Consider the following 54,070-nt stretch of genomic DNA (forward strand, 5'->3'; position numbering starts at 1 on the left):
CCCCAGGAACTGGCCCGATTCTGGGCCGTGTTGACCGGCGGCGAGCTGACCATCACCACCGACGAGTTCGTCGCGGTGCGGGCAGATCGCTTGTGGATCGCGGCGATGCGGGTCCCCGACCACCGACCCCCCACGTGGGCCGACCCCGCCGTGCCGAAGCAAGTACACGTGGACCTGTCGGTCGACGACCTCGACACGGCCGAAGCGGAAGCGGTCCGCCTCGGGGCCGAGCTCCTGCCGGACCAGCCCGCGCCCGACCGCTACCGAATCTTCCTGGACCCCGCCGGCCACCCGTTCTGCCTGTCGATCCAGATCCCCGACTGATCTTGATCCTGCGGGTCAGTGCTGTTCGTCGTTCGGTGCTGGTTCGGGTGGCGTTCGACGGTGGGCGGCGCGGGGGGCCGGCGTTGCTGTCGCCGCTTCGTCCGGGCCGGCGTTTTCCGGGCGGATGTGGTCTTCGGCGCGGGCGCGGATGCGGGTGCAGCTGGGCGCCGCGTGCGGCCGCTCACGGCGGGCGATGCCGCGCATGCCGGCATGCGCGGCCCGGATCGCCGGCAACGCCACATCGACGTCAGCCGCGAGGGCGGCGATCAGGTGGGACACCGTCGCGTCGCTGGCCACCGACCTGAACACCGCACGCTGAGCCCACACCACGGCCACGTCGACTTTCGGCACCTTCGCGCAACGACCACTCGGACCACCCGACCACCGGCCAGTCCACCGCTGCGGCGCCGCTGTGCGTCACGGCGGCGCGTCGGGGCCGGCGGGACGGCGGGGTTCTTGTTGTTTGCGACGGACCGTCGTATCGTTTGCGACAGGTAGTCGTAAACGAAGGGGTGCGCTATGGATGTTGTTGCTGATCGGGCTGAGTTGATTGAGCTGCTTGGGCATTACGCCGACATCGCGGATCGGAAGCGGTTCGACGAGCTGCCCGGGCGGGTGTTCACGGATCCGTTGACGCTCGACTTCGGGTCGGTCGCCGACATCCCGCCGATGACGACGCCGCTGGACGGGTACGTCGAGGTGCTGCGGGCCTCGTTCGCGCACTACGTCGCCACCCACCATGTCGTCACCGGGCACGTCGTCGAGCTCGACGGCGACCGGGCGACGATCCACGCGCACGTGCGGGCCGAGCACTGGGTCCCGGACGAGGTCGCGGCCGGTGGGCCCAATCGTTGGCTGGTCGTCGGGTTCTACGACAACGAGGCGGTCCGCACGGCCGACGGCTGGCGGCTCAGCCGGGTGCAGCTCACCTCGGCCTATCAGGAGAACCCGCACCTGTCGAGCGTCGCCCTGGCCGCCTGAGCGATGCCCCGCATCCGTGCCGCGAGCATCGAGGAGCATCACGAGCAGGTCTGGGCCGACCTCGCCGAGGCGCTGCGGCAACTGCTCCTCGAGCGCGACTACGACGCTATCACCATGGGCCACATCGCGGCCCGGGCCGGCCTCGCCCGCAACACGCTGTACAACTACGGCCGCGACAAGCACGCGCTCGTGCGGGCGCTGGTCGAGCGGGCCAGCGAGCCGATGCTGGAGCGGGTGGCCGCGATCGCCGGGCGGTCCGCGGACCCGGCCGGCGAGCGGATGGTGGCGATCGTGGCGGCGGTCCTGGAGGTCTCGACCGACCCGGCGATGCAGCCGATGTTCCGGCCCGGCTCCGGGCCGCTGGTCGACGCGGTGCCGAAGGGGCCGGGCAACCCGTTCAACGCGATCGTCGCCGAGGTCGAGGCGGTGGTGCGGGACGGCATCGCGCGGGGTGAGTTCCGCGCGGTCGCCGACGTGACCCTGACGGTGGAGCTGCTGTCCGGGGCGATGCGCGCGGGCGCCGAACGCATCGGCCGTGACCCGGCGGCGTTCCTGGCCACCGTGGCCGCGGCCCAGTACATCGTCCTGGCCACCCTGTCGCCGGGACGTTGACACTTGCGCCAATCGGTTTGGAATGCAAACCTGTTGGCATGACTTCCGATGCGGTTCCGGCCGCGGACGCCCACCGGCTGCTCGCCGACGTGCGCGGCCTGGCCCACCGGGTCCGGGTCGCGCAGCGGGTCACCTGGCTGCCCCTGCTCGCGGCGGCACTCGTGACATTCGGTGCGATTCCGGTGTACCTCCTCAGCCGCCCCGTCCTCAGCGACTGCCTCCCGGCCCAGGGCGGCCAGGTCTGCCGGACCTTCTACGAGATGCCCTCCATCTACTGGTGGACCGGCCTGACCCTGGCCTACATCGCGACCGCGGCCGGCCACCTGCGCGTCGCCCGCGACCGGGGACTCGGGAGCCGGATCCGGCCGTACGTGTACACGGGCGTCGCTCTGGTCGCCCTGTCCGCCGTCGTCACGGAACTCCTCGGTGTCCTCGAGCCGCTGCCGTACCCGGCCGACCCGTCGGCCACCGCCCAGTTCCTGCTCCGCCTGGTCGACCCGGTCGGCGTCATCGGCCTGGCCCTGCTGGTGCTGGCCGGGCTGGAGCGCCGCCCGGCCCTGCTCGTGTTCGCCCTCGCCTACCTGGCGGTCGCCCTGACCCCGATCAACTTCGGCTGGGGCGAGGGCTGGGGCGGCGACCTCGGCTTCGCCCCGCAGCTCACCATCAACGGCGGCGTCCTGCTGCTGGGCAGCGCCGGCTTCTTCGTGGAGCACCGGTGGCGGCACCGCGGATGAGCGCGGACCGGCACCCCGTCACCGGCCTGGACGATGTGGTGCACCAGCGGGCCCGCCTCGGCATCCTCACCATCGCCCACGAGGCCCGCCGCGTGGAGTTCACGTTCCTGCGCACCCAGCTCGGGCTCACCGCCGGCAACCTCTCCCAGCACGTGACCGTCCTGGAGACCGCGGGCCTGGTCGCGGTCGAGAAGGGCTACGAGGGCCGGCGCGGCCGCACCTGGATCACCCTGACCCCGGCCGGCGAAACGGCCCTGGCCGCCGAGATCGCCCACCTCAAACAGCTCATCGCCCGCGTGGAAGGGCCCTGATTCTCTCGAGTGGCTGCGACGGCGGTCGAACCGTTGCATGTGACCAACCAAGCGGGAATCCGGTCGGTGGTGGCGCGGACGTCCGTGCGCCTGCACCTGGCCGTCGCGTTCGGCATCCTGGTGCTCATCGCGCTGGCGGTGACGGCCTACGCGGAGCTGTCGGTGCGCTCCCTGCACGAGACGCAGCAGCGCACCTCCGACCGGGCCGTGCCCTACCTGACCAGGTTGAGCGACGCGGCCCTGGCGGCCAAGTCGGCCGCCAACGACGAGCGCGGGTTCCTGCTCAGCGGCGACCCGAAGTTCTCCACCGAGGCCAAGGGCCGCCGCACCGCCGAACAGGCCGGGCTGGACACGGCCCGCCGCAACGCCTCCACCGCCGCCGAGCACACCGCCATCGACGCGATCGCCGGTGGCCTCGACCGGTTCAACACCGCCCTCGACCAGGAGTTCGTGCTGTTCGGCAGCGACCGCGCGGCCGCCGTCGCGGCCTCCAACGGCGCCAACCGCGACCTGCGCAAGGTGTATGAGCAGTCGTTCGCCGACGCGGTGGCCCTGGCCAAGGCCGACGTGGCCGGCGCGGCCGCCGCCAGCGACCGGGCCGCGTCCCGGGCCCAGACGACGTTCCTGCTGCTCATCGCCGGGGTCCTGGTCTGCGGCATCGCCATCGCGGCCGGGCTCAGCCGCCTCATCACGCAGCCACTGAACCGGACCGTCGAGGTCATCGAGTCGGCCGCGAAGGGCGACCTCACCGGCCGGGTCCGGGCCGGCGGGGCGGTCGAGTTCCAGCGCATGGCGGCCGCCACCAACGACATGCTGGCCTCGACCGGCAAGGCCATCGCCACCATCGCCAGCACCGCCGGGACGCTGTCCGCCGCCGCGCAGGAGATCACCGGGGTCAGCGCCCGGCTCACCGCGTCGGCTCAGACCGCCGCGCAGCGGGCCGAGACGGTGGCCGCGGCAGCCGGGCAGGCCTCCGCCAGCGTGCAGGCGGTCGCGGCCGCCGGCGACGAGATGAGCTCGACGATCCGCGAGATCGCCGGCTCCGCGACCAGCGCCGCCGGCGTCGCCTCGACGGCGGTCACCAACGCCGGCGCCGCCCGCTCCACGGTGCTCAAGCTCAGCAACTCCTCGACCGAGATCGGCAGCGTCATCAAGACCATCACCGCGATCGCCGAGCAGACGAACCTCCTGGCGTTGAACGCGACGATCGAGGCGGCCCGGGCCGGCGACGCCGGCAAGGGCTTCGCGGTCGTCGCCGGCGAGGTCAAGGACCTGGCCCAGGAGACCGCCCGGGCCACCGACAGCATCGCCCGCCAGGTCGCCGCGATCCAGGCCGACACCGGCGCGGCGATGACCGCGATCGACGAGATCGGCGAGATCATCGCGTCCATCAACGACTACCAGACCACCATCGCCGGCGCCGTCGAGCAGCAGTCCGCCACCACCAACGAAATGGGCCGCTCCGCCGGCGCGGCCGCGGCCAGCACCGGCACGATCGCGGACACCATCACCTCGGTCGCCGAGGCCGCCGCACAGACCCAGGCCCACACCCGGGACGCCGGCCGCGTGGCGGAGACCCTGAACCGCTCCGGCACCCAGCTGACCGACCTCGTCGCCGCCTTCCGCTACTGACCCGGTTCGCGCCCGCCGAGGGCGCGGCGCAGCTCGTCGGTCATCAGGTCGTACCGCCCGCCGAGCACCTCCGCGACGAGGTCGACGACGTGCAGGGCGGCGGCCAGCGGCTCGCTCGGCAGCGGCTCGATCGGCCCAGCGGCCGCGGCGCGAACCCTCTCCCGGCCCCACCGGACCACCGCTCGCAGCTGCGCGTCGTCGCACCCGGCGAGCAGCCGGAACGCCTCGCTGGCGCTGGTGAACAGCATCGCACCGAGGTGGCCGGTCGCCCGCAGCCGCGGATCGCGGACACCACGCTCGTCCCACAACACGTCCAGCAGTTCGGAACGGTCCGGGTCGGCGGCGAACGCCCGCAACGCCCGCCGCGCCGCCGCGAGGGTCTTCCGCGACGGCGTTGAAAATGCCGGGTCCGGATATGGTACTGCCACACACCGGAACACCGCGGCGCGCAACAACCCGGCGGTGAGCCGGACCCCGCTCAGCTCCTCCATGCGCGCCAACGTGCGCTCCTGGAAGTCCCCGTCGAGCTCGGCCCGCTCCACCACCGAGCCGTCCCGGGCCCAGGTGAACGACGGCGTGGTGCTCTCGTTGTGGTACAACGAAACGAGCTCGCCGCGGGCCGACAGGGCCTGGACGACGCTGTCATAAGTGGCGAGATAGCCGTTGGGTTCGAACAGCACGGTCCAGTCACCGACGGCGGTCGCCGCGACCAGGGCCAGCTCGGCATCCCCGGCCTCCAGATCGGCGACGACATCCTGCGCCCGGCCCACCAGCTCCGCCGACTCGACAGCGACCGGCTTCCCACCCCCGACCCGCGCCAGAACCGCATCAGGACCGACGCCGCGCACATACGTCAGACAGAAGTTCAGCCCGAGCGCCAGGTCCTCGGTGAACCACGCATAGCCCCCGCCCGCCATGCCCCCAGCCTGCCCGCGAACGCCCCGACCCGACGGCCTTTCCGCGAACTGGCTACAGTTCCGGCGGGTACGGCCAGGAAGGACTCCGGATGCGCACCCGAACCGACGCCGACCTGGCGCAGCTCGAACCCGACCACCTCCGGGCCCAGCTGACCGCCCGCCTGCGAACCCTCCCACCCGACGCGTATCTGCGGTGCGTGGCCGCGTTCCTGACGGAGTATCGTCGGCTGTATCGGGACGGTGCTCTGGCTGAGCAGTACACCCGAATCGTGAACGCCATCGTCGCGCTGGCGGTCCGAGCGGCGTCCGGCGAGCCCGTGCACGCACTCGCGGACGCCCTCGACCGCGAGTTCACGGCCCTGACGTATCCGGGCCTCGAGCACGACAGCCAGATCCAGCCCTACGACGGCCCGCTGCCCCTGGATTTGTACATAGCGTGCGGCGCTGTGCTGTCGGAGCTCACCGACGAGGCCAACCGCTACAGCTCCGCGAACACCATCACGCAGGGCGCGGCCGACTACGAGCACCCGCACGACCGGCTGGCCGCGACCCGGCTCCTGCTGACGTTCCTGGACCGGGCCCAACCGAGCCAGCCCGTCGTCGCGGACCCGCTGAGTCCCCGCCTGGCCGCCCCCGACGACGTGCCCGCGGTCCTCGATCTGCTCGACCGGACCGCCACCTGGCTGCAGTGGCAGGGCCTCCCCGACTGGCTGACGTGGCCCGACCGGCACGACACGGTCCCGACGTCGATCGAACGCGGCGAACTGTGGCTGCTCACCACCACGACCGGAGAAGCCGCCGCCACCGCCACGCTGACCACCGACGACGAAGGCACCCACGTGTCCCGCCTCGCGGTCCGGCCCGACCTGCACGGCCAAGCCATCGGCGCCCGCCTCCTGACCTGGGCCGCCGCCAACGCGCACCGAAACGGGCGCCCGTTGCTGCGGATGGCCGCCTGGCCGCGGCAGCCCGCTCTGCACGCCTACCTGCGCCGCCAGGGCTTCCGCGAACTGTGGACAGTCGCCGGCCCACCCGCCGTCTCGCGGACACTCTTCGTCCGCCGAGCGACAGGCAGCCGGTGGACGGGTAACGGATTCGATCGGTCTCCGGACCAACCCCAGCAATAGATCTCCGCGGCGGTCACCGGGGCGATGGTCCCGCACTCCGGTTCGCCGTGCACCCACGATCGGTACCGTGCCGGCGCGGTGCGCGGGGGCGGGGACACGGGACCCGCCCGGCGGTGGTGGCCATCGGGCGGGTCGAGGGGTGCTGGGGGTGCTGGGGTCAGTCGGTTGTCTGGTCGTCGATCGTCGCGCCGCCCGCGCGCTGCTGGATCGACGCGATGGTGTCCAGCGCTGACTTCTTGCGCGTGTACGTCTCGCTCGTCGCGACCGTCTGGCCGTTGCTGGCGACCATGTTGAACCGGAACTGGCCGTTGCTCGCCTTCTTCACCACGAACTTCATCGCCGTCTCCCTTCCGTCTTCCATGGGCATACCCGCGATCGACGGGCGTAATCGTCGGTCAGCCCGGTTCCAGTTCCCGCACACCTTGCTCCCAGCGGTTGCGGCGCTGCTCCAGGGTCTGCTCCCACCAGGGGGTGCCGCGCTCGCCGAGGGCCACCTTCGCCGCCTGCACCCGGGCCCGGGCGGGGGCCGGGTCGTCGCCCGCCCGCAGTGCCGCCCCGACCGCGCGGCGGGCCGCCATGAGGGCCTTGCGCAGGATCGCCGCCGCCTCCTCGGGGATGGCCGGGTCGGTGGCCCGCCAGCGGCGGCCGTCGACGACGATGTAGCGGCCGTCCTCAGTCGTCTCCATCGGCGGCTACCTCGTGTGGGTGGTGGTCGTCTCGACGGGCGCCGGGCCCTGGCACGTGACGGTCATGTCGACGGTCTGGTTGCCGTGGGCGAAGGCGGCCGTGACGGCGGTGGCGGGGCCGCGGTTGACCCAGTCGACCCGCCACGGCGCGATCGCCGCGTAGGACCCGAGGTGGGCCTGGCCGGCGGCGGTGCAGGTGGCCTCGACGGTGCCGGCTTGAGAGGTGAAGGTCCGGGTCTGGGGCGGTGGAGCGGCCTCGGTCGGGGCCGGTGACAGCGGGGCGGCGATGGAGGCAGTCGTGGGGGCCGGGGAGCCGGGTGGCGGCGGCGTGCTGGAGCCGGTCGCGGTCCCCGTGGCCCGGATCGGGCCGGCGGTCGGCGGTGGCAGTGCCTGGGTGCTCGGTGCGGTCGACGCGCTGGCCGAGGTGGACGGGGCGGGGGCGGCGGCGGCCGGTTCCTGGCTGGGTGTGTCCGGGATCAGGGACCAGGCCACCGGGGTGGCCACGGCCGCCGCGGCCACGGCGGCGAGCGCGGCGACGGCGTAGCGGCGGTGGCGGCGGGCCGGGGTGGTGATGGCTGGAGTGGCGGTGAGCGCGGTGGCGGCGGGCGGGGTGGCGGGGCGGACGCCGGCGGCGGCGGCGAGGGTGGTGGCGACGTCGGCGGCGGAAGGGCGCTCGGCCGGTGACTTCGACAGGCAGCGGGCGACGAGGGCGGCGATGTCCGGCGGGACGTCCGCGAGCTCGGGCAGCGGGGCCGGTGGCGTGTTGAGGTGGGCCTCCAGCAGGTCGGTCGCGCCGGTCGCGGGCCAGGGTAAGTGGCCGGCCAGCAGGCGGTACAGCAGGACGCCCAGGGAGTACACATCGGAGGCCGGTGTGACGGAGTCGCCGGTCAGGCGCTCCGGGGCCAGGTAGTCGGGGGTGCCGAGCAGTTCGTCGTCGAAGTCGCCGGTGCCGGTGACGGCCGCGATGCCGAAGTCGACGACCTTGGCGCCGGTCGGGGCCAGGATCACGTTCGCGGGTTTCACGTCGCGGTGGACGAGGCCGTCGGCGTGGGCGGCGGCCAGGCCGGCGGCGATCTCGGCGCAGATCCGGAAGACCTCCGGCGGCGCCAGCGGGGTCGCGGCCCGCTCGGCCAGGGTGGGGCCGGGGACCAGCTCCATCACCACGTAGGGGGTGCGCTGCCCGTGCTCGACCGCCTCGCCGAAGTCGTAGACCTGGGCGACGTTGGGGTGCGCGAGGGCGGCCGCGGCCCGGGCCTCGATGCGGATCCGCTGCCGGGAGGCGGTGTCGGCGGCCAGGCGGCCGGACAGGAGCTTGACCGCCACGTCGCGGCCGAGGACCCGGTCGTGTGCGCGCCAGACGGTCGACATGCCGCCGACCCCGAGCACGTCGTCGAGGTGGTACCGATCATCGAGCGTCCGATCCTGCACGGTCATCCAGGATTCCCTATCGGCGGCCTCCTACGCATCAACGTTCCGTCACGGTTCCCACACATCGGGAAGCCGACGCCGCAACGGTTCCGTAATGATCCGTTCATAGGCTGTCTGGCTATGGAGGATTCGCACGAGCCGGCGTTCGCGCCACAGGCCCGGGCCCGCCTCGTTGAGCTGGGCGAACGGGTGCGGGCGGCGCTGGGCGAGGCCGGGCCGGCGTGGCTGTCGGCCGCCGTCGACCAGCACGCGGCCGAGGTCCGGGACGCGATCGCCGACCGGTATGGGCAGATGCGGGTGGTGCGGCTGGCGGCGTATGCGGACGGGGTGCTCGACACCGCCGAGCGGCGGGGGTGGCGGCTCGAGTCGGCCACGGGGCCGTCGTGGCCGCTGCTGCGCCTGTTTGCCGTGTCGTCGCTGAGCGCGTCGGCGATCTGACAGTACACATGCCGCCCCGGTCTGTTCCGGAGCGGCATGTCGCACTGCTGCGCGATTCGCGGATCAGATGAGGCGGTGGCGCTCTTCCTCGCTCGGCGCGGCCCGGTCGACCCGGGTCTGCTCCGTGCTGAAGTTCACGCCGTCCTCGTCCCGGCCCAGGTCAGGACGCTCGTAACCGCCCTGCGAGGCCGGACGCTCGTAGCCGCCCTCCGAAGCCGGGCGGTCGAAACCGCCCTCCGGAGCCGGGCGCTCGTAGGCGCCCTGCGACGTGCTGGTGTCGTACGAGTCGCGGGTCTGCTCCGCGCCCGCGCTGTAGCCGCGCTCGTAGTCCTCGGTGCTCGTCGCGTCCCACTGCAGCTGGTAGTGCTGGTACAGCTCCTGCACCTGGTCACCGGTCAGCGGCTCGTCGGCCGAGTAGTCGACGTTCGGCGCCGCCTTGACGGTCGCCTTGTCGAACGCGATCTGCAGGCCGTCGTCGCGGGTGGTGGCCCCGTTCAGCGGCACCAGCGTGTGGTGCATGCCGAGGAGGCCGGTGTTGACGCTGGCCCAGGCGGGCTGGCCGGCCTGATCCGCGAAGATCTGACCGACGGTGCCGACCTTGTCACCCTGCGGGTCATACACGTCCTGACCCTGCAGCGCCGCGAGGTTCGGGGAGTTGGAAGTCACGGGGTTTCCTTCCCTAGCTTGTCCTTCTCCTTGCCCCGAAGTGGTACCCCGCGACCGGCGACCTATTCACGACGTTGAAAAGCAGGAAAGGTCAGCTTCGCCGCGCAGCCGCCGATTGGTCGGAAGCATCTGGCTGGTGGCGAGCGGCGATGGAGTGAACCATGGCGTGGGGACGGGCTTCCAAGGACACGGGTGAGACTCGGAGCGCTTCGCGGGACACTGGGCAGCTGGCGGCGGTGACGGCTGAGCGGGATGCGCTCCGTGCTGAAGTTGAGGCGCTGCGGGAGCACGGGTCGGCGGCGCTGGAGCGGTTCGAACTGATGACCGACGCGGCTGGGATCGGGCTGTGGGACATGGACGTCGTGGCCGACGACCCGGTCAACCCCAACAACACGTTCAACTGGTCGCAGGACTTCCGGCGGATGCTCGGCTTCAACGACGAGCGGGACTTCCCCAACATCCTGTCCAGCTGGGCGTCGCGGCTGCACCCGGAGGACGTGGACCGGGTCGTGACCGCGTTCATGAACCACCTCAACGACCGCACCGGGCGCATCCCCTACAACATCGAGTACCGCCTGGCGCTCAAGGACGGCAGCTACCGCTGGTTCCGGGCCACCGGGGCGACCAAGCGCGACGCCAAAGGGACACCGCTGCGGGTCGCCGGGGCCCTGTTCGACATCGACAACGAGAAGACGCTGATGGCCACGGCCGAGCACCAGCTGGCCCAGCTGTCCGGGTCGGCGGCGAAGCTCGGGCAGGTCAGCCAGGAGCTCGGGCAGGCGGTGACGGCGGCGGCGGCGCGGGCCGACGAGGCCGCGGCGACGATCGGCAAGCTCGACGCCAGCAGCATCGAGATCGGCAACGTCGGCAACCTCATCACGAGCATCGCCGCGCAGACGAACCTCCTCGCCCTCAACGCGACGATCGAGGCGGCCCGGGCCGGGAGCGCCGGCAAGGGGTTCGCGGTGGTCGCCGGGGAGGTCAAGGAGCTGTCGACCGAGACCGGGCAGGCGACCGAGCAGATCGGGGTGCAGATCAAGCAGATCCGGACGCAGACCGGTGAGGCGGTGAAGAGCATCCAGCAGATCAACGCGACGATGGAGCGGCTGCGCTCGACCCAGGAGGCCGTCGACTCCCTCGTGCGGGAGCAGAGCATCTCGCACCGGCGTTAGCGCTGGAGCGGTTCCGGGCGGGTACGCGTCCAGCTCGACCAGCCGCGCTCGCGGACCAGGTCGAGCAGCCGCCGCACCCGCGGGTCGGACTCGACGGCGAGCGCGTCCAGCAGGCCATACGGCACGTCCTCGTCGGCCGGGCCGGACCCGGCGGCGGCGTAGGCCTCCGCGGTCACGGCGGCCAGGATGTCCGCGAGCTCCTCCAGCCGCGGGTCGCCCGGGCCGGCGTCGCTCTCCAGAAGCGTCGAGCCGAGTTGGTACAGCCGCACGACGCGCGGATCGTCGAGCTGTGCGTGCTTGGCCGGCATGATCTCGTGGATGCGGTCCGGTCAGCGCGCGGCGACCAGGATCCAGCCGTCGCGCTCGCCCTCGACGACCTTCTCGGCCACGCCGAGCCGCCGCAGCCGGTCCAGATAGCGGACCACCTCCGGCGGCAGCGTGAGGCGGTCGCCGGAGGTGAGCTGGGCGATCTGCTTGCGGCTGGCCTCGAGGCGCTCGATCTCGTCGCGCAGCTGCCCGTCGATCCGCTCGACCGCCTCGGCGAACGCGGACGGGTCGGCTTCGAGCATCGCGCCGATCCGCCCCAGCGGCACGCCCGCGTCGGCCAGGGTGCGGATCTGGATGAGGGCCACGACCGCCTTCGCGCCATAGCGCCGGTAGCCGGAGTCGTCCCGCGGCGGCTCGGGCAGCAGCCCGATCTGGTGGTAGTGCCGCACCGTGCGCACCGTGACGCCGGCATACGCCGCGAGTTGGCTGATCGTCAGCATCCTCAGGCGATCCTACGACGATAGGCGGTACCCGCGAAGAGGTAGGCGATGACGAGGATGCCGAGGCACCAGGCGACTGCGGTCCAGACACCGGTGCCGACCGGTTGGCCGGCGAGCAGGGCCCGGATCGTGTTGACGATCGATGTCACGGGCTGATGCTCGGCGAAGGCGCGCACCGGGCCGGGCATGGTGGCGGTGGGCACGAACGCCGAGCTGATGAACGGCAGGAAGATCAGCGGATAGGAGAACGCGCCCGCGCCGTCCGGGGACTTCGCGGTGAGGCCGGGGATGACCGCGATCCAGGTCAGCGCCAGGGTGAACAGGAGCAGGAGGCCGGCGACGGCCAGCCAGTCCAGCGGCCCGGCGCTCGAGCGGAAGCCCATGACGAGCGCGACACCGATGATGGCCACGAGGGAGATCGCGTTGGCCACCAGCGAGGTCAGCACGTGCGACCACAGCACACTGGCGCGGGCGATCGGCATCGAGTGGAACCGTTCGAAGATGCCGTCCCGCATGTCGGTGAACAGCCGCAGCGCCGTGTAGGCGATGCCCGAGGCGACCGTGATCAGCAGGATGCCGGGGAGCAGGTAGTTGACGTACGCGACCGAACCCGTGTCGATCGCGCCGCCGAAGACGTAGACGAACAGCAGCATCATGGCGATCGGCGTGATCAGGGTGGTGATGACGGTGTCGAGGCTGCGGGTGACGTGCCGGAGGGTACGGCCCGTCAGCACGGCGGTGTCGCGCAGGAAGTGGGCGCTCATGCGGCGTCACCGACGACCGTGAGGAAGAGTGCTTCGAGGGTCGGCTGTTGGAGTTCGGCGACGGTACCGTCGACCGCGATCCGGCCCGCGTGGAGGATCGCGGTCCGGTCGGCCAGCTGCTCCGCCTCCTGCAGATACTGGGTGGTGAGCAGCACCGTGGTGCCGGCCGCGGCGAGCTCCTTGACCGCCTGCCACACCTCGATGCGAGCCTGCGGGTCGAGGCCGGCCGTTGGCTCGTCGAGGAAGATGACCGGCGGGGTGCCGATGAGGCTCATCGCGATGTCGAGCCGCCGGCGCATGCCACCGGAGTAGGTCGCGGCCCGCCGGGCGCCGGCCTCGGTCAGCGCGAACCGGGCCAGGAGCTCGTCGGCGATCGCCCCGGGGCCCTTCAGGTGGCGCAGCCGGGCGACCAGGACCAGGTTCTCGCGGCCGGTGAGGATGTCGTCGACGGCGGTGAACTGGCCGGTGAGGCTGATGGACGCGCGCACGCCGGCGCCCTGGGTGGCGACGTCGAAGCCATTGACGTGGGCCGTGCCGGCGTCGGCCTTGACCAGCGTGGCCAGGATCTTCACCAGGGTGGTCTTGCCGGCCCCGTTGGAGCCGAGCAGGGCGAAGATGCGGCCCGGCGCCACCTCGAGGTCCACGCCGCGCAGGACGCGCAGCTGCTTGTACGACTTCTCCAGGCCGTGCACCTGGATGGGAATGGTCATGGCCGTCAGCATGCGGGGCTGACGCAGCGTCATAGTCAAGGACTTCATTCGCGCCGGCCGCGATCAGCATCCCCCTGGCCCTGTTCGCCGGCTCCCCCGCATCTCCGACAACCTGCAGCGCAGCGACCACACCGTCCACTACTGCGAGAACGGCGCCGCCGGCGTGCGACGCACCCTGGCCGCCGGCCGGGCCGTCACCGCCACCGTGGCCGCCGTCCACCGCTGACCCGCCGCAGCGCCCGCCCGCCAGCTCGGCGACGAGCGGCTCGACCCGCCGCCTGATCTCGTCGCGGATCGGAGGTCGCCGCCCTCGCCGGGGACCGGAGCCGGGAGCCGCCGGCCCGGCCCCGAAGAGCCAGGCCGGCGGGTGGTCAACGCGAGGATCAGCCGAACCAGCGGGCCAGGTGAACGTCCAGGTCCGGCTGGGAGTCGCCGATCCAGGCGACGTGGCCGTCGGGGCGGAGCAGGAGGGCGGGGGCGTCGATCGCGGCGGTGGGGTCGGCCAGGTGGTCGACGCGGTCGGACCAGGCGCCGGTGGTCAGGCGTTCGGTGCGGTCCAGGAGCAGGGCGCGGCCCCGGTGGAGCTGGTCGTAGAGGCGGCCCGGTTTCAGGTCCAGGTCGGGCAGGCGGCGGCCGAGGAGGTCAGGGCCCGGGCCGAAGTCGTAGCGGATGCCGATCGCGGTGGTCTTCTCCAGCAGGTAGCGGTTGACGTCGTCGAAGTGCAGCAGTTCGGTCAGGAGGCGGCGGAGGGCCTTGGCGCCCGGGTCGGTCGCGTGCAGGGCCACCTGGGCGCGGGTGTTGTCCAGGACGTCGGCGGCGACCGGGTGGCGTTCGGTGTGGTACGTGTCCAGCAAGCCCGCCGGGGCCCGGCCGCGGACCTCGGCGGCCAGTTTCCAGCCCAGGTTGAATGCGTCCTGCAGGCCTAGGTTGAGGCCCTGGCCGCCGGTCGGCGGGTGGACGTGGGCGGCGTCGCCGGCCAGCAGGACCCGGCCCGTCCGGTACTGCGCGGCCAGCCGGGTGGCGTCCCCGAAGCGGGACAGCCAGCGCGGCGAGTGCACGCCGAAGTCGGTGCCGGCGACGGCGATCAGTTCGCGGCGGAAGTCGTCGAGGGTCGGCGGTTCGGAGCTGACACCGGCGGCGGGGACCACGACCCGCGCGACGCCGCCGGAGGGGCGGATGTCGAGCCGCTTGTCGCCGGCCGCCGCGACCGCCGCGGCGACCGCTTCGGCCGGCATGTCGACGGCCAGCTCGCCCATCAGCGTGTCGTTGCGCGACGGTTCGCCGGGGAAGGCGACGCCGAGCAGCTTGCGGACCGTGCTGTGGGCGCCGTCGCAGCCGACGAGGTACCGGGCCCGCAGCTCCTCGCCGCCGGCCAGTGCGACGGTCACGCCGTCGTCGTCCTGGGCGAGGGCGGTCACCGCGCAGCCGCGCCGCACGGTGGCGCCCAGTGCGGTCGCGTGCTCCTCGAGGACCCGCACGACGACCGGCTGCGGGATGCCCAGCAGGTAGGCGTGGGCGGAGTCGATGCCGGCGGGGGCGGGTTGGTCGATGGCGGCGAAGTAGGCGCCGGCCGGGCGGGGGCGGCCGTGTTCGCGCATCCGGTCGAGGAGTCCGCGCATGGCCAGCAGTTCGAGGCTGCGGATGTGCAGGCCGACGATGCGGACCTGGGAGGTGGGCTCGGTTTCCCGCTCCAGGACGAGGACCCGCACGTCGTGGCGGCGCAGCTCGGCGGCGAGCAGCGCGCCGACGGGACCGCAGCCGGCGATGATCACGTCATACATGAATGGTGGTGCCTTTCGGGAGTGCCTGGTGATGAGGCGCTCCCGGCGACCTACGTCAGCCGCCCGACCGTGACGGCAGGGGGAGCGCCCACAGCGAAACATCGTTCATGGGTCTCACCTCCTCAGGCCGGGCCTCGGTCACCTGCAAGGTACAAGCTCGCACGGGCTCCCGTCCAGCCGCCGCGACTATGCTGCCTGTGTGAGTACCACGACGCTCGACGCTTTTGCCGCCCTTGCTTCGAAGGAACGGGGCCTGGTGGTGGTGTCGACGCTGCGCGCGGACGGCACGATCCAGACCTCCCTCGTCAACGCGGGCGTGCTGGCGCACCCGCTGACCGGCGCGCCGGCCGTCGGGTTCGTCACCTACGGCAAGGTGAAGCTGGCCAACCTCCGCGCCCGCCCGCGGCTTACGGTGACGGCCCGGTCGGGCTGGGAGTGGGCGGCGGTCGAGGGCGCGACGACGCTGATCGGCCCGGACGACCCGGCCGCCGGCGTCGACGCCGAGCGGCTGCGGCTCCTGCTACGCGAGGTGTTCACGGGCGCCGGCGGGACGCACGACGACTGGGACGAGTACGACCGCGTGATGCTCGAACAGCGCCGCACCGCCGTCCTCATCGACCCGGCGCGCGTCTACAGCAACTGAGCTCGGCAGCGCACGCCGGACCGCCGGCCGCAACGCCGCGTTCACGACACTCCCCCGAGCCGCTGCCTATTGAGCCCTAATCATTGTCAAACGATGAGGGCGGGGGCGGACATGATCAGGTGGACTCGGTTCGCGGCGGCGGCCCTCACGATCACGGCGGCGGTCGCGGGCCCGGCGCCGGCCGCGGCATCCTCGCGCCTGTCCGACGTGTATCTCCAGGTGAGCGGCGCCGACGGCAACTCCTGCACCGAGGCGGCACCGTGCGCCTCGCTCGACCGCGCGCTCGCCGCCGTCGCGACCGGCGGCACGATCCACCTGGGCGCCGGCGACTTCCCGACCACCGCCGCCGTGCCCTACCCCCTGAAGGTGACCATTGTCGGCGCCGGTGCTTCGAGCACCACCCTGGACGGCCGCTACCAGGGCCGGGTCCTGCTCGTGGAGCCCGGCGCGGCGGCGCGGCTGGCCGATCTGACCGTGTCCGGCGGCGTCGCCGAACTGTCCGGCGGGGGCATCGTCAACGAGGGCGACCTGACCATCCAGCGGGTCCGCGTCATCGGCAACGCCGCCGAGGACGGCGGCGGCATCTACAGTTCCGTGGGCACGAACCTGATGATCGCCGACAGCCAGTTCGCGTTCAACCAGGCGGGTAGGCCCGGTGCGCCCGGAACCGGCGGCGCCATCGCGTTTCGCGGATCCTGGCTGTCCATGACCGCAACGACGGTCAACCGCAACACGGCCAACCTGGGTGCCGCCGGCTTGTTCGTCGCCACCGACTATGGCACGGCAGAGATCACCAACTCCACCATCGCCGGCAACATCGGTGGGGGCGGGGTCGCGGCCTACGCCGAATCGTTGATCCTGCACCACGTGACGATCACCGGCAACCCGTCCGGTGTCGCCGGCGGTGCCGAGAACCAGCTCCAGAACGCCACCCATTTCGTCCCGATCGACGTGGCCGCCTCGGTGATCACCGGTGGCTGCGTTCCCTGGACAACCGTGACGGGCAGCGCCGACCACGACGTGGTCGACCGCGACTGCCTGCCCCCGTCGGACTCGGTGCGGGTGGTCCCCACGCTGTCCATGCCGAGCCTGGCCGACGACGGCACCACCGTGCCGACGATCCAGCTGCCGTACGACAGCCCCGCGCGTGGGGTCGTGCCGGCCGGCAGCGGCCTTTGCGAGGGCACCGACCAGCGCGGTGCTCCCTCGCTCCGCCCGGGCGCGACGAGCTGCGACGCGGGCGCGGTGCAGACCCCGGACTCCATCCTCGTGTCGCCGGGCGACGCGCTCGACTTCGGCGCCCACAAGCCCGGCGACCCGGTCACCCTGCCCCTGCTCCTCACCAACTCGGGCCCTTCGCCGGTGCAGGTGACCTCGCTGACGCTGAGCGGCGGATATACCTTCGCCCACAGCTGCGGTGCGACGATCGTGCGGCCGGGCCAGGACTGTGACCTGCGGCTGACGCTGCGCCCGGCCTCCGGACCCAACCCGGGGACACTGCGCCTGGACTACACCGACGGACCGATCGGCCACTCGGTGACCATCGCGCTCACCGGATGGGGTGTGACCGACCGCCCCCCGGTCAACCTGACCGAACCGTTCCTGGACGCGGCGCCGCACGTCGGCGTCGAGGTGACCGCCGAGCCCGGCACCTGGTCCGGCCAACAGCCGATGCGGTTCGCATACCAGTGGTCCCGCTGCGACGGCGACGGTGCCGGCAACTGTGTGCCGCTGCCCGGCGACGGGACCACCTACACGCCGACGGACGACGACCTCGGCAACACCCTCCAGGTCACCGTCACCGCGATCAACTCGGCGGGCAAGCAGGCGGCCGTCAGCTCGATGTGGCTCGTATACCCGTAGCGGTTACCTCGCGCGACTAAGACGCTTTGTTGGCGATGACGGTACCGTTGTCAAAGCGGTTGTTGGTCCAGACCGCTCCGGGCGCACCCGGGTCCCAGTCTCCGACGGGGCCGTAGATGGCGCAGCTCACGCCGTTGCCGCTGCCCTTCTGAAACACGTTGTTCTCGAAGACGATCCGGGCCGTCTGGCCGGAGTACGGCTTGCCCTTGGTCGAGCCGCCATACGCGCAGTAGGCCGCGGTGGGGGTGGCCATGAACAGGTTGCCGCGGATCGTGTTGTCGCGGATCGGGCCGAAGTCGCCGTAGCCGGTCAGCGAGCCCGAGCAGGAGCCCTCCGGGTCGGGCTGGATCGGCGCGTCGCACACGATCGAGCTGTGCGTGACGGTGGTGCGCTCCCCCATCCGCACCGCCGACGCGTGCCAGTCGTCCTTGATCTTCTGGCCGTGGATCCAGGAGTCGGCGATGGTGCAGCTGGTGGCGCAGTACACGCCGCGGTTGCCGCCGAGGACCTCGACGCGGCGGAGGGTGAAGCCGGACTCGCCGACGCCGGTGGTCTGCCGGATGCCGTTCGGCGAGGCGTTGACGACCGAGTCGGTGATCGTGAAGGCGACGTTGGCGCCGTTGACGGTACCGTCGATCTGGCTCTTCTCGATCGTGACGTTCGCGGCCTTGATCTCCAGGTCGCACTGCACGAGCTTGGCGCTGATGACGGTGCCGGCCTTCGTGATCGAGCACGGCCCCGGGTACTTGGCCAGCTTCACCCCGGCGGGCACGCCGGTGTTGTCCGGCCCCGGGAAGCACCCGCCGGCCGGGTCCCGCCCGCCCGGCACGTTCGCCTTCGACCCGCACCCGGCCGACGGGGACGCGGAAGGCGACGCCACCCCCATGCCCGCCGAACCGCCCGGATCGCCGGCGGAGGCCGCGGCCGGCGCCGAAACCACCGGCGAGTCGGCCGCCGCCGGGGCGGGCTGCGGCCCGGGACGCAGGACGAAGTATCCCGCGGCCGCGAGCACCACCACCGCGAGCGCGCCGAGCGCCGGCTTCCAACGCATCGCCCGAGCCTAACCGCTCAGACGTCAGCCGTCAGACCCGTCGATGCGCCGGGCCGCCCGCAGTTCGTCGGCGGCCGCCCGCTCCAGGTGGCTGAGGTCGGCGGCCACGGAGGCGAACGTGAACCCCTCGGCAATGCGGCGGGCGGCATCGGTACCCGTAAAGGTATGGATGCCCACGGCGACCCCGGCGGCGGCCGCCGCCGTGCGGACCCGGGTCAGCGCGGCCTCGAAGGCGTCCGCGACCGCCGGGTCGCCCGGGTAGGCGCCGCCGATGGCCAGGCACAGGTCGGCCGGCCCCACATAGACACCGGCCAGCCCCGGCACCGCGCAGATCGCCTCGACGTTCGCCAGCCCATCGGCCGTCTCGATCATCGCGAAGCACGCCACGGCCGCGTCCGCCTCCGCCGGTTTCGGGCCGATCCGCAGCTGCGCCCGCGTCGGTCCATAGGAGCGAAACCCTTGTGGGGGGTACTGCGCGGAGGCGACCGCCCGCACCGCGTCGTCCACGGTGTCCACGAGCGGCACGATCACGCCCACCGCACCGGCATCGAGCGCCCGCCCGATCTCCAGGGCCGTGTTCGCGCCGACCCGGACGTACCCCTTCGACCCGCCGCCCGCGTCGATCGCGGTCAGCCCCCGCACCATCCCGTCGTACCCGATGAGCCCGTGCTGCATATCGAGGCAGACGTAGTCATAGCCGAGCCGCGCGATCCGCTCGGTCGACGCCGCCGAGTCGAGGGCAATCCAGTATCCAATTCCAGCGCTCATGACTTTCCCCAATCGGTCGTACCCGGCCACCGAGCCGTCGAGAACCCGCCCGCCATCGTCGCAGGCGGCCGGCGCCTCTTCGGGCGGCGGGTCACCGAGGATGATCGTCGTGGTGCCGCCGCCGAAACACGGGAACACGAGCACGACCGGCGTCATGCTGATGCGCGTCCTGGCGACCCTTCGACCTCCAAGCCGACCGCGGTGGCCACAACCACCCTCCGGGCCGCCGGCACCGCATGGCCGACCAGCTCCAGGCCACCCGCGAGGCCTCGAGGCGAAGGCCGCCGCTCAGCCGGCTGATCCTGATTCGCGGATGCGATCAAGGCTGCGGCGGGTGGCCAGGGTGCTGGGGTGGTCCTCGCCGAGGACCCGCCGCCGGAGGTCCAGCACGGCCTGGTATTCGGCGGCGGCGCGGCGGTGGTCCCCCTGGTCGTGCCACACCCGGGCCAGGCTGTTGCGAGTGGTCAAGGTGTGGGGGTGATCCTCGCCAAGGATCCGCCGCTGGATGCCCAGCACTGCCTGCAATTCGGCGGCGGCGCGCCGGTGGTCGCCCTGGACGCACCACAACCAGGCCAGATTGTGGCGGGTGATCAAGGTGTCGGGGTCGTCCTCGCCGAGGACCCGCCGCTGGATGCCCAGCACTGCCTGGTATTCGGCGGCGGCGCGCCGGTGGTCGCCCTGGGCGTGCCACGCCCGGGCCAGGTTGTGCCGGCTCGCCAGGGTGTCGGGGTGGTCCTCGGCGAGGATCACCCGCGAGGCATCCAGCACAGCCTGATATTCAGCCGCGGCCCGCTGGTGGTCGCCCTGGTCGTGCCACACCCGGGCCAGGTTGTGGCGGCTCCCCAGGGTGTCAGGGTGCTCCTCGCCGTGGATTCGCCGCGAGGCATCCAGCACAGCCTGGTATTCAGCCGCGGCCCGCTGGTGGTCGCCCTGGTCGTGCCACACCCGGGCCAGGTTGTGGCGGCTCGCCAGGGTGTCGGGGTGGTCCTCGTCGAGGATCCGCCGGCAGATGTCGAGAACGGCCTGGAGCGTGGTGGCGGCTCGTGGGTAGTTGCCTTGAGCGAGCAGGGCGCGGCCGGTCAGGTGGGCGGCTCGGCAGGCGCTGGTGGTGATCTGTACGTCGGGGTGGGTGGCGTGCTGCTCCAGCAGGTAGGTGGCGTGCGGGGTGAGGGCCTGCCACCACGGCCAGGCGGCCGGGTCTTCCGGCGGGCCGGTCTGTTCGGCGCCGGCAAGCGCGTACACCAGACGTACCGCGAGGGTCGGGAATCCCTCTGGATTTGCGGCAACGTCGGGGTGGGCGCGGTTGGTGTCGCGGACGAGCGGGTGCAGGGTGACGGACCAGTCGACCGGGTGGGCGTGCTGGGGGTCGTCCGGCTCGTGCAGGTCGATCAGACCGAAGCCGGCCAGGCCGTGGATTGCTTCCGCGAGGTGGTGCTGGTTGCAGCCGGGAAACAACGGCGAGGCGCCGAGGATCGCGGGGTCCAGGAGGGCGAAGTAGGGCAGGGGCGCGTCGGCGTAGCAGGCGAGTAGTCGCAGGAGTGGGCGGGCCAGGGGCATGCCCTGCTCGGTCAGGAGGCTGAGGGAGAGCTCCCAGGTCGCGGTCATGATCTGGCGGGGCTCGCGGGCCGCGGGGAGGCTGCCGAGAGGTTTGCGGTCGAGGGCCGCGCCGGGGTGGGTGTCCAGGGCGGTCAGGTAGTCCTCGTACCGGCGGATGATGCCCGGCCACGGGGCGGCGTTGGCGGTGCTGCGCAGGTACGTGCCGGCCAGGTACAGCGCGAGCGGCAGGCCGCCCAGACGGTGGGCCAGGCGCCGCGCGTCGGACTCGGTGCCGGCGGCCGGTGGGGCGAGGTCGGCCAGGACACGGGCGCCGTCGTCGTCGGGCAGCGGGCGGAGCGGGTGCACGGTCCAGGCGCCCCAGGTGGTCGGCCTGGTGTCGCGGGTGGTGATCAGGACGGTGCCGCGGCTGCCGGAGCGTAGCCAGCCGGTGCCGGTGCCGGGCTGGCTGCCGTGGCGGCCGAGGAGGGCCGGGTCGTCGGCGTTGTCGACGATGAGCAGGAACGGACCGGGCGCGGCGAGCAGTGTGGTGGCGAACAGGTCGACCGCGGTGTCGGCCGCTTCCCATGCGATCGACACACGGGTGGGCACCGCGCCGAGTGCCAGCGCGACCTGGCGTAGGCCGTTGCTGAGCGTGTCCGGGGTGGCGGCCGAGACCCACCAGACCGGCATCGCCGGGCCGGCGCGGCGGGCGATCTCCAGCGCGACCGTGGTCTTGCCACCGCCGCCCATGCCGGCGACGACGTGCACCTGGCCGTTCGCGGCCGTTGCCGCGGCGTGGAGCTGGTCAATGCTTTCGTCGCGGCCGCGAATGGCGTGGTCGAGCAGGTCGAGCGGGGCCGTGATGTCGTATCCCGGACCGTCGACAATCGATTCACCGGAAAGGATGAATTGTTTGTCGATGTAGTCGCGGCCGGCCTGCCGGATGCGGCCGCCGCGGTCGGCGGTGCCGGTCTGCCGGTACGGGGTGACACCGTCGGGCGGGGTGGACATGGCGGCTATTGTGCCGCAGGAGTACAACTGGTGACGTCAATGATCGGTCCAGTCGTCACCGGCGATTCGGCAAACCCGGAATGCCTCGGCCAAGTTGTGGGAAATGCCAACCGATTCGGAGGATGTCGCGATGTCGTTCGATATTGTCGCGCTGGCGCAGAACGGTGCCGCGACCATCGTGGCGGCGATGGCCGCCGATGTGTGGCCCGCGGTCCGGGGGCGGTTGGGGCGGTTGTTCGGCACCGGCGACACCGGGCGGGAGGGCCAGGCCCTGGCCGAGCTCGACGAGGCCCGCACGGCGATCGATCGGGCCGCCGACGACTACGCGGCCGGGGAGGCCGTCGCTGAACTGCGCGGTGCCCTGAAGGCGCGGCTGCGCACCGATCCGGAGCTGGCCGCCGCGTTCCAGGCGCTCGTGGCTGAGGTGGCCGCCCAGCTGCCCGCGCCCGCCGCCGGCTCGACGGTTACCCAGCGGGCCCGGGCCGATCGCGGCGGCACGGTGATCCAGGCCGGCCGCGACGTGCGCCGGTAGCGTTATCGGGCGGTCAGGGCGGCGCGGAGGATGCGTTCGAAGTCGGCGGGGGCGGAGAGCATCGGGAAGTGGTCGGCGGCGGGGACTTCGATGAGGTTGGCCTTCGGTGCCTGCTCGGCCAGGCGGGCGGCCCACAGGCGGGTGCTGGCGAAGTCGTGGCCGCCGACGACCACGTCGACCGGGGTGGTGAGCTCGGCGAAGGCGGTCTGCACGGGCGGGTCCAGGTCGGTGCCCAGCGACTCCGGCAGCTCGATCCAGTGGGCGTTCGCGATCTGCAGCGCCTCCATCTTGCGCCGGTCGGGCGGGGGCAGGGCGGCGCCCCAGGTGGCGATGTCGGCGGCGGCGTAGGCGGCGATGCCCTCGGCGGCCAGCAGCGGCACGATGCGGTTGAAGTGGGCGTGCAGGTCGGCCCGGGCCGCGGTCTCCTCCGGTGTCGGGTCGGGGAACTCGCCGAACACGGCGGCGGCCGCGATCACGTGCGCCACCCGGTCCGGGAACGCCCGGGCGAACGCGACCGCGCGGCGGGCCCCGTCGGAGACGCCCACCAGCACGGGGCGCTCGGCGCCGGCGGCGTCGAGGACGGCGGCGATGTCGTCGACCTCGCGGTAGGGCGCGGTGGCGCGGGACGACAGGCCCATGTCGCGGAAGTCGAACGTCGTGACCCGGGCGATCGCCGCCAGCCAGGCCACCGTGGAGTCCCACATGCGCGAGTCGGCCGCGCCGGCGTGCAGCAGCACCACGTCCGGTCCCGTGCCCGTCGTGCGGGTGTAGAGGTACCCATCCGGGACATCGACGAAGCGCTCGATCACCCCGGAATCCTATCCAGCCGGGCCGCTTCGCAGGGGGCGGCGGTAGCGCAGCTCCTCGACCGGGACACCGCCGTACTCCTCGATGCTCGTCGTGCCGTCGGGGTGCCAGCCGGCGGCCTCGTAGAAGCGGCGGGCGCGGTCGTTCGTGGCCAGGACCCAGAGGGTGGCCTCGGTGTCGCCGGCCGCGCGGAGGCGGTCCAGCGCGGCGGCCATCAGCCGGCGGCCGCCGCCGGTGCCCTGGTGGGCCGGGAGGATGTAGATGGCCTGGACCTCGCCCGCGGCCGCGGTGACGAAGCCGACCACGCCGGCGGCCTCGTCCTCGAGGACCTGCACGGTGTCCGGCGGGCCGGAGCGGAGCCGTTCCTGCCACTCGTCGCGCCTGGTGGCGATGTCGAGCTGCTGGAGGTACCCCCGCGGAATCTGCTTCTGGTATGTGGCTTGCCAGGTGCGGACGTGGACGGTGGCGATGGCGGCGGCGTCCTCGGGGGTGGCCGGGCGGACCCTCATGTCAGGGCCTCGGCGGTGCGGCCGACGTGGCGGCGGAGGAGCTCGGTGGCGCCGTCGGCGTCGCGGGCCAGGGCGGCGGCCTCGATGTCGCGGTGTTCGGCGAGGTAGTCGCGGCCCGGGGTGCGCAGGGCGGACCAGCGCCGGGCGAGCTCGCTGTCCAGCCACAGCCGGTCGAACGTGGCCAGCAGGACGTCGTTGCCGCAGCCTTCGAGGAGGGCCCGGTGGAAGCGGCGGTGGGCGTCGGCCCATTCGTCGCCGTAGTGGGCGTCGCCTTCGCGTTCGTAGGGCGGGGTGCCGGCCAGGCGGTGGTGGGCGGCCCGGACGCGGCTCTCCCACTCCAGGTCGCCGCGCTCGATGGCCATCCGCAGCATGGCGGGCTCGATGGTGGCCCGGGCCTCGGCGATCTGCTGCCAGCGGCCGGCGCCCGTGGCCGGCACCGCGAACCCCCGGTTGGGCAGCCGCTCGGCCAGCCCCTCCCCGACCAGGCGCAGCAGCGCCTCCCGGGCCACCGCGAGGCTGACGCCGTGCCGATTGGCCAGCTCCTGCGGCTTCAGCGCGGCCTGCGGCGGGAACTCGCCGTGCAGAACGGCCGTGCGCAGCGACGTGTACATGCGCTCGGAGGGCTGTGTCACGGTCATCACACTACCGCAAATAATCGATTATCGGTACTGTGATCGACTATGACGACCGCAAATAATCCCTTCGCCCGCCTGCCCCAGGTCCCTGCGTTCACGCTGACGAGCGACACCGTCGCCCCGGGCGGCACGCTCTCCGGCGACAACGTGTCCCCGCACCTGAGCTGGAGCGGGGCCCCCTCGGCGACCAAGGGCTACGCCGTGACCGTGTACGACCCGGACGCCCCGACCGGCTCCGGCTTCTGGCACTGGGCCGTCGCGAACCTCCCGGCCACCACCACCGACCTGCCCGCGGGCGCCGACATCCCGGCCCCGGCGCTGCAGCTGCCCAACGATGCCCGGCTCCCCCAGTACGTCGGCGCCGCCCCGCCGGAGGGCCACGGCGAGCACCGCTACTACATCACCGTGCACGCCCTGGACACCGACGACATCGGGGTGCCCGCGGACGCGACCCCGGCGATGCTCGGCTTCCTGATGAGCGGCCACATCCTGGCCCGCGCGACCCTGATCGCGACCGCCTCGCGCTGATCTGCGCACACACGAAACCCGGCGCCTGGGAAGGCGCCGGGTCCACGTGGACGGTGTGTGGTCGCCTCGCGGCGAGTGGCGCGACGCGGCTCCAGCCGAACGGTAGTCCGCGCCGGCATTTCTAGTTGCGGCCCGGGGACACAAGCACACCGACAGCCGGCACAACCACCGCGGCCGCCCGCCTATTCCGGGTCGTCAGCGATTGACGTAGGCGGCCAGGCCGCCGAGGTCCTCGCTGGCGATGAACACCGACCGCACGTGGAGGATGGCCTCCTCGACGTGGGCGGGGCAGCCCCAGGCCGAGTCGCCCCACGAGTCGGCGATCTTGACGTCGGCCGGCTCGGCGCAGCCCTCGGCCCCGCCGAGCTGGCAGCGTTCGGGGTGCGGCCGCCCGGCCTGCGCCGCGGCCGCGTCGCGCACCCTGGCCGCGAGCTCGGCGGCCGCGGCCGCGCGCCGATCGGCCTCGGCGCGTTCGATGGCGAGGGCGGCCGTACCGGCGAAGACCCGGGCCAGTGCGAAGTCGGCCGGCTGCGGCACCCGCGGCTCGCGGTGGTACATCGCGAAGGTGCCCAGCAGGCCGCCGTCGCGGCCGAGGATCGGCGTGGACCAGCAGGCGGCCAGCCCGGCCCGCCCGGCGAGGTCGCGGAAGTCGGCCCAGAGGGGGTCGGCGGCGATGTCGGTGACGATCACGGGCTCGCGCCGGTGGGCGGCGGTGCCGCAGGAGCCGACCCCGTCACCGGTGGCGATCCCGTCGATCGCCTCGTTGTAGAAGCCGGGCAGGCTCGGTGCGGCGCCGTGGCGCAGGTGCCGCCCGTCGGCGTCGGCCAGCAGCACGGAGACGAGCACCTCCCGCGGGGCGAGGCGCTCGATGGAGCGGGCCATGCCGTCCAGGACGTCGGCCAGCGGCGCCTGCCGGGCGATCTGCTCCAGCAGCGCCCGGTGCTCGGCCATCAGCCGCTGGGCGTGCTCGGCCCCGGTCGTGTCGACCCCGATGACCCGGACGCCGGTGACGGTGCCCCCGGCGTCGTGCCGCGGCTCGCAGGCGAAATCGATCCCCGCGTGCCGCACCGCGGCGGGCTCGCCGGTCCGGTACACCCGGTCGAGATGCGCCGCCAACACCGGACGGGCGTCGCCCGCGACGGTGAGGAACGCCGGGTTCGCCTCCTCCAGCTCGTGCTCCGGCCCGCGCAGCGCGGCGAACACCGCACTGGACGGCCCGAACAGCGCCCGCAGATCCTCGTCCATAGCGAACGATCATCGCACCCGGTCCGGCCCGGCCGCACGGTTCAGCGCGCGGGCGCGTGTTTCGGGAGCCACTTGCCGGGCGGCCGGGTCGGCGTGAGGTCGACCGGGTGGTTGCGGTCCTCGGCCGACACGGTGTGCAGGGCGACGAAGGCCAGCACGACCACGGTGACCGAGGCGAGCAGGGTGATCGGCAGTTCGAGGCTGATCGCGGTCACGCTCCGCAGCGAGTCGTGCCACACACCGTCGAGGTGCACCTGGACGGCGGCCATCCCGGTGTAGTGCATGGCGCACACCGCGACCGCCATCACGCCACCGGCGATGACGACCTGCCCGCGGCCGCGGACCACCACCGACAGCCACAGGGCCACGATCGCGGCGACGATCGCGACCAGGACCGAGGCCAGCACCAGGTTCGCCTGATACGTGAGTGTCCCGGCGACCCGTACCGCGGCCATGCCCGTGTAGTGCATGGCCGAGACGCCGAGCCCGGTGAACACCCCGCCCGAGATGATCCGCACCGGGGTCGGCGATCCGGAGCCGGCCACGAACAGGCCCACGAACACGACGACGCCGGCGATCAGCACGCTCAGCGCGGTCAGGCCGATGTCGTACCGCAGCGGCGAAGCGGGAACGTCGAAGCCCAGCATCGCCATGAAGTGCATGATCCAGATGCCGCCACCGAGCGACATGGACGCGAGGGTCAGCCAGCGCTTGCGGTGCGCCGAGCCAGCCGCCCGCCCACGTGCGGCACAGCTCAGCGCCAGCCCACTGCCGAGGAATGCCAGCCCGAACGCGAACGCGGGGTTGAGCGCGCCGTGCGCGAAGTGATCGACGGTGGTCACGAGCGCCATTGAGCAACCGCGGCCGGACCCGCCGACGCACACGGTGTGCGCCGACGGGCCCGATTCACCCGGGGGAGGTGCTCAGATGGTGATGGACCAGCTGTTCAGGTAGCCGGAGTCGGAGGACGCGGCGTCCTGCACGCGCAGCTTCCAGACGCCGTTGCGGGCCTCGGCGGACAGATTGACGGTGAAGGTCTGGTCGATGTTGTCGGCGCTGCCGCCCTGGCGGTTCGCCAGGATGTACGTCGAGCCGTCCGGCGCGACGAGCGTAACGACCAGGTCACCGCGGTAGGTGTGGACGATGTGGACCTCGACCTGGCTCGCGTTCGAGGCGTTGCCCGCGGGGCAGCCGGCGAGCGTGACGGCGCTCTCGACGCTGCCCGGGTCCGGGATCACCGCGTCGGTGCCGTTGGTGCCGACGCAGCCGGCCGGCGCGTAGGCGGCGTCGATCCGCCAGGTGTTGATGAACCCGCTGTCGGCGGCGGCGGCGTCCTGCACCCGCAGCTTCCACGTCCCGTTCGGGTTCTCGGCGGACAGGTTGACGGTGAAGGTCTGGTCGATGTTGTCGGCGCTGCCGCCCTGGCGGTTCGCCAGGACGTACGTCGAGCCGTCCGGCGCGACGAGCGTGACGACGAGGTCACCGCGGTAGGTGTGCACGATGTGGACCTCGACGGAGCTGATCGCCGAGGCCGTGGTCGCGCAGCCGGAGAGGGTGATCGGGCTGTCGACCGTGCCCGGGTCCGGGATCGCGGTGTCCGTGTCATTGGCCTTGGCGCACGGCGTTGCCGCGGCCGCGGCCGGCGACCCGCCCAGAGCCAGACCCGCCGCCGTCAACGCCGCCGCCAGTACCGCGCCGATCCACCTTGTCGTACCCATTGCCGTCCTCCATGGTTGTGCCGTGCTGGTCATGCAAGAGGACGGCCGCGGAGATCGATCCGGACGTCAGCAATCCGACGCACCCGATCGAGTGCACGGATCTTGACACGGCCGGGGCCGATCGAATCGAACCGCCGCGGTCGGGCGGGGACGGCGTGCGGACCGGCAGGGTCGACAGCGAGAGAGGAGGGCTTGTGATCACGGCACTCAACCGGCTCGTCGAGCTCGTCGAGGCACACCGCACCGACGAGGTCGATGTGGACGGACTGGCCAAAGCGGTCGGCACCACCCAGTACCACCTGCGCCGGATGTTCTCGACCCTGGCCGGCATGCCGCTGTCGGAGTATGTCCGGCGGCGCCGCATGACCGTGGCGGCCGCCGCCGTCGTGCGGGGCGACGAGGACCTGCTGAGCATCGCCGTCCGGCACGGCTACGGCTCGGCCGAGGCGTTCGGGCGGGCGTTCCGGGCGGTCCACGGCGCCGGGCCGGGCGAGGTCCGCCGGGACGGAGGCCCCCTGCGAACACAACCCCAGATCAGGTTTCGCCTGACCGTCGAAGGAAGCATCCCCATGGACACTCGCATCGCCGACCGGCCCGCGTTCCGGCTCATCGGGCACGCCGCCCGGGTCCCGCTGATCCACCACGGCGTCAACCCGCACATCCAGAGCCTCATCGCCGCCCTGCCCCCGGAGGAGCACGACCGCCTCAAGTCCCTCAGCGACACCGAACCGGCCGGCCTGCTCCAGATCAGCGACGACGTCGACCCCGACAGCACCGAGGGCAGCCCGCTCACCTACGTGCACGGGGTCGCCGTCTCCATCGCCACCCCGCCCCCGGACGACCTGCACACCATCGACGTCCCGGCCGGCCCGTGGGCGGTCTTCCGCACCGCCGGACCCTACCCGCGGACGCTGCAGGCGACCTGGGCCGCGACCGCGACGGAGTGGTTCCCCTCCAACCCGTGGCGGCTGCGGCCGGGCCCGTCGATCGTCGCGTTCCTGGACCGCTCCCCCGACTTCAGCACCGCGACCTGCGAACTCTGGCTCCCCATCGAACCGTCGTAGGTCACGCCGCCACCGCCGGCGCCGCCACCGGTGGCGGCGCCGGCCGAATCACAGCGTGACCTCTTCGCGGTCGTCGGTCGTGCGGAAATCGCGCTTGTACTGCTCGAAGTCCCACGGCCGCCGGACGCCGTCGCCGTCCAGGAAGCGGGCCGCGGCTTCGCGGCCGTTGTCGAACAGGCGGCGCGCGGTCGCGCGGTCCAGGCTGAAGTCGGTGGCGCTGACGCCGTTGGTGTCCACGACGATCGTGCGGGCCAGGACGTCGGGCCGGGTGCTGTGCATGCGGTCGTAGAAGCCGGTCATCGTCGCGATCATGGCCCGGGTGAGCGAGTAGACGCCCCGGATGTCGTTGACGGTGGCCGCGTTCGGGTCGCCCGACAGCCGGATGCCGAACGTCGGCCAGCGCGGCTCCCGGTCGCGGCGGTCGAAGACGTCGATCGGGAAGTTCGACAGCATGCCGCCGTCGACGAGCCAGGCCCGGCGGCGCGACCGCACGTCGGGGCAGCGGGCCGGGCGGAAGTAGAACGGGATCGCGATCGACGCCCGCACCGCGTCGGCGACCGACGCCTCGGCCGGGTCGACCCCGAACCGGCGGCGGAAGTCCCACGGCAGCCGGACGAGCTGCCCGCCGGAGAGGTCCGAGACCATGGCGACGAACCGGTATCGGGCGTCCGGATCCTCCTGCAGCCTCGGCGCCGCTCCGCTGTCGGCCAGCGGGAGGTCCGCGAACGTGTGCACGTTGCGCTCCGCCAGCGCGTCCGCGACCCACGTGCGCACCGCGTCGCCCTTGGCCCAGCCCTTGTACGTGAGGATCGCGGCCGGCACACCGAGCTTCCAGATCCGGCCCAGCGGCGGCGGATCTCGGAACGTGCGGTAGTCGAGCGCCTCCATCATGTCGCGCAGCCGGTTGCCGCTGATGCCGGCGGCGACGAGACTACCCACCAGCGCACCGGCGGAGGTCCCGGCCACCTTCGGGAACTCGTAGCCGCGCTCCTCCAGCATCGACACCGCCCCGGCCAGCGCGATGCCCTTCACGCCGCCGCCCTCGAGCACGAGGTCGGCCCGCAGTCGCTCCGTCATCGTCCACTCCATCTGTCGCGGGCGCGCCGGTTCGGCCCGCCCTGAGACGAGGAGCGCGAGCGGGTGGTGCTGATACATCGCCGAATCCGGTATTTCCGGGCCGGTCCGCGACTCTCACCAGCAGAGGTTCTTCGCCGCCGGGGAGAGCCCGGCATCGCGAGGGGGTGATAACCGATGGGGCCATGGATTGGATCACGACCGTTGGCGACAATGGAGCGGCCGTTGCCACGCACAACCTACTCCGCTCCGGAGAGGGCCGCGATGGAACATCTACCCGATGCGGACGACGCGACGCTGGTCAAGCTGCTCCGTGACGGGGACGCGGAGGCCTGGGACGTGCTCACCCACCGCTACAGCGGGCGGCTGTGGGCGATCGCCCGGGCGCTGCGGCTGAACGAACCCGACGCCGCCGACGTGGTGCAGACGGCGTGGCTGCGGCTGCTCGAACACGTCCAGCGGCTGCGCGAGCCCGAGCACGTCGGCAGCTGGCTGGCCACGACGGTGCGCCACGAGTGCCTGCGGACGCTGCGGCGGCGGGACCGGGCGGCCCCGGCCGAGCTGCTCGACGGGCTGCCCGACGACGGCGACGAACCCGACGGCCGGCTCCTGCGCGACGAGCGCAGCACCGCGCTGTGGCGGGCGCTGCGGGCCCTCGACGTGCGCTGCCAGACGCTGCTGCGGGTGCTCATGGCCGAGCCGGCGCCCGCCTACCAGGACGTGGCCGCGGCTCTCGACATGCAGATCGGCAGCATCGGCCCGACCCGCAAACGCTGCCTGGCGAAGCTGCGCGGCCTGCTCACCACCGCGCCAGGCCCGGTCTGAGGAGGCGTCGCCGTGTTTCCCGACGACGATGACGCCCTCATGGAGGAGCTGCGCCGCGCGGCCGCCGTCGCCGACCCGGTGCCGGACCTGGTCCTGATCAACGCCCGGGCCGCGTTCGCGACCCGCGACCTCGACGCCCAGCTGGCCGCGCTCGTCGCCGACTCCCTGGCCGCCGCGGGCGAACCGGCGGCCGTGCGCGGGCCGGGCGAGGGCGAGAGCCTGCTGCTCTTCGCGGCCGGGCCGGCCGAGATCGACCTGGCCGTCGTCGAACGCCCCGGCGGGCTGACCCTGATCGGCCAGCTGACCGGGGCCGAGCCGACCGGCTGCGAGCTCGAGCGCGGCGACGGCCACCGGGAGCCGGTCGAGGTCGACGAGCTGGGCCGGTTCCTGATCTCCGGCGTGCCGCCCGGCCCGCTGCGCCTGCACTGCCGCGTCGCGCCGGACAACCTCGTCGTGACCCCGTGGACCAACGTCTGAGCGGCGGCGCGACCGCCCGGAACGCCGGACCGACGTCCGACCGGCGGCGGTCAGCGGCCGAGGGCGACGAACGACAGCGCGGTGGCGACCGCGACCGGGTCGCCGCCGGCGTCGGCGGCGGCCCGGACCGACCGGAGCGCGGCGCCGAAGGTGTCGCCGGCCAGGAGGCGATCGTGAAAGGCGACCATGAGCGGGGCGGCGGCGACGTCGTTGACCTGGACGACGCTGGCCAGGAGGCTGGCCGTGCCGAGCGGTACGAGGGCCGTGACCATGCCCAGCAGCTCGTCGGCGGCGGCCGGGGCGGCGACGGCCGACTCGCAGCTGGACAGGACCAGGCGGCGCGGTGCGCGGCGCAGGCGGCCGAGGTCGTAGACGGTCAGCGGGCCGTCGTCGAGGGACAGCGCGGAGAACAGCGGGTTGTCGGCCCGGAAGCAGCCGTGCGCGGCCAGGTGCGCCGTCCACGCCCCGTCGAGCGCGGCGAGCACCGACTCCGCCGTGGCCTCGCGGCCGCGCAGGGTCCGCGCATCCGGGTACCGCTCGGCGAGGCCGGCCACCTCCTGCTCGACCCCGGGCAGGCCCGGCCCGGCGACGAGGACGACCCGCCGGCGCCGCGGCATCGGCCGGTCACCGGCGCGCAGCCAGGTCGCGGCCGACGGCGCCACCACGACCGGCGCGCACCGCAGGGCCGGGAGCAGCGCCCAGGGGACCGCGTGGAGCCGGGCCGGCGGCACGACGACGACCGGCCCGCCGGCATCGCCGAGGTCGGCCGCCGCGGTACCGAGGAGCACCTCCTGCAGGCGCCGCCCGACGGCCCGCAGCCGCTCCCCGCCGTCGGCGCGGCCCCGCCCGTGCGCCAGCCGCCCGAGCGCGAACCGGGCCAGGTCGACCTCGCGCGCCGCGTCGGCGACGGTCCCGGCCGCGTGCATCCGGACCCGCCGCCCCACCACCGTCACCGCGTAGAGCCGCCCGTCGACGGCGGTGAGCTCGACGAGCCGGTGCCCGTCGAGCCCGTCCAGCAGCGGCCCCAGATCGCCCCCGCCCGCGGCGCCGTCCGTGGCCGGGCGGGCGTCGGCGCCGGTGCGGCGGGTGCGGTCCCGGATGGCGGCTTCCAGGCGGCGGCGCTGCTGCTCCAAGGGCTCGGTCGCGGCTCCGGCGGCCCGGCCGGCGGCGAGGCGGCGCATCACCCCGCGCAGGGCGGCCAGGTCGGCGGCGAGGTCGGTGTCGTCGGGCGGGCGCACGGGCGGGACGGCGAGGGCCCCGGCGCGCCAGCGTTCGCTCCAGCCCAGCAGCATCCGGGCGTCGCCGCGGCGGACCGCGTGGCGCTGGGCGATGCCGGCCAGGGCGGTGCCGTGCGCGGCGGCGTGCACGCGCAGCTCGGGCGGGGCCAGGGCCTGCTGGTGCTCGCCGGCCGCGCGCAGGCCGTGCCGGCAGGCGACGAGGGCGGCCGCGGTCGCGCCCCGCGCCTCGGCCCGCAGCGCCTGCGCCAGCCAGCCGGTGGCCTGGCCGAACGACGGGCCGCGGTGCCGGGCGGCGGCGGCGTGCGCGAAGTGCCGGTCGGCGGCCGCGGTCCGGCCCCGCTGCACGGCCAGGCGCCCGGCCAGCAGGTGCGCGGCCGGGGCCTCCGGTGCCCGCCAGCGCTCGAGGCGGTCGGCGAGGCGGCTGACCCGGCCCGGCAGACCCGGGTCGGCGGCGCCGGCGTCCAGGCGGACCTGCAGCGCGACGAACGCGGCCCGGTCCCGCCACCGGGCCCGGCCCTGGCGGGCGAAGAGCGCTCCGGCCGCGGCGGCGTGCCCGGCGGCCCGGTCCGGCAGGCCCGCGGCCTGGGCCGAGACGGCCGCGCCGAAGAGCAGCTCGGCCCGCTTCGTCGCGTCGCCGCCGCGGGCCCGGTAGCGGTGCAGGGTCGCCTCGGTGGTCGCGAGGGCTTCGGTGGCCAGTCCGGCGGCCAGCAGTACCGCCGCCCGGTCGATCGCCAGCGCCGGCCGGAACACGCCGAGTGCGGTGTGCCGGGCCTGGGCCTCGTCGAGCAGCCGCAGCGCGGCCGGCAGGTCACCGCGCTGGTAGGCGACGTCGGCGCGGCTGTGCACGGCCATCGCCGACTCGAGGTCCTGCCCGGCCGCCGCGAAGAGCCGGATGGCGGCGGCGAGGTCGCGGTCGGCCCGGGCGGCCTGGCCGAGCTCGGCGTAGACCAGGAACCGGTGGTTGCGGGCGCGGGCCTCCCACACCGTGTCGCCGCCGGCCCGCAGCAGCGCGATCGAGCGGCGCAGGTCGGCGAGGGCGTCGTCGTGCCGGCCGAGGATGCGCAGGAGGAAGGCCCGGCGCAGCAGGACGCGGCCGGCGGCGACGCCCCGGGTGGCGGCGACCGCCCGCTCCAGGGAGGTGAGCCCCTCCGCGGTGCGCCCGGCCATGCCCAGCGTCGCGCCGAGGGTCGCCTCGACGTCGGCGACCCGGTCCGGTCCACCGCCCCGCCGGGCCGAGCGCATGGCCCGGCGTAGCGCGGCGATCGCGTCGGGCATTTGTCCACGATCACGCAGTACCACCGCAATCGCTTGATGCGCGAAGGAAGCGGCGACATCTCCCGGCGCCGCCTGCAACACCCGGCCGGCCTGGGCCAGGGCATCGGCCGGGCGGGACAGTGCCAACGCCAGCAGCGCCGATTCCGGGCCCTCATCGGTATCAGCGGGCATGCAGCGAAGTCTAAGAGCAGAAGATCCCGGAACCCCACGCCAGAAAGGTCAGTTCCGATGTTCGGATTCAGGCGCAGGCAGCAGCGGCGGCGGGACGAGCCGTTGGGCCGCGACCCGCGACGATCGCAGCAGGATTTCGCGCTGACGAGCCTGCCCGGGCTGCGGGCCGGCCCGGAGCACCACGCCGACAGCGGCGTCGAGTACTTCTACGAGCCCGGCACCGTGCTGGTCCGCGAGGAGTTCCTGGTGCAGGCCGAGGCGATCATGGTCCGCGAGGGCCGGCGGGAGCCGGGCCAGCGCGACCGCCGGGAGCCGCCCCGCGATCGGCCGGACTCACTTCGGGCTTGCATCGTCGAACCGGGCGGGCGGCGGGAAGGGGAGCCGCCCGGCATCGCCGTCGTGGCCGGCACCCGGCTGCTGCCGTTCGGCCTGAAACAGGACGACGAGCACGACACGCTCGGCGTCGCCCGGCAGCTGCGCCGCGAACTCGGCCACGGCGCCGTGTCACTCAACCACCTGGTCCACATCACCGGTGACGCCGGCGTCTGCCCGGCTGACGAGCCAGAGCCGGTCGCTGAGTGTACTGCCCTGTGGCCCGCCCCCGCCAAGGACCGTTTCGCCGGCACCGGCGTGAAGATCGTCGTCGTCGACACCGGCCTGGACCACGACACGGTGGTCCGGCACCCGTTCATGGCCGGCGTCGAGGGCGAATGCGACCGGCAGGTGACGCCCGGGCGGCGCCCGCAGCTGCTGCGGTACGCAGGCCACGGCACCTTCATCGCCGGGCTCATCCGCACCGTCGCACCGGGCGCCGAGGTGATGGTGCGGCACTTCCTCAGCTTCGCCGGCAAGCAGCTCGAGTCGGAGCTCGCGCCGATGCTGTCGTGCTCGCTCGACGAGGACGACCCGGACATCATCAGCATGTCCGCCGGCACCCAGACCTGGGACGGCAGCGGCCTGCTCAGCCTGGCCGCGTTCAACGAGCGGCAGCTGCGCCATCATAAGGGGGTCGTGCTGGTCGCCGCGGCCGGCAACGACAGCTCCCGCACCCCGTTCTGGCCGGCGGCGGCACCGTTCGCCATCTCGGCCGGATCACTCAACCGCACCCTCGACGACCGGGCCGACTTCACGAACTTCGGCGGCTGGGTCGACTGCTACACGCACGGCCAGGACGTCGTCGGGATCTTCCCGAAGGGGTCGTACCAGTACGGCGAGGGCCGCTGGGAGCACGCGAACCCGCCGCGGGTCGTGGACTTCACCGGCCTGGCGCGGTGGAGCGGCACATCGTTCTCGACACCGATCGTCGCCGCGCTCATCGCGGCCCGCATGTCCCACACCGGCGAGAACGGGCAGACCGCCGCGGCGGCCCTGCTCCGCACGGCGCAGGCGGCGGCGCGCCCCGGCGTGGGCGCGATCCTGCTGCCGTGAGCCGATTCGCGAGTGCTACCGCGGGCCGGGTGGCGGCCCGCGGTACCACCGAGTCTTGCTACTTGCCCTTCAGGCAGAGCACGGTGCCCTTCTTGCCCGACTTGCCCTCCCAATAGGTGGCGGTCGCGTCGGCGAACTGGTCGCAGACGCCGGCCGTGTCGACCTCGGTCTCGGACTTGTCCTCGACCCGGCCGAGCACCGTGAAGTTGGCGTCGGCGCTGTCACACTTGACGATCGACAGGTCGTTGGCGCCCTTCTGGTGCAGGCAGTCACCGACCTTGGCGTTCAGGGCGTCGTCCCGGCTGAGGTACCAGCCGACGCCGGCCAGGACGATCAGGACGACGATCGAGATCACCAGCCGCGGAACCTTGATGCCCTTCTTGGCCGGGGCGGCCGGAGCCTGGCCCGGCGCCGCCACGGGTGCCTGCGGCGGCTGACCCGGAATCGGCTGGCCCGGGGCCGGCGGCTGCTGCTGGGGTGGTGTGGTCATGGTGTTTCGTGCCTCCCGTTGAATGCGTACCGGGTAGTGCTACCGGCTGAGAGGCCTTTCGTCGATACCCCGCCCACTTTCTGACGTGTGATCGTAATCGCTCACAACCCGCCGCTCTTTGTCCATTACCCACAGCCACTTTTGTCGCCCGGCACCACGTCGGAGCGGGAGAAACTACGGAGTGCGATGGTCAGCAGGGAGTGAAGAAGAGCTGACGGTAACCGGACGTGACACCTCACGACCCGGACGGCTGCCCGCACCCGGTCCACGGGCGGCTGCACGGGAATGGCACCCGCCGATCCCACAGCATGAGATCGACACGCGTCGCTCAGCCGCGTTCACCAGCTCGTAACCCCGAAGGCGCCGAGGATGGCAAGCTCGTCGGCGCTGAGACTGACGGTGCAGAACTGACCATCAGCCCGAGTGCTACGACGGCCGGCGCGTGGCTGGCCGTCCACAGCGAACCCGACAAGTGCAAACGCTTCCTTGGATGCGCCCTTTCTTGGCGACGCTCACCAGCCTTGCCGACGTCGTTTTCGCAGGTCTGTGTAAACGTCGTTGGCGGAGGTCTTCGTCTTTCTGGTCGACGCCGCCCCACAGGCGGTGGCGCTGGCGGCCGCGCCCGCGGTGATGATCGTGCCGCTGAGAATGCTGCTGACGTGGGCGAAGCAGGGGCGGGGTCGACCACGTCGTACCATCGTCGCGGCTGAGCTCGTAGCGAACGATCGCGCCGCCGCCGTCCTCGCCGGAGCGCCAGCAGAAGTCGGCGGTGTCGTACGTGGCGGTCGCCGTCATCGAGACGGGCGGCGCGGGCCGTTCGCGTGAACCGCAGATTGACCGGCGTGCCGGCCAACTCATGGAGTGGCGTGGTCGCGGAGCCATGCGGCGTACCCGCGCGTGCCCTCGAGGCCGCCGTACCACTGTGACCAGCTCTTCGCGATCGTCGTGATCGGGCGGTCGATCAGCATGCGCGCGGTCTCGTCGTCGCCGCACTGGATAGCGGCCTCGATCGCGTGATGGTGACGCAGCTCGGCCCGCATCCCGGGCACCGTCACGGTCACGAGCTCGTGGGCCAGGGCCGCCTGCAGCGTGGCGATGTCAGCGCCTTGGACCACGGCCCACACCTCGTCACCGAGCCCTTCGAACCCGGGCCGGAGTTTCAGGGCGTGCGTCCGAAGAGCGGCACCGGGACGGTGGCCTACCCATCATGACGCGGTCCGGCGTGACGTGTGACGGTATCGATCCAAGCGCTCGCCAGGCGCGTCTGGAGCGGTCAGGTTCGTAGCATCGATTCGTACGGCCCGTGCTCGCTGATCGGCCGGTAGTTGGGCCGCTCCGGCGTGTCGTACTGGCGGATCTCGTCGTCGCAGCGGGCCAGGTAGGCGCGCAGGTCGTCAAGCCACGGCGTGGCCCTGATCTGCGCGAGAAGATCGGTCACGCCGATCATCATAGAGAGACGCGCCCGGGCCGACCGGGTGGAGTGTCCGTGGCCGTGGGCTACGGCGGGGCGAAGGGGCTGGTGCCGATCCAGGTTGGGAAGGCCTGACGGAGGGGTGGGGGGCCGTGCAGGTCGATCCGGCCGTCGTGCACGGCCGTGCGCAGGTCGCAGCGGCCCAGGAAGGCTTCGGCCAGGGTTTGGAGGTCGGCTTCGATGTACAGGTCTACGTCGTGGCCCGGGTCGGTTGTGCACAGGTCGGCGGTCGGGGGGCGGACCACGAGCCAGAAGGCCGGTGGGCGGGTGCGGGGGCGGAAGCGGAACTGCATGACGGTGCGGCCCGGTGGGAGGTTGGCCAGGTGGAGGCGGCGGCGGAGGAACCACATGAGCAGGCCCGCGTCCAGGTGGTCGGCGTGCAGTTCGGAGGCGGCGAACCGGTAGCCCCAGTGGCCAAGTGCCTCGACCACCGGGCGGAGCGCGGCGCCGGCCTCGGTGAGGTGATACTCGGGGCCCGGGCGGCGCTCCAGCAGGCCCATGTGTTCGAGGCTCGCCAGGCGTTGGGCGAGCAGCGCGCGGGAGATCCTCGGGACGCCGCGGTGCAGGTCGTTGAAGCGGTGGCTGCCGGCCAGCAGCTCCCGCAGGATCAGCGGCGTCCAGCGCTCGGCGAACATCTCGGCGCCGAGGGCGACCGGGCAGAACTGGCCGTACGTCGTGTGCACCCCGTCATCGTCGGCCTGCGGGCGGTACCGGAACAAGTGCAGTTTCTGAACCGCCGCCCGCGTTCAGAAGCCGCACTATCGATGCGTCGCGGCCGGGGCGGACGGTGGGGGCATGAAGCTACTGCCCGCATTTTTCATGACCGCGGCATTGGTACCGATCGTCGTCGCCCCGCACCACGACCGGGGTCCGGCCGAGGTGATCGTCGCGTGGAACCAAGTGTTGCTGGACGCGCTCACCACCGCACAGGCCGCGCCGCCCCCGGCGATGCGAGCCGGCGCGATCGTGGCGGTGTCGGTGTTCGACGCGGTCGACGGCGTGACGGCGGAGTACCGGCCGTACGCGGTCACCGGCCGGCCACCGCGTGACACGTCCGCCCCGGCCGCCGCCGCCGCGGCCGCGCACCGGTCGCTGAGCGTGCTGTTCCCGGCGCAGCGGGCGACGTTCGACGCCCGGCTCGCGGCGACCCTGGCCGGCCTGCCGGAGCGGGACCGGGCCACCGGCGCCGTCGACCGCGGGGTCGCGTGGGGCGTGACGGTCGCCGACACCGTCCTCGCACTTCGCGCGGACGACGGCTTCACGGCAGTACCCCCGACGTATTCGGCCGGTTCGGAGCCCGGCCGCTGGCAGCCGACCCCACCGGCCTTCCCGGCCGCGCCGGCGTTCCGGCAGTTCGCGACGATGCGGCCGTGGACACTGCGGTCACCGGCGCAGTTCCGGCCGCCGGCACCACCGGCGCTGACCGGCGCCCGCTACGCCCGGGACCTCGCCGAGGTGCGCGCACTCGGCGGTCAGGCGAGCACCGGCCGTAGCGCGTTCGACACGCAGACGGCCCAGTTCTGGCAGTCGGCCCCGCCGATCGTGCTGTGGGACCCGGTCGCCGACACCCTCATCACCGGCCACCACCTGGGCCTGACCGCCGCGGCCCGGCTCCTCGCCCACGTCAACCTGGCCATGGCCGACACGGTGATCGCGGTGTGGAACGCCAAGAACGTCTACGACACCTGGCGGCCGGTCACCGCGATCCAGCGCACCGACCCGGCGTGGCAGCCGCTGCTGGCGACGCCGGCGTTCCAGGAGTACCCGGCCGGGCACCCCGCGGTCAGCCAGTCCGCCGCGGCCGTGCTCGCCCAGCGGTTCGGGGACCGGACGCGGTACACGCTGACGTCACCCGGTATGCCGGGCGTGACCCGGACCCTGCCGAGCTTCTCCGCCGGGGTCGCGCAGACCAGCGACGCCCGGGTCTTCGGCGGCATCCACTTCCGTTTCGCCTGCGACGCCGCGACCGGCATGGGCCGCGCGGTCGCCGCCCACGTCACCGCGACTACCCTGCGGCGCTCCAGCGGGTGAACGGCTGAGCGGCCGGGCGGCTGAGTCGCTAGCGGGCGCCCAGATCGGCGGCGTCGCGGAAGACGAGGCGGTGCGGGTTCTGGCCGTAGTGCGGCTCGAAGCGCCGGGGGAGGCCGGGGCGCAGGGCCGGGGCGAGGGCCTCGAACACGCGGGCGATCGCGGCGTCGTCGAAGTCGCGGTAGTCCTCGGTGGCCTGGAGCCAGACGCCGCCGGCGGTCAGCTGACGGACGTCGGCGAAGGCCCGGCTATCGCGGAGGCGGTCGATGCCGCCGAGGCGGGGCAGCAGGTCCTCGGCGACGATCGTCACCCAGGAGTAGCCGCGCAGGTAGGTGCGGCACTCGTTGAGCGCGTACTCCTGGTATCGCGCCTCGAACGGCATGGTGGCCGGCGGGAACGCGTGCTCCAGGGCCGTCGTCCCGCCCGCGTAGTAGGGGCTCACGTGGCCGAAGCCGGGGTTTGTCGTATCGGCGAAGCGCAGGAGCGCGTCGAGCCAGCGGCGCTGCTCGGCCGGGCCGTCGTGCGGGTCGAGCAGACCGTCCACCAAGGGGTGGCCGGAGAGCTTGAGCCAGCCGGGCGACTGTTCCTTGACGGCGGCGTTGATGACCAGCACCTGCCCGGACTCGTGGCCGAACGCGTCGCGCACCCCGAAGTACAGGTCGGTCTTGTCCGGCCGGCCGCGGCCCACCTCCGCGCGCAGCCAGTCCAGGCCGCCGGGCGACCACGGATGCGCGAGGACCCGCCGGCGGTGCACGCGGATCGTCCCGAACGGCTCGCCCGGCGCCCCGGTCAGCGCGGTGCGGGCGGTCAAGCCGGAGCGGAACAAGGGTCGGACGAGCTCGGAGCCCTCGTCGATCCAGCGGTACATCAGGTCCGCGAACGGCCCGCCGGAGGCATCGACGTCGAGCTGCACATCCATAATGAGGTTCTCGGCCACCGGGCGACTCTAGCCGGGCCAGGCGGCGGTCACCTGGTGCAGGCCGCTGGTGGAGACGACCAGGGCGGCGTAGCCGTCGAGGGTCTCCAGCCAGGGCAGGGAGCGGGGGCCGCGGGCGAAGGCGGCGGTGGCGTAGACGTCCGACCACAGCAGGTCCGGGCCCGTCACCGTCACCGAGCGGGCGCCCTTCGCGGGGCGGCGGGTGTGGGGGTTGACGATGTGGTGGCCGCGGTGGGCGGTGCCGGAGGTGGCGACCGCGCCGGTGCGTAGCGACACGATGTGCAGGAGGGTCTTCGGGTCGTCGGGGTTTTCCACGCCGACGCGCCAGTCCGGGTGGTCGTCGGCGGCGTGGACGAGGACGTCGCCGCCGGCGTTCAGGCACCAGGAGTACCCCCGCAGGCTTTGCAGGAAGACCGCGGCCCGCTCGGCCGCCCAGCCTTTGACCAGACCGGACGGGTCGAAACGGGGCTCGCCGGTCTCCGGCGCCGGGACCCGGCGGCAGTCGAACCAGCCGCCGGTGCGCTCCCGGGCCTCGTCGCACAGGGTCAGGACCTCGGAGAATGTCCCGTCGGCGGCGTCCTTGTCCAGTTCGCCGCGGGACCAGCGGGACAGGTCGCTGTCGTCGCGGTAGGGGCTGAACACGTCGTCGGCGTGGCGGAGTGCGGCGAACGCGGAGTCGACGGCCGCCTCCGCGTCGGCGCCCGTGGGGTCGGGGCCGCGCAGGTGGATGCTGATCGGCAGGCCCATGATCTGGTCGACCCAGGCCCGGCGGGGCAGTCGTGCGGTCGTCGGCATGCCTCCTGGATACACCCCCAACATGTCAGCTACCTGGGAGCCCACCTCTGGTTGCAGTAGACCTCAAGCCGAACTGTAGGAGCTTCCGTGATCGTCTCCCCATCGAAGGGAGACAATATGGAGCTCATCGGTCCCCGGCGCTTCCTCGCGTCGCTGACCACCGTGGTGGTGGCGAGCTTTGGTGCCGTCGCCGTCCAGGCCGCGCTCGACGTGCGGCCGGCCGCCGCGGCCAGCAGCATCGGCGGGCAGATCACCCGCTCCGAGGTGATGTCCCGGGCCACGAACTGGTACAACCGGCGCAACGACTCGGACATGACCTACGACCAGGGCGACAAGACCTGGGACGGCACACATTCCCGGCAGTACCGCACCGACTGCTCCGGCTACGTCGACATGGCCTGGCACCTCGGCAGCGACCCCAACACGACCGGCCTGATGGACAGCGACGTCACGGTCTCGATCAGCCGCAGCCAGCTGCTGCCCGGTGACATCCTCGACGACGTCGTGCGCCACTCCAACGAGAGCTCCGACCACGTCATCATCTTCGGCGGCTGGGAGGACTCGGCGCACACGCTGTTCTGGTTCTACAGCTTCGGCGGCACGCCGCTGACGAAGTACACCCACCGCTCCTTCAGCGACGAGAAGTTCGGCAGCCACCCGGTTTCGGACTATGTGCCGCGGCGGTACAAGAAGATCGTCGACGACACCGTCGAGCCGGACACGCAGCCGGGGCGGCAGCTCGCCGACATCAACGGTGACGGCCGCCCGGAGCTGATCGGCCGCACGGACGAGGGTGAGCTGTTCGCGTACCCCCACAACAGCTCTTCCGCGGTCGCGGGCACGTCGTGGGACGCGCCGATCCAGATCGGGTCGGGGTGGAACGTGTACAACCAGTTCATCTTCGCCGATCTCGACAATGACGGTCTTCCGGAGATTCTCGGCATCAATCCTTCCGGGAACGGCTCATTGATGGTGTACCCGCACAAGCACGGGGTCACCGCGATCGCCGGGACGTCGTGGGATGCGCCGTATCAGATCGGGTCCGGGTGGAACGTCTACGACCAGGTGTTCGTCGCCGACCTCAACGGCGACCACCTGCCCGAACTGCTCGGCCGGACCACGTCGGGCAACGGGCTGCTCATGGCGTACACCCACAAGGCCGGCGTCACCGCGATCCAGGGCACCTCGTGGGACGCCGCGCAGCAGATCGGCTCCGGCTGGAACATCTACTCGATCATCGCCCTGTCCGACCTCAACCACGACGGACTGCCGGAGCTGCTCGGCATCACCAAGTCCGGCAACGGGCTGCTGATGGCGTACCCGCACAAGGCCGGCGTCACCGCGATCGCCGGCACGTCGTGGGACGCGGCCACGCAGATCGGCTCCGGCTGGAACGTCTACGACGCCGTCCTGACCGGCGACCTCAACGCCGACGGCCTGCCCGAGCTCCTCGGCCGGACCGTCGCCGGCAACGGGCTGCTGAAGGCGTACCCGCACAAGGCCGGCAACACCACCATCGCCGGCACCGCCTGGGATGCCGCGGTGCAGATCGGCTCCGGCTGGAACGTGTACACGCTCCTCGACTAGCGCCTATGTCATGCGTTTCCAGGGCCGCCCGCACCTTGTCTGAGGTGCGGGCGGCGCCGCGCCGTCACGACAGGCCGACGACGGTCCGCGTCACGGTGTCGTAGCTGCGCGCCGCCGTACACCACCCACGCATCGGCTCCAGGTCGCCGAACAGCCGCACGGCCGCCGCCCGCCGCTCCACGGGAACCTTCAGCGCCAGGCTGACGTGCGGCACCCACTCCACCGGCGCCGGCCACCGCTCGACCCCGTCCAGCGCCGCCCACGCCAGCGCCCGCACGGCCGTGACCGCCGGCGCCGGCCGCACGCCGAGCACCAGCGCCCGGCCGAGCATCCGCGCTCCTTGCAGCTCCACCTCCACCGGCAACGGCAGCGGCGGCAGGCCTTCGAGCGCGGCCGCGCTCAGCAGGGTGAGATGCGGCCGGTTCGTCGGATGGCGGTGCGTATCAAGGCTCGGCAGCCCGGCCTCGCGCAACCGCCGCCACAGCCCTCGAGTCCACGCCTCGAGCCCCTCGTCCAGCAGCAGTTCGACCGTATGCACACCCCAGACCTAACCACGGAACACCGGGTCGATCTCCGCCGGCATTCCCCGCGGCTGGGCTGTGGTAAGAACGGCGCCATGCCGATCGAGTTCGTCGCGTCCGTGGCTGGCGTCGATGAGGAGTCCTGCCTGGTCGCTGCCGTCGGGGAACGAGATGATGGCACCGGCCGCGCCCTGATCTTCCAGGCCGGCGATGAGCCTCCCGATGCCCAGGACGTCCGGTTGGGCCTGGACACCTACTGTCTGGTCACCGAGCGCCACGGGACGGCATACGGGTGTGTCCGCGAAGTGAGCATCGACGGCGGCCGTATGCGGGTCGTCGTCAGCGAAGACGCCCTCGCCGACCTCGGCCTGGAGGACGCCGAGATCATCGTCGAACTGGCGGCGGATCCGCGGGCGCTCGTGGCCTTCCGGGAGTACCTGGCCCGGATCTTGACGTACGGGCGACCTGACGCCCGGCCGGCAGTACTGCGCGTGTAACCACTGCCGACCGCAAGCCGGATGACGACCGTCGGCGCGTATCGCGGCTATGAGCGCGCACCCGGTCCAGCCCTTCGCGCCCGCTGCGTCTCATCGGCGTGGGGTGGGTGCCGCGGCGTGGCACGAGTGCGAGGATGCGGTGGTGGTCATGGAGCCGCTCCCGAGTTTCGAAGATCTGGTCGGGCTTTTCGGGACTGAACCGACCTACCCGGATGCGACCAGCAGCCTTCCCGAGGACGGTCTTGAAGGCTGGCAACATCCGTGGCCGTACACCTCGGTCAAATTCCAGGCGGTGCGAGACGGATACGAGATCGAACTGGATGTCACGCCGGGCTATGAACAGGTGCGGCTGAGAACGCGGGCCGCGACCGGCGGCGTAGACCTTGTCGATCTCCAACTGACCGGTGTCAGCACCGTTGGGGTCGACCGGACGAAAGGGCGGGAACTACTCCACGTCGACTTCCCGCAAGAATCGCCGGCCGCCACGCTATGGCTGCGCTTGAAGCCTGACGTCTGCCTGCAGTGGGCGTACGGCACAACAGCGTGACCTTGGTTCGTGTGCAGCAATTGCCTTGAGACCTTGTCGCCGACCGTAGTCAGTTCGACGCGCCACCACTCACCAGCGGCGGCATGGAAAGCCAAGGTCCATCCTCAGGGGCATGCTTTGTACGCGCAGATGCCGCACCGGCACTGCGCCCGGGCGACACTCAGCTGCACGCTTGGAACCCTGCATGAGCCTGGCGAGCGCTTGGATCGAAACCGTCCACACGTCACGCCGGACCGCGTCATGATCGGCAGGGCACCGCGAGCTGGCTTCGGTTCTGGCCGACCCGGCGCCCCGATGGCGAGGAAGCGCCGGCGGAGGCGTACGCCAACCTGTGGACGCACACCCTGAAACTCCGGCCCGGGTTCGAAGGGCTCGGTGACGAGGTGTGGGCCGTGGTCCAAGGCGCTGACATCGCCACGCTGCAGGCGGCCCTGGCCCACGAGCTCGTGACCGTGACGGTGCCCGGGATGCGGGCCGAGCTGCGTCACCATCACGCGATCGAGGCCGCTATCCAGTGCGGCGACGACGAGACCGCGCGCATGCTGATCGACCGCCCGATCACGACGATCGCGAAGAGCTGGTCACAGTGGTACGGCGGCCTCGAGGGCACGCGCGGGTACGCCGCATGGCTCCGCGACCACGCCACTCCATGAGTTGGCCGGCACGCCGGTCAATCCGCGGTTCACGCGAACGGCCCGCGCGATGCGTCCTCGGTCGCGATGATGACGATCATGATGAAGCTTGCGGGTCTGACCGTCGCCGTGATGATGCTGGCGGGAGCCGGCACACCATCGGTGCCCGGGCCGCCCGTCTCGATGACGGCGACCGCCACGTACGACACCGCCGACTTCTACTGGCGCTCCGGCGACGACGGCGGCGGCGCGATCGTTCGCTACGAGCTCAGCCGCGACGACGGTACGACGTGGTCGACCCTGCGCACCGAGGAGTTGTCCGACCGGCAGATTCATGCCCGGGTCAGCGGCCTGCACGTCGACCAGGAGTATGTGTTCCGCATCCGTGCTGTGAACCAGCTCGGTCCCGGCGAACCGCTGCTGTGGGCGTTCCGGCCGGTCCCGCGCTCACCGGACGCCCCGACCGGCCTGATCGTCAAGCCGGTCGACCGCGGGGTCGACGTGTCGTTTCGAGCACCACTCATCGACGGCGGGCGAGCGATCACGGGCTACGAGTACAGCCTCGACAACGGCACTGACTGGCACCCGTTCAACCTGTTGCACGACACAACCGGGACGTTCTGCGGCCGGATCGACGGCCTCGTGAACGGCATCGGCTACACGATCATGGTACGGGCACTGAGCGAACGCTACGTGGGACCGGGCCTGGACGCCCGCGCCTCGGCGACACCGGAGCCACAGTCAGCCCCGGCCGCAGCGCCGGTACCGGTCCCGACGAACGCAGGTCCCGGGCCGATCCCGGCAGTGACCGCACCGCCGGCCACCTGCGGCCCGTGACAGCGGCTCGAGCCCATCTCGTCCGCTGCACCGGCCGGCACCCTCCGCACGAGGCGAGGCCCTCGGCCCGGTCGGCGAGGCGCCAGGTTTGCGGAAACAGCACCGGACAGGGGTACCCACACTTGATCATGGAATGGTGACGATCGAGCGTTGGGCTCTGGTGCGGACGGCGGCCGGTGCGGCGGGTGCGACCGTTGTGGCGGTCGCGGCGGCGGTGTTGGTGAACGGGGCGAGCGCGGCCCACGTGGTGGAGTCGCCGTGTCTCAACGGCACGACGCCCGAGCCGAACAGCACGGTCACGTGCACGGTGCCCGGCTCGTACCGGTTGACGATGCCGGCCGGGACGACGTCGGTGACGATCACGGCGGTCGGCGGCGGCGGGTCGAGCAGCTACCTCACCCCCTTGAACGGCGGCAACGGCGCCCAGGTCGTGGGTACCGCAACGCTGCCGGCGGGCGCCGACGCGCTCTACGTCATCGTCGGAGCCGGCGGACAGGCCGATCCCGACACCGCGCGGATGCCGGGCGGCGGCGGTTCCGGCGTCCTCGCGATCGACGCGGCGAACACGGTACGGTCGAAACTGGTCATCGCCGGCGGCGGTGGCGGAGCCGGCTGGTCGGCGGTCGGTGGCAACGCGGGCGAGGACGCGCCCAACGGCGGGGCCGCCGGCGGCGGGCACCAGGGCGGCGCCGCGACCGGCGGAGCGGCCGGCGCGACCGACCCGAATACGGTCGCCGGCCCGACGGAGGGCGGCGCCTTCAACGCAACCACGCTCGCCGTGGCCGCCGGCGGCAGCGGTGCCCAGAACTGGAACACCTACTACGCCGGCGGCGACGGCGGGGGCGGCTGGACCGGTGGCGGCGGGGGCGGCTGGGGCATGGCCACGGACGGCGGCGGAGGCGGCGGCGGCTCCAGCAATGTGGACGCCCCGTACTTCACGCTCACCTCCCAGGGCATCGCGGCCGGCACCGGCGGCGTCGCACCCGGTGGTTTCCAGTACGGCAACGGCGCCGACGGCACGGTGACCCTCACCTTCGCCGGTCCGCAGCCATCATGACCGGGACATCGCCGCGAATGCCGAGGTGAACGCGGTCAGGTGCACTGGCGGCCGTTGAGTTGGAACGCGGCCGGGCGGGTGTTCGGGCCCGAGTACGTCGCCTGGAAGCCGAAGCTCACGGTGCCGCCGGCCGGCACTGTCGCGTTCCAGGCCGCGTTGCGGGCCGTCACGGCGGTGCCCGACTGGGTCGTCTGGCTGTTCCAGGAGTTGGTGATCTGCTGGTTGCCCGGGAAGGTCCACGTCAGTGTCCAGCCGTTCAGCGCCGCGCCGCGGTTGGAGATCGTCACCGTGGCGGTGAAGCCCGTGTTCCACTGACTGACGTCCCACTGCACCGAGCAGTCCCCGGCGCCACTGGAAGACGCCGACGCCGAGGCCGAGCCAGAGGCCGAGGCGGAAGGAGACGCGGAGCGGGATGCCGAGGCGGACACCGACGCCGACGGGGACGTGGTGGTCGAGGGCGGGAAGCGCACTACGCGGTCGTCGGTGGCGGTCGGGGTACCGCGGCCGTCGCGGTTGCTCGTGGTGATCCACAGCCAGCCGTCCGGACCGACGACGACGGTGCGCAGGCGGCCGTAGGTGCCCTGCAGTTCTGCCGTCGGGGTGCCGACGCCGCCGTTGCCGTTGAGCGGCACAGTCCACAGGCGCCGACCGGCCAGCGCCGCGGCGAAGAGAGTGTTGTTCGCGATGGCGGCGCCGCTGGGCGAGGACTCCGAGGTGCTCCACACCAGCAGCGGGTTGCGGAACCGGGTGTCGTTGCCCATGCCCTCGACCGTCGGCCAGCCGTAGTTGCCGCCGGCCACGATCAGGTTGACCTCGTCCCACGTGTTCTGGCCGAACTCGGTGGCGTAGAGCCGGCCCGCGCTGTCCCACGCCAGGCCCTGCACGTTGCGGTGCCCCATGCTGTAGACCAGCGAGCCGGCGAACGGGTTGCCGCTCGCCGGGACGCCGCCGTCGGGGCGCATCCGCAGGATCTTGCCGTTGAGGCTCGGCACGTTCTGCGCGTTCGCGGTCTGGCCCGCGTCGCCGACACCGGCGTACAACATGCCGTCCGGGCCGAACGCGATCCGGCCGCCGTTGTGAATACTGGCCTTGGCCAGGCCGCTCAGCACCACCTCCGGCGTCTGCGGGCTGGCCAGCCGGAAGCGCACGATGCGGTTGTCCGCGCTCGCGGTGAGGTACGCGTAGACGTAGCTGTCCTGCGCGTACGTCGGCGAGACGGCCAGGCCGAGCAGCCCGCCCTCGCCGCTGGGGGCCACGCCGGGCACCTGCGCCACCGGCACCGCGGCCGAGCCGGGCCGCAGCTGCAGGATCCGGCCGCTCATCCGCTCGGCGACCAGAGCGCTGCCGTCAGGCAGGAAGGCCAGGCCCCACGGCACCTCCAGGCCGCCGGCGACGACGTCGGGCCGGGTGAGGTCGAAGCCGCCGCTCGCCTGGAGAGCCGCGCCGGTCTGGTCGGGCGCGGTCGCCGCGTAGGCGCCGCCGCCGAAGACGAGCGCCACGGCCGCGCCGGCGAGCACGAGTCGCATTCGCATGCCGTCACCCCTTTGGCCGGGACCGAAATCTACATGCGTCAATGTAATGGCCGGTGCGGCCGGGCGCTCGTTTTCACGGTACTTTCACACGGCGGGGGTTCGAGGCCATGTCCAGGCCGAACGCAGGATGAAGGCCAGGAGCAGCACCTCGATGCCGATGGAGAGGCCGTAGAAGGAGGCCCAGTCCCAGGACTCCCCGACCGCGTTGAACACCGAGAAGGGGATGTAGAGCAATGCGACGACGAGGTTCGTGGCGCGGCTCCCCCGGGCGGGCAGCGTCATGGAGAGCATCACCATCAGGGCCGGGATCGCCACGGACGCGACGAACACGGTCAGCAACGTCCCGCTGATGTCGAACTCGAAGACGACGCCACCCCGGATCTCGTCGATGGCGCCGGGCTTGTAGAGGTGGAAGTAGTCGACGTAGATGTAGAGGAACATGAAGCTCGTCCATGCGGCCGCGAGCTTGGCCGGCACGGGGATCGGCGGGCTGTCGAGCCGGCTCGGGGTGTTCGTTCGGATGCCGCTCATCGTTGCTCACTTCCGTAGTCGTCTTCGGCTGTCCGTTCCGGTGATGTGCAACAGACTGCTGGAGCGGCCGGATACGCCGCTACGAGCCGACGTCGATGGCGGCGGGCCGAAGGTCGGCACCGCGGGATCGACTTTGGTCGGATGCCGTGGGGCCCGCACCGGCCATACCCTGTGATCGTGACGGCCCCGGCGGACCCGCAGGATCGCAGCCCGCTACCGGCGGGTGTGATCGGCGCGGCCGGCAACGACCCGGTGCGCCCGGCCGGGCCCACGGCCCGCGATCGGCTGGTCGACGCCCTGTGTTTCCTGCTGGCCGGCGGCGTCACGGTGCTGACCCTGGTCGACAGCCGCGCGCAACACATCGCACCGGCGCCGCTCGCCGTGGACCTCATCCTCGGCGGGCTGTGCTGCCTCGGGGTGTGGCTGCGCCGGCGCCGGCCGGTCGGCCTGGCCGTGGTCGTGGGTCTGGTCAGCGTCTACTCGACGTCGGCGGCGGGCGCGGCGCTCGTCGCGCTGTTCACCGTCGCGGTCCACCGGCGCTTCACGGTCGTCGCCCCGATCGTGGCCGGATACGCGCTCGTACCGTTCGTGACGCTGCTGGTCCGCCCGGACGTCCCGGTCGGACCCTGGTCGCAGATCGTGCTGGGCGTCGTCTTCGCGCTCGCGGTACTCGCCTGGGGCATGTTCGTGCGGGCCCGGCGCCAGTCGCTGCGGGAGCGGGCCGGGCGGGTCGAGGCCGAGCAGGAACTGCGCGTCGCCGAAGCCCGCCAGGGCGAACGCAACCGGATCGCCCGGGAGATGCACGACGTGCTCGCCCACCGCCTGTCCCTGCTGAGCCTGCACGCCGGGGCGCTGGAGCTGCGCCCCGACGCCGCCCCCGAGGAGGTCGCCCGGGCCGCCGGGGTGGTCCGGGCCAGCGCCTACCAGGCGCTGGAGGACCTCCGGGAGGTGATCGGCGTCCTGCGTGCCGGTGCCGAGGGGTCCGACGAGACGCCGGAACGGCCGCAGCCCACCCTGGCCGACGTCCCGGACCTCGTCGAGCAGTCGCGGCGCGCCGGGATGCGGGTACGGCTCGACTGGCCGACCGACGCGCTCGGCGCCGTACCGGCCGGTGCGGGGCGCAGCGCGTACCGGATCGTGCAGGAAGGGCTGACCAACGCCCGCAAGCACGCCCCCGACGGCGAGGTGGCCGTCACCGTCCGGGCCGCCCCGGGCGACGGCGTAACCGTCGAGATCCGCAACCCGTACCCGGCCGCGACCAGGCCGGCCGGCATCCCCGGCGCCGGCATCGGCCTCATCGGGCTCACCGAACGGGCTGCCCTCGCCGGCGGACGCCTCGAACACGGCCGCACCCCCGCCGGTGACTTCCGGCTCAAGGTCTGGCTACCGTGGCCTACGTGAACGCACCGGTGCGGGTCCTCATCGTCGACGACGACCCGCTCGTGCGGGCCGGCCTCACCATGGTCATCGGCGGCTCGCCGGACATCACCGTGGTGGGCGAGGCCGGCGACGGAAGCGAAGTGGCCGCCGCCGTCGACGCGTGCGCCCCGGACGTGGTGCTGATGGACATCCGCATGCCCACCCTCGACGGCCTGGCCGCCACCGAACAGCTCCGCGCCCGGCCCGACCCACCCGAGGTCATCGTCCTGACCACCTTCGACGCCGACGAGTACGTCCTGCGCGCCCTGCGCGCCGGGGCCAGCGGCTTCCTGCTCAAACACACCCCACCGGCCGAGATCCTGCGCGCCGTCGCGCGGGTCGCGGCCGGCGAACCCATCCTGTCGCCGACCGTCACCCGACGGCTCATCGCCCACCTCAGCGACACCGGCGCCGCCGCCCGGCAGCAGCGCGCCACCATCGCGCTGCGTCAGCTCAGCGAGCGCGAACGCGAGGTCGCCATCGCCGTCGGGCGGGGCCGGTCCAACGCCGAGATCGCGGGCGAGCTGTTCATGAGCGTGGCCACCGTGAAGGCCCACATTTCCCGCATACTCACCAAACTCGATCTCAACAACCGTACCCAGGTCGCCCTGCTCGCCCACGACGCCGGCCTCACCGGCTGACGCCTTAACCTTCCGGGCCCCGCCCGCACCGGCCAAGGTGCGGGCGGGGTCAGGAGCGGCGCTAGTCGAGCAGCGTGTACACGTTCCAGCCGGAGCCGATCTGCACGGCCGGGTCCCAGGAGTTGCCGGCGATGGTCGTGACGCCGGCCTTGTGCGCGTAGGCCTTCAGCAGCCCGTTCCCGGACGTGGTGCGGCCGAGAAGCTCGGGCAGCCCGTCGCCGTTGAGGTCGCCGGTCATCACCGCGTCGTACACGTTCCACCCGGACCCGATCTGCAGCGCCGCATCCCACGACGTGCCGGCGATCGCGGTGACGCCGGCCTTGTGCGGGTACGCCATCAGCAGCCCGTTCCCGGAGGTGGTGATACCCAGCAGCTCCGGCCGCCCGTCATGGTTCAGGTCGGACAGGGCGATGACCGAGTAGATGTTCCACCCCGACCCGATCTGCACCGCCGCATCCCAGGACGTGCCCTGGATCGCCGTGACGCCGGCCTTGTGCGGGTAGGCCATGAGCAGCCCGTTGCCCGACGTCGTGCGGCCCAGGAGCTCCGGCAGGCCGTCGTTGTTCAGGTCGGCCACGAACACCTGGTCGTAGACGTTCCACCCGGACCCGATCTGATACGGCGCATCCCACGACGTCCCGGCGATCGCGGTGACCCCGTGCTTGTGCGGGTACACCATCAACGAGCCGTTCCCGGAAGGATTGATGCCGAGAATCTCCGGAAGACCGTCATTGTCGAGATCGGCGAAGATGAACTGGTTGTACACGTTCCACCCCGACCCGATCTGGATCGGCGCGTCCCACGATGTGCCGGCAATGGCGGAAGAGCTGTTGTGGGGGTACGCGTACAGCGCCCCGGACGTGTTGCGGCCGATGAGCTCGGGGCGCCCGTCGCCGTTGACATCGGCCAGCTGCCGGCCCGGCTGCGCGGCCGTGGTCGCCGGCCCGTCGAGCTGCACGTCGAGGTAGTCGCTGTCGATGTTGATCGTGACGCCGCCGTAGGTCTCGTTGTGGCCGCCCGAGTACTGGTGGATGCGCTGGTGGTCGGCCCAGCGGTTGCTCGGGATGTCGGGGTCGGAGGTGTTCGCGGCCGTGCCCCAGTGCGCGAAGTCGATGATGTCGGGCATCTCGTAGTCGTTGTAATGGTCGACCAGGTCGCTGATGCCGGACGAGACGCTGCTGTACATGCCGGAGCTGTAGCCCTTCGCGTGCAGCTCCTTCGTCCAGGCGTCCATGAAGACCATGACCGTCGTCGTGGAGCTCGACGAGTAGGACTCCATGTCGAAGATGATCGGGCTGCCCGGGCCGAAGCCGAGGGCGGCCGCCTTGGCCACGGCGTCGTCGGCCTCGGCCTTGCCGTCGGCGGCCGGTGCGGTGATGTGGCTGCAGCCGCACGTGGTGGTCGGGGCCTGCTTGCCGACGTACAGCAGGAAGAAGTGCCAGCCGGCGGCGACCTGGGCGGAGACGTAGCTCGCGGTCAGGTTGGGCTGCGAGCAGCTGCGGTTCTCACCGCCGATGTAGACGCCGACGGCCCGGTACGACGAGGCCTTCCACGCGTTGAGGGCCGACGCGCTCGGTGCGGTACACGGGTCGAAGCCCTTGCCCGTGTAGTTCGTCGCACTGATCGGCACGGCCGCGAGCGCCGGCGCCGCGGTTCGAGGGGCAACGGCGGCACTGGTCGAGGAGACACTGCCGAAGACGGCGGCGGCGGTACTCCTATCGCTGCCGAACGTCACCTGGACGTGCACGGCCCCGGCGACCGTGTCGAGCTGGCCCGGGGTCTCCCCGCCGGACGGGGTCGACGCGCCGACCGGCTCCAGCAGGACGGCTTCCGTGCGGCCGAACAGGTGCGAGGGGCAGGCCTGGTCGGCGGCGGGCGTACCGACGTAGACGGCGTGCACGTCGTACCGGACGCAGGTTCCGGTGGTGGCGGCGAGGTCGATGACGGGCCAGGCCGCCGGCACCGTCACCGAGGTGCCGTTGTAGGTGATCCGGCGCTGGTCGGCCGGGGCCGCCTGGGCCGGGTGCGCGGCGGTCAGGACCGCGGCGAGGGTGATCGCGCCGGCCGCGAGGGCCCGCAGCGTGATGCGACGTAGGGCCAAGATCTGCTCCTTCTCGAAAGGGTCTCACCGCAAGACATTGACCACCTCCGCTCCAATGCCACTACAGGTCGGCTGTAGGTGCTCCATGGCGAAGCGCCGGGTCAGCTCGGGCAGGCCGAAATGCAGCCGCCCCGCGCCGTCGCGCCGGACGAGATCGAGCAGGTAGACGTCGGTGAGGCGGCCCATGACGGCCTCGCCGACCAGCCGGGCCGGCACGTCCGGCAGATCCAGGGCGGCCAGGTGGCAGAGGGCCTGGCGGGCCTCGTCGTCGAGGGCGGAGTACACCCGCTGCAGGCTCGCCCGCACCCCGGTCAACCCGTCGGGCCGGCTCCGGTCGGCGCTCAAGGGCCAGCCCGGGTGGGCCGCGAGGTGCTCGCCGACCGACCGCAGGGCCAGGGGCAGCCCGCCGCAGGCGGCGACGATGGCGGCGGCCGCACCGGGCTCGGCCCACAGCCGCCCGGCGCCGAGCATCCGCTCGAGGAACCGCAGTGACGTCCCGGTGTCGAACGCGCCGAGCTCGGTGCGGTCGGCGCCGGGCGGGCCGACGCGGCGGAACCGGGACGTGATCAGCACCGCGCAGCTCGGCGAGCCCGGCAGCAGCGGCGCGAGCTGGTCGTTGTCGTGCGCGTCGTCGAGGACGAGCAGCAGACGGCGGTCGGCGAGGGCCTCCCGGAGCTGGACCGGCCGCTCCGCAGTACCCCCGGGATCTGTGCCCAAGGCTCGTAACAGCGTGTGCAGGACGTCATCGGGGTCGGCGCGGTCGCGCAGGTCGACGTGCAGCTGCCCGTCCGGGAAGCGGTCGGCGAGGGCGTGCGCGGCCCGGTTGGCGAGGGTGGTCTTGCCGGTGCCGACGCCGCCGGCGATGACGTGGATGGGCACCGCCGGCACCGGCCCGGCGCTGGTCAGCCCGGCGACGATGGCGTCGAGCTCGCGTTCCCGCCCGGTAAAGTCGGCCGGTACCGCCGGCAGCTGCGCCGGGTGCCGCCCGCCCGCCCGGCG

At 72.6% G+C, this 54,070-nt stretch carries 58 protein-coding genes and 3 pseudogenes (2 of these 61 running past the window's edge); 27 read left to right on the top strand and 34 right to left on the bottom strand.

The genetic code is table 11. The features are described 5' to 3' along the window. Window positions 1-324, top strand: partial view of a VOC family protein gene (locus tag ACIA8L_RS12010; RefSeq protein ID WP_395903307.1) — the 3' portion only. 45 nt of this gene lie to the left of the window's left edge; 324 of the gene's 369 nt are visible here — the last part of the coding sequence; its start codon lies beyond the left edge, outside the window; it ends in the stop codon at window positions 322-324. 174 nt (window positions 325-498) lie between these two features. On the opposite strand, the pseudogene ACIA8L_RS12015 reads toward ACIA8L_RS12010, so the two are convergent. Then, window positions 499-690 (bottom strand): annotated as a pseudogene (locus ACIA8L_RS12015) (hypothetical protein); the annotation flags it as partial. A 153-nt stretch (window positions 691-843) separates the two neighbouring features. Here ACIA8L_RS12015 and ACIA8L_RS12020 point away from each other — a divergent pair. From ACIA8L_RS12020 to ACIA8L_RS12040, 5 genes are all read left to right on the top strand, one after another. Then, window positions 844-1,305 (top strand): nuclear transport factor 2 family protein, encoded by a 462-nt coding sequence (locus ACIA8L_RS12020; RefSeq protein WP_395903310.1) that lies wholly within the window; start codon window positions 844-846, stop codon window positions 1,303-1,305. Between the two features lie 3 nt (window positions 1,306-1,308). Next, entirely contained in the window at window positions 1,309-1,917 is a 609-nt protein-coding gene (locus tag ACIA8L_RS12025; protein ID WP_395903312.1) for a TetR/AcrR family transcriptional regulator, read from the top strand. A gap of 38 nt (window positions 1,918-1,955) precedes the next feature. Next, window positions 1,956-2,651: a hypothetical protein gene (locus tag ACIA8L_RS12030; protein WP_395903314.1), complete on the top strand. Its 696-nt coding sequence runs from the start codon at window positions 1,956-1,958 to the stop codon at window positions 2,649-2,651. Then, a complete protein-coding gene (locus ACIA8L_RS12035; protein ID WP_395904190.1) occupies window positions 2,648-2,962 on the top strand; it encodes a transcriptional regulator in 315 nt (104 codons plus the stop codon). Before ACIA8L_RS12030 ends, ACIA8L_RS12035 begins: the two co-directional genes overlap by 4 nt. Window positions 2,963-3,028: 66 nt before the next feature. Next, window positions 3,029-4,594, top strand: coding sequence for a methyl-accepting chemotaxis protein (locus tag ACIA8L_RS12040; protein WP_395903317.1), 1,566 nt, complete (start codon window positions 3,029-3,031; stop codon window positions 4,592-4,594). Here the strand turns inward: ACIA8L_RS12040 and ACIA8L_RS12045 are convergent. After that, entirely contained in the window at window positions 4,588-5,511 is a 924-nt protein-coding gene (locus ACIA8L_RS12045; protein WP_395903319.1) for a DUF6461 domain-containing protein, read from the bottom strand. The two genes, ACIA8L_RS12040 and ACIA8L_RS12045, sit on opposite strands and share 7 nt — an antisense overlap. 89 nt (window positions 5,512-5,600) lie before the next feature. Here ACIA8L_RS12045 and ACIA8L_RS12050 point away from each other — a divergent pair, with 89 nt between their 5' ends. Further along, the gene (locus ACIA8L_RS12050; RefSeq protein WP_395903322.1) at window positions 5,601-6,638 is read left to right on the top strand and encodes a GNAT family N-acetyltransferase; all 1,038 of its coding nucleotides are present in this window, start codon (window positions 5,601-5,603) and stop codon (window positions 6,636-6,638) included. A gap of 157 nt (window positions 6,639-6,795) precedes the next feature. Here the strand turns inward: ACIA8L_RS12050 and ACIA8L_RS12055 are convergent, their stop codons facing one another. From ACIA8L_RS12055 to ACIA8L_RS12065, 3 genes are read right to left on the bottom strand one after another with little or no spacing between them, the layout of a single operon-like run. Continuing rightward, window positions 6,796-6,975: a YegP family protein gene (locus ACIA8L_RS12055; RefSeq protein ID WP_395903325.1), complete on the bottom strand. Its 180-nt coding sequence runs from the start codon at window positions 6,973-6,975 to the stop codon at window positions 6,796-6,798. 58 nt (window positions 6,976-7,033) lie between these two features. Next, window positions 7,034-7,324, bottom strand: coding sequence for a hypothetical protein (locus ACIA8L_RS12060; RefSeq protein WP_395903328.1), 291 nt, complete (start codon window positions 7,322-7,324; stop codon window positions 7,034-7,036). A gap of 6 nt (window positions 7,325-7,330) precedes the next feature. Further along, window positions 7,331-8,758 (bottom strand): serine/threonine-protein kinase, encoded by a 1,428-nt coding sequence (locus ACIA8L_RS12065; RefSeq protein ID WP_395903331.1) that lies wholly within the window; start codon window positions 8,756-8,758, stop codon window positions 7,331-7,333. Window positions 8,759-8,872: 114 nt separating this feature from the next. Between ACIA8L_RS12065 and ACIA8L_RS12070 the strand changes: the two genes are divergently transcribed. Continuing rightward, a complete protein-coding gene (locus ACIA8L_RS12070; RefSeq protein ID WP_395903334.1) occupies window positions 8,873-9,190 on the top strand; it encodes a DUF6401 family natural product biosynthesis protein in 318 nt (105 codons plus the stop codon). Between the two features lie 63 nt (window positions 9,191-9,253). Here ACIA8L_RS12070 and ACIA8L_RS12075 read toward each other — a convergent pair whose 3' ends face one another. Next, entirely contained in the window at window positions 9,254-9,856 is a 603-nt protein-coding gene (locus tag ACIA8L_RS12075) for a PRC-barrel domain-containing protein (RefSeq protein WP_395903338.1), read from the bottom strand. 236 nt (window positions 9,857-10,092) lie between these two features. Between ACIA8L_RS12075 and ACIA8L_RS12080 the strand changes: the two genes are divergently transcribed. Then, window positions 10,093-11,028 (top strand): PAS domain-containing methyl-accepting chemotaxis protein, encoded by a 936-nt coding sequence (locus ACIA8L_RS12080; RefSeq protein WP_395903341.1) that lies wholly within the window; start codon window positions 10,093-10,095, stop codon window positions 11,026-11,028. On the opposite strand, the pseudogene ACIA8L_RS12085 reads toward ACIA8L_RS12080, so the two are convergent. From ACIA8L_RS12085 to ACIA8L_RS12100, 4 genes and pseudogenes are all read right to left on the bottom strand, one after another. Beyond that, window positions 11,025-11,795: pseudogene (locus tag ACIA8L_RS12085) on the bottom strand (MerR family transcriptional regulator). The gene ACIA8L_RS12080 and the pseudogene ACIA8L_RS12085 overlap by 4 nt on opposite strands. A gap of 2 nt (window positions 11,796-11,797) precedes the next feature. Next, the gene (locus ACIA8L_RS12090; protein WP_395903343.1) at window positions 11,798-12,559 is read right to left on the bottom strand and encodes an ABC transporter permease; all 762 of its coding nucleotides are present in this window, start codon (window positions 12,557-12,559) and stop codon (window positions 11,798-11,800) included. Beyond that, window positions 12,556-13,281, bottom strand: a complete 726-nt coding sequence (locus ACIA8L_RS12095) for an ABC transporter ATP-binding protein (RefSeq protein ID WP_395904192.1) — start codon at window positions 13,279-13,281, stop codon at window positions 12,556-12,558. The genes ACIA8L_RS12090 and ACIA8L_RS12095 overlap by 4 nt, the downstream gene beginning before the upstream one ends. A 371-nt stretch (window positions 13,282-13,652) precedes the next feature. Continuing rightward, window positions 13,653-15,050 carry an FAD-dependent monooxygenase gene (locus ACIA8L_RS12100; RefSeq protein WP_395903346.1) on the bottom strand — a complete coding sequence of 466 codons (1,398 nt, stop codon included), beginning with the start codon at window positions 15,048-15,050 and terminating at the stop codon, window positions 13,653-13,655. A gap of 199 nt (window positions 15,051-15,249) precedes the next feature. Between ACIA8L_RS12100 and ACIA8L_RS12105 the strand changes: the two genes are divergently transcribed. Continuing rightward, entirely contained in the window at window positions 15,250-15,693 is a 444-nt protein-coding gene (locus ACIA8L_RS12105; RefSeq protein ID WP_395903348.1) for a TIGR03618 family F420-dependent PPOX class oxidoreductase, read from the top strand. Window positions 15,694-15,804: 111 nt separating this feature from the next. Beyond that, entirely contained in the window at window positions 15,805-17,556 is a 1,752-nt protein-coding gene (locus ACIA8L_RS12110) for a choice-of-anchor Q domain-containing protein (protein WP_395903350.1), read from the top strand. A gap of 16 nt (window positions 17,557-17,572) precedes the next feature. On the opposite strand, the gene ACIA8L_RS12115 is transcribed toward ACIA8L_RS12110, so the two are convergent. From ACIA8L_RS12115 to ACIA8L_RS12125, 3 genes are all read right to left on the bottom strand, one after another. After that, window positions 17,573-18,607, bottom strand: coding sequence for a hypothetical protein (locus ACIA8L_RS12115; RefSeq protein ID WP_395903352.1), 1,035 nt, complete (start codon window positions 18,605-18,607; stop codon window positions 17,573-17,575). A 24-nt stretch (window positions 18,608-18,631) separates the two neighbouring features. Continuing rightward, window positions 18,632-19,531, bottom strand: coding sequence for an HpcH/HpaI aldolase/citrate lyase family protein (locus tag ACIA8L_RS12120; protein WP_395903354.1), 900 nt, complete (start codon window positions 19,529-19,531; stop codon window positions 18,632-18,634). A 132-nt stretch (window positions 19,532-19,663) separates the two neighbouring features. Beyond that, window positions 19,664-21,922 carry a tetratricopeptide repeat protein gene (locus ACIA8L_RS12125; protein ID WP_395903356.1) on the bottom strand — a complete coding sequence of 753 codons (2,259 nt, stop codon included), beginning with the start codon at window positions 21,920-21,922 and terminating at the stop codon, window positions 19,664-19,666. Window positions 21,923-22,052: 130 nt separating this feature from the next. On the opposite strand from ACIA8L_RS12125, the gene ACIA8L_RS12130 reads away from it, so the two are divergent. Further along, window positions 22,053-22,454, top strand: coding sequence for a hypothetical protein (locus ACIA8L_RS12130; protein WP_395903358.1), 402 nt, complete (start codon window positions 22,053-22,055; stop codon window positions 22,452-22,454). Between the two features lie 2 nt (window positions 22,455-22,456). On the opposite strand, the gene ACIA8L_RS12135 is transcribed toward ACIA8L_RS12130, so the two are convergent. From ACIA8L_RS12135 to ACIA8L_RS12145, 3 genes are read right to left on the bottom strand one after another with little or no spacing between them, the layout of a single operon-like run. After that, on the bottom strand, window positions 22,457-23,263 hold the full coding sequence (locus ACIA8L_RS12135; protein ID WP_395903360.1) for an alpha/beta fold hydrolase: 807 nt from the start codon (window positions 23,261-23,263) through the stop codon (window positions 22,457-22,459). A gap of 9 nt (window positions 23,264-23,272) precedes the next feature. Beyond that, window positions 23,273-23,770 (bottom strand): GNAT family N-acetyltransferase, encoded by a 498-nt coding sequence (locus tag ACIA8L_RS12140; RefSeq protein ID WP_395903362.1) that lies wholly within the window; start codon window positions 23,768-23,770, stop codon window positions 23,273-23,275. Then, on the bottom strand, window positions 23,767-24,402 hold the full coding sequence (locus ACIA8L_RS12145) for a GntR family transcriptional regulator (protein WP_395903364.1): 636 nt from the start codon (window positions 24,400-24,402) through the stop codon (window positions 23,767-23,769). The genes ACIA8L_RS12140 and ACIA8L_RS12145 overlap by 4 nt, the downstream gene beginning before the upstream one ends. A gap of 48 nt (window positions 24,403-24,450) precedes the next feature. Here ACIA8L_RS12145 and ACIA8L_RS12150 point away from each other — a divergent pair, with 48 nt between their 5' ends. Next, window positions 24,451-24,933, top strand: a complete 483-nt coding sequence (locus ACIA8L_RS12150; RefSeq protein WP_395903366.1) for a YbhB/YbcL family Raf kinase inhibitor-like protein — start codon at window positions 24,451-24,453, stop codon at window positions 24,931-24,933. 195 nt (window positions 24,934-25,128) lie between these two features. Here the strand turns inward: ACIA8L_RS12150 and ACIA8L_RS12155 are convergent, their stop codons facing one another. The 3 genes from ACIA8L_RS12155 to ACIA8L_RS12165 form a co-directional block, all read right to left on the bottom strand. Further along, window positions 25,129-26,178: a GAF domain-containing protein gene (locus tag ACIA8L_RS12155; protein ID WP_395903368.1), complete on the bottom strand. Its 1,050-nt coding sequence runs from the start codon at window positions 26,176-26,178 to the stop codon at window positions 25,129-25,131. Between the two features lie 41 nt (window positions 26,179-26,219). Beyond that, entirely contained in the window at window positions 26,220-27,020 is an 801-nt protein-coding gene (locus tag ACIA8L_RS12160) for an MHYT domain-containing protein (protein ID WP_395903371.1), read from the bottom strand. A gap of 81 nt (window positions 27,021-27,101) precedes the next feature. Then, window positions 27,102-27,896, bottom strand: coding sequence for a proprotein convertase P-domain-containing protein (locus ACIA8L_RS12165; protein WP_395903373.1), 795 nt, complete (start codon window positions 27,894-27,896; stop codon window positions 27,102-27,104). Between the two features lie 194 nt (window positions 27,897-28,090). Between ACIA8L_RS12165 and ACIA8L_RS12170 the strand changes: the two genes are divergently transcribed. Then, window positions 28,091-28,960 carry a GyrI-like domain-containing protein gene (locus tag ACIA8L_RS12170; RefSeq protein WP_395903375.1) on the top strand — a complete coding sequence of 290 codons (870 nt, stop codon included), beginning with the start codon at window positions 28,091-28,093 and terminating at the stop codon, window positions 28,958-28,960. A gap of 48 nt (window positions 28,961-29,008) precedes the next feature. Here the strand turns inward: ACIA8L_RS12170 and ACIA8L_RS12175 are convergent, their stop codons facing one another. After that, the gene (locus ACIA8L_RS12175; RefSeq protein ID WP_395903377.1) at window positions 29,009-30,037 is read right to left on the bottom strand and encodes a patatin-like phospholipase family protein; all 1,029 of its coding nucleotides are present in this window, start codon (window positions 30,035-30,037) and stop codon (window positions 29,009-29,011) included. A 261-nt stretch (window positions 30,038-30,298) separates the two neighbouring features. Here ACIA8L_RS12175 and ACIA8L_RS12180 point away from each other — a divergent pair, with 261 nt between their 5' ends. Continuing rightward, the gene (locus ACIA8L_RS12180; protein WP_395903379.1) at window positions 30,299-30,859 is read left to right on the top strand and encodes an RNA polymerase sigma factor; all 561 of its coding nucleotides are present in this window, start codon (window positions 30,299-30,301) and stop codon (window positions 30,857-30,859) included. 12 nt (window positions 30,860-30,871) lie between these two features. Continuing rightward, window positions 30,872-31,336: a hypothetical protein gene (locus tag ACIA8L_RS12185; protein WP_395903381.1), complete on the top strand. Its 465-nt coding sequence runs from the start codon at window positions 30,872-30,874 to the stop codon at window positions 31,334-31,336. 50 nt (window positions 31,337-31,386) lie between these two features. Here ACIA8L_RS12185 and ACIA8L_RS12190 read toward each other — a convergent pair whose 3' ends face one another. Beyond that, complete coding sequence (locus tag ACIA8L_RS12190; protein ID WP_395903383.1) at window positions 31,387-34,020, bottom strand: CHAT domain-containing protein; 2,634 nt, start codon at window positions 34,018-34,020, stop codon at window positions 31,387-31,389. Between the two features lie 57 nt (window positions 34,021-34,077). On the opposite strand from ACIA8L_RS12190, the gene ACIA8L_RS12195 reads away from it, so the two are divergent. After that, entirely contained in the window at window positions 34,078-35,448 is a 1,371-nt protein-coding gene (locus tag ACIA8L_RS12195) for a S8 family peptidase (RefSeq protein WP_395903385.1), read from the top strand. Between the two features lie 58 nt (window positions 35,449-35,506). Here ACIA8L_RS12195 and ACIA8L_RS12200 read toward each other — a convergent pair whose 3' ends face one another. Further along, window positions 35,507-35,938 (bottom strand): hypothetical protein, encoded by a 432-nt coding sequence (locus tag ACIA8L_RS12200; RefSeq protein ID WP_395903387.1) that lies wholly within the window; start codon window positions 35,936-35,938, stop codon window positions 35,507-35,509. A 558-nt stretch (window positions 35,939-36,496) separates the two neighbouring features. Here ACIA8L_RS12200 and ACIA8L_RS12205 point away from each other — a divergent pair. After that, window positions 36,497-36,763, top strand: coding sequence for a hypothetical protein (locus ACIA8L_RS12205; protein WP_395903389.1), 267 nt, complete (start codon window positions 36,497-36,499; stop codon window positions 36,761-36,763). Between the two features lie 29 nt (window positions 36,764-36,792). Here ACIA8L_RS12205 and ACIA8L_RS12210 read toward each other — a convergent pair whose 3' ends face one another. The 3 genes from ACIA8L_RS12210 to ACIA8L_RS12220 form a co-directional block, all read right to left on the bottom strand. Further along, window positions 36,793-37,053 carry a hypothetical protein gene (locus ACIA8L_RS12210; RefSeq protein ID WP_395903391.1) on the bottom strand — a complete coding sequence of 87 codons (261 nt, stop codon included), beginning with the start codon at window positions 37,051-37,053 and terminating at the stop codon, window positions 36,793-36,795. A gap of 158 nt (window positions 37,054-37,211) precedes the next feature. Then, entirely contained in the window at window positions 37,212-37,376 is a 165-nt protein-coding gene (locus ACIA8L_RS12215) for a hypothetical protein (protein ID WP_395903393.1), read from the bottom strand. Window positions 37,377-37,435: 59 nt separating this feature from the next. Then, entirely contained in the window at window positions 37,436-38,092 is a 657-nt protein-coding gene (locus ACIA8L_RS12220) for a winged helix-turn-helix transcriptional regulator (RefSeq protein WP_395903395.1), read from the bottom strand. A 112-nt stretch (window positions 38,093-38,204) separates the two neighbouring features. On the opposite strand from ACIA8L_RS12220, the gene ACIA8L_RS12225 reads away from it, so the two are divergent. Further along, entirely contained in the window at window positions 38,205-39,440 is a 1,236-nt protein-coding gene (locus ACIA8L_RS12225; RefSeq protein WP_395903397.1) for a vanadium-dependent haloperoxidase, read from the top strand. A gap of 28 nt (window positions 39,441-39,468) precedes the next feature. Here ACIA8L_RS12225 and ACIA8L_RS12230 read toward each other — a convergent pair whose 3' ends face one another. Both ACIA8L_RS12230 and ACIA8L_RS12235 read right to left on the bottom strand, forming a co-directional pair. Next, window positions 39,469-40,374 carry a hypothetical protein gene (locus ACIA8L_RS12230; protein ID WP_395903399.1) on the bottom strand — a complete coding sequence of 302 codons (906 nt, stop codon included), beginning with the start codon at window positions 40,372-40,374 and terminating at the stop codon, window positions 39,469-39,471. A gap of 9 nt (window positions 40,375-40,383) precedes the next feature. Then, window positions 40,384-41,169, bottom strand: coding sequence for an FAD:protein FMN transferase (locus tag ACIA8L_RS12235; RefSeq protein ID WP_395903401.1), 786 nt, complete (start codon window positions 41,167-41,169; stop codon window positions 40,384-40,386). A 117-nt stretch (window positions 41,170-41,286) separates the two neighbouring features. On the opposite strand from ACIA8L_RS12235, the gene ACIA8L_RS12240 reads away from it, so the two are divergent. After that, entirely contained in the window at window positions 41,287-42,756 is a 1,470-nt protein-coding gene (locus ACIA8L_RS12240; RefSeq protein WP_395903403.1) for an FG-GAP repeat domain-containing protein, read from the top strand. A 64-nt stretch (window positions 42,757-42,820) separates the two neighbouring features. Here the strand turns inward: ACIA8L_RS12240 and ACIA8L_RS12245 are convergent, their stop codons facing one another. Next, window positions 42,821-43,294, bottom strand: a complete 474-nt coding sequence (locus ACIA8L_RS12245) for a 2'-5' RNA ligase family protein (RefSeq protein WP_395903405.1) — start codon at window positions 43,292-43,294, stop codon at window positions 42,821-42,823. Between the two features lie 78 nt (window positions 43,295-43,372). Between ACIA8L_RS12245 and ACIA8L_RS12250 the strand changes: the two genes are divergently transcribed. From ACIA8L_RS12250 to ACIA8L_RS12265, 4 genes are all read left to right on the top strand, one after another. Then, window positions 43,373-43,774, top strand: coding sequence for an Imm10 family immunity protein (locus ACIA8L_RS12250; protein WP_395903407.1), 402 nt, complete (start codon window positions 43,373-43,375; stop codon window positions 43,772-43,774). 148 nt (window positions 43,775-43,922) lie between these two features. After that, window positions 43,923-44,321: a hypothetical protein gene (locus ACIA8L_RS12255; RefSeq protein ID WP_395903409.1), complete on the top strand. Its 399-nt coding sequence runs from the start codon at window positions 43,923-43,925 to the stop codon at window positions 44,319-44,321. 392 nt (window positions 44,322-44,713) lie between these two features. After that, entirely contained in the window at window positions 44,714-44,974 is a 261-nt protein-coding gene (locus ACIA8L_RS12260; RefSeq protein ID WP_395903391.1) for a hypothetical protein, read from the top strand. Window positions 44,975-45,052: 78 nt separating this feature from the next. Then, entirely contained in the window at window positions 45,053-45,790 is a 738-nt protein-coding gene (locus tag ACIA8L_RS12265; protein ID WP_395903411.1) for a fibronectin type III domain-containing protein, read from the top strand. A 126-nt stretch (window positions 45,791-45,916) separates the two neighbouring features. Here ACIA8L_RS12265 and ACIA8L_RS12270 read toward each other — a convergent pair whose 3' ends face one another. Further along, a complete protein-coding gene (locus ACIA8L_RS12270; RefSeq protein WP_395903413.1) occupies window positions 45,917-46,153 on the bottom strand; it encodes a hypothetical protein in 237 nt (78 codons plus the stop codon). On the opposite strand from ACIA8L_RS12270, the gene ACIA8L_RS12275 reads away from it, so the two are divergent. Then, window positions 46,143-46,847, top strand: a complete 705-nt coding sequence (locus tag ACIA8L_RS12275) for a hypothetical protein (RefSeq protein ID WP_395903415.1) — start codon at window positions 46,143-46,145, stop codon at window positions 46,845-46,847. The two genes, ACIA8L_RS12270 and ACIA8L_RS12275, sit on opposite strands and share 11 nt — an antisense overlap. Window positions 46,848-46,882: 35 nt before the next feature. Here the strand turns inward: ACIA8L_RS12275 and ACIA8L_RS12280 are convergent, their stop codons facing one another. The 3 genes and pseudogenes from ACIA8L_RS12280 to ACIA8L_RS12290 form a co-directional block, all read right to left on the bottom strand. Next, the gene (locus tag ACIA8L_RS12280; protein ID WP_395904194.1) at window positions 46,883-47,317 is read right to left on the bottom strand and encodes a cellulose binding domain-containing protein; all 435 of its coding nucleotides are present in this window, start codon (window positions 47,315-47,317) and stop codon (window positions 46,883-46,885) included. Next, window positions 47,312-48,456 (bottom strand): annotated as a pseudogene (locus ACIA8L_RS12285) (PQQ-dependent sugar dehydrogenase); the annotation flags it as partial. The pseudogene ACIA8L_RS12285 and the gene ACIA8L_RS12280, both read right to left, overlap by 6 nt. Window positions 48,457-48,463: 7 nt before the next feature. Continuing rightward, window positions 48,464-48,910: a DUF6326 family protein gene (locus ACIA8L_RS12290; protein WP_395903417.1), complete on the bottom strand. Its 447-nt coding sequence runs from the start codon at window positions 48,908-48,910 to the stop codon at window positions 48,464-48,466. A 177-nt stretch (window positions 48,911-49,087) separates the two neighbouring features. Here ACIA8L_RS12290 and ACIA8L_RS12295 point away from each other — a divergent pair, with 177 nt between their 5' ends. Next, window positions 49,088-50,311, top strand: a complete 1,224-nt coding sequence (locus ACIA8L_RS12295) for a sensor histidine kinase (RefSeq protein WP_395903419.1) — start codon at window positions 49,088-49,090, stop codon at window positions 50,309-50,311. Between the two features lie 59 nt (window positions 50,312-50,370). Further along, complete coding sequence (locus ACIA8L_RS12300) at window positions 50,371-50,970, top strand: response regulator (RefSeq protein WP_395904196.1); 600 nt, start codon at window positions 50,371-50,373, stop codon at window positions 50,968-50,970. Between the two features lie 61 nt (window positions 50,971-51,031). On the opposite strand, the gene ACIA8L_RS12305 is transcribed toward ACIA8L_RS12300, so the two are convergent. Continuing rightward, window positions 51,032-53,071 (bottom strand): glycoside hydrolase domain-containing protein, encoded by a 2,040-nt coding sequence (locus tag ACIA8L_RS12305; protein WP_395903421.1) that lies wholly within the window; start codon window positions 53,069-53,071, stop codon window positions 51,032-51,034. 24 nt (window positions 53,072-53,095) lie between these two features. Next, a protein-coding gene (locus ACIA8L_RS12310; RefSeq protein ID WP_395903423.1) for a BTAD domain-containing putative transcriptional regulator crosses the window boundary here: on the bottom strand, window positions 53,096-54,070 show its 3' portion. Its footprint extends 771 nt past the window's final position; 975 of the gene's 1,746 nt are visible here — the last part of the coding sequence; its start codon lies beyond the right edge, outside the window; its stop codon occupies window positions 53,096-53,098.

The sequence above is a fragment of the Dactylosporangium sp. NPDC051541 genome (assembly GCF_044454505.1).
Taxonomy (GTDB): Bacteria; Actinomycetota; Actinomycetes; order Mycobacteriales; family Micromonosporaceae; genus Dactylosporangium.

Excerpts from the sequence above, each read along its gene's own strand:
- ACIA8L_RS12065 (WP_395903331.1), bottom strand. The coding sequence starts at position 8,758 with ATGACCGTGCAGGATCGGACGCTCGATGATCGGTACCACCTCGACGAC.
- ACIA8L_RS12195 (WP_395903385.1), top strand. The coding sequence starts at position 34,078 with ATGTTCGGATTCAGGCGCAGGCAGCAGCGGCGGCGGGACGAGCCGTTG.
- ACIA8L_RS12035 (WP_395904190.1), top strand. The coding sequence starts at position 2,648 with ATGAGCGCGGACCGGCACCCCGTCACCGGCCTGGACGATGTGGTGCAC.
- ACIA8L_RS12300 (WP_395904196.1), top strand. The coding sequence starts at position 50,371 with ATGGTCATCGGCGGCTCGCCGGACATCACCGTGGTGGGCGAGGCCGGC.
- ACIA8L_RS12060 (WP_395903328.1), bottom strand. The coding sequence starts at position 7,324 with ATGGAGACGACTGAGGACGGCCGCTACATCGTCGTCGACGGCCGCCGC.
- ACIA8L_RS12255 (WP_395903409.1), top strand. The coding sequence starts at position 43,923 with ATGGAGCCGCTCCCGAGTTTCGAAGATCTGGTCGGGCTTTTCGGGACT.
- ACIA8L_RS12095 (WP_395904192.1), bottom strand. The coding sequence starts at position 13,281 with ATGCTGACGGCCATGACCATTCCCATCCAGGTGCACGGCCTGGAGAAG.
- ACIA8L_RS12240 (WP_395903403.1), top strand. The coding sequence starts at position 41,287 with ATGGAGCTCATCGGTCCCCGGCGCTTCCTCGCGTCGCTGACCACCGTG.
- ACIA8L_RS12165 (WP_395903373.1), bottom strand. The coding sequence starts at position 27,896 with ATGGGTACGACAAGGTGGATCGGCGCGGTACTGGCGGCGGCGTTGACG.
- ACIA8L_RS12115 (WP_395903352.1), bottom strand. The coding sequence starts at position 18,607 with ATGCGTTGGAAGCCGGCGCTCGGCGCGCTCGCGGTGGTGGTGCTCGCG.
- ACIA8L_RS12050 (WP_395903322.1), top strand. The coding sequence starts at position 5,601 with ATGCGCACCCGAACCGACGCCGACCTGGCGCAGCTCGAACCCGACCAC.
- ACIA8L_RS12110 (WP_395903350.1), top strand. The coding sequence starts at position 15,805 with ATGATCAGGTGGACTCGGTTCGCGGCGGCGGCCCTCACGATCACGGCG.
- ACIA8L_RS12090 (WP_395903343.1), bottom strand. The coding sequence starts at position 12,559 with ATGAGCGCCCACTTCCTGCGCGACACCGCCGTGCTGACGGGCCGTACC.
- ACIA8L_RS12020 (WP_395903310.1), top strand. The coding sequence starts at position 844 with ATGGATGTTGTTGCTGATCGGGCTGAGTTGATTGAGCTGCTTGGGCAT.
- ACIA8L_RS12265 (WP_395903411.1), top strand. The coding sequence starts at position 45,053 with ATGATGAAGCTTGCGGGTCTGACCGTCGCCGTGATGATGCTGGCGGGA.
- ACIA8L_RS12130 (WP_395903358.1), top strand. The coding sequence starts at position 22,053 with ATGTCGTTCGATATTGTCGCGCTGGCGCAGAACGGTGCCGCGACCATC.
- ACIA8L_RS12030 (WP_395903314.1), top strand. The coding sequence starts at position 1,956 with ATGACTTCCGATGCGGTTCCGGCCGCGGACGCCCACCGGCTGCTCGCC.
- ACIA8L_RS12290 (WP_395903417.1), bottom strand. The coding sequence starts at position 48,910 with ATGAGCGGCATCCGAACGAACACCCCGAGCCGGCTCGACAGCCCGCCG.
- ACIA8L_RS12155 (WP_395903368.1), bottom strand. The coding sequence starts at position 26,178 with ATGGACGAGGATCTGCGGGCGCTGTTCGGGCCGTCCAGTGCGGTGTTC.
- ACIA8L_RS12225 (WP_395903397.1), top strand. The coding sequence starts at position 38,205 with ATGAAGCTACTGCCCGCATTTTTCATGACCGCGGCATTGGTACCGATC.
- ACIA8L_RS12055 (WP_395903325.1), bottom strand. The coding sequence starts at position 6,975 with ATGAAGTTCGTGGTGAAGAAGGCGAGCAACGGCCAGTTCCGGTTCAAC.
- ACIA8L_RS12200 (WP_395903387.1), bottom strand. The coding sequence starts at position 35,938 with ATGACCACACCACCCCAGCAGCAGCCGCCGGCCCCGGGCCAGCCGATT.
- ACIA8L_RS12150 (WP_395903366.1), top strand. The coding sequence starts at position 24,451 with ATGACGACCGCAAATAATCCCTTCGCCCGCCTGCCCCAGGTCCCTGCG.
- ACIA8L_RS12235 (WP_395903401.1), bottom strand. The coding sequence starts at position 41,169 with ATGCCGACGACCGCACGACTGCCCCGCCGGGCCTGGGTCGACCAGATC.
- ACIA8L_RS12175 (WP_395903377.1), bottom strand. The coding sequence starts at position 30,037 with ATGACGGAGCGACTGCGGGCCGACCTCGTGCTCGAGGGCGGCGGCGTG.
- ACIA8L_RS12070 (WP_395903334.1), top strand. The coding sequence starts at position 8,873 with ATGGAGGATTCGCACGAGCCGGCGTTCGCGCCACAGGCCCGGGCCCGC.
- ACIA8L_RS12125 (WP_395903356.1), bottom strand. The coding sequence starts at position 21,922 with ATGTCCACCCCGCCCGACGGTGTCACCCCGTACCGGCAGACCGGCACC.
- ACIA8L_RS12180 (WP_395903379.1), top strand. The coding sequence starts at position 30,299 with ATGGAACATCTACCCGATGCGGACGACGCGACGCTGGTCAAGCTGCTC.
- ACIA8L_RS12120 (WP_395903354.1), bottom strand. The coding sequence starts at position 19,531 with ATGACGCCGGTCGTGCTCGTGTTCCCGTGTTTCGGCGGCGGCACCACG.
- ACIA8L_RS12250 (WP_395903407.1), top strand. The coding sequence starts at position 43,373 with ATGCCGATCGAGTTCGTCGCGTCCGTGGCTGGCGTCGATGAGGAGTCC.
- ACIA8L_RS12045 (WP_395903319.1), bottom strand. The coding sequence starts at position 5,511 with ATGGCGGGCGGGGGCTATGCGTGGTTCACCGAGGACCTGGCGCTCGGG.
- ACIA8L_RS12100 (WP_395903346.1), bottom strand. The coding sequence starts at position 15,050 with ATGTATGACGTGATCATCGCCGGCTGCGGTCCCGTCGGCGCGCTGCTC.
- ACIA8L_RS12140 (WP_395903362.1), bottom strand. The coding sequence starts at position 23,770 with ATGAGGGTCCGCCCGGCCACCCCCGAGGACGCCGCCGCCATCGCCACC.
- ACIA8L_RS12025 (WP_395903312.1), top strand. The coding sequence starts at position 1,309 with ATGCCCCGCATCCGTGCCGCGAGCATCGAGGAGCATCACGAGCAGGTC.
- ACIA8L_RS12190 (WP_395903383.1), bottom strand. The coding sequence starts at position 34,020 with ATGCCCGCTGATACCGATGAGGGCCCGGAATCGGCGCTGCTGGCGTTG.